The 55,337-nt window shown below is 68.1% G+C and carries 57 protein-coding genes and 3 pseudogenes (2 of these 60 cut by a window edge); 44 read left to right on the forward strand and 16 right to left on the reverse strand.

Features of this window, described 5'->3' with window-relative positions:
- Nucleotides 1–1,300: the 3' portion of a cytochrome P450 gene (locus B9D87_RS20135; RefSeq protein WP_007769333.1), read on the forward strand. The gene continues 20 nt to the left of window position 1, outside the view; 1,300 of the gene's 1,320 nt are visible here — the last part of the coding sequence; its start codon lies off the left edge, out of view; its stop codon occupies nt 1,298–1,300.
- A gap of 6 nt (nt 1,301–1,306) precedes the next feature.
- Here B9D87_RS20135 and B9D87_RS20140 read toward each other — a convergent pair whose 3' ends face one another.
- The 3 genes from B9D87_RS20140 to msrA form a co-directional block, all read right to left on the reverse strand.
- Nucleotides 1,307–2,509 (reverse strand): PucR family transcriptional regulator, encoded by a 1,203-nt coding sequence (locus B9D87_RS20140; protein ID WP_040629473.1) that lies wholly within the window; start codon nt 2,507–2,509, stop codon nt 1,307–1,309.
- 49 nt (nt 2,510–2,558) lie between these two features.
- Entirely contained in the window at nt 2,559–4,172 is a 1,614-nt protein-coding gene (gene mdlC / locus B9D87_RS20145; protein WP_007769328.1) for a benzoylformate decarboxylase, read from the reverse strand.
- Between the two features lie 183 nt (nt 4,173–4,355).
- Nucleotides 4,356–4,871 carry a peptide-methionine (S)-S-oxide reductase MsrA gene (gene msrA, locus B9D87_RS20150; RefSeq protein ID WP_007769325.1) on the reverse strand — a complete coding sequence of 172 codons (516 nt, stop codon included), beginning with the start codon at nt 4,869–4,871 and terminating at the stop codon, nt 4,356–4,358.
- A 130-nt stretch (nt 4,872–5,001) separates the two neighbouring features.
- Between msrA and B9D87_RS20155 the strand changes: the two genes are divergently transcribed.
- The 4 genes from B9D87_RS20155 (at nt 5,002) to B9D87_RS20170 (ending at nt 7,861) form a co-directional block, all read left to right on the forward strand.
- Nucleotides 5,002–5,508: a nuclear transport factor 2 family protein gene (locus B9D87_RS20155; protein ID WP_007769322.1), complete on the forward strand. Its 507-nt coding sequence runs from the start codon at nt 5,002–5,004 to the stop codon at nt 5,506–5,508.
- Nucleotides 5,505–6,524 carry an NAD-dependent epimerase/dehydratase family protein gene (locus B9D87_RS20160; protein ID WP_007769321.1) on the forward strand — a complete coding sequence of 340 codons (1,020 nt, stop codon included), beginning with the start codon at nt 5,505–5,507 and terminating at the stop codon, nt 6,522–6,524. Before B9D87_RS20155 ends, B9D87_RS20160 begins: the two co-directional genes overlap by 4 nt.
- An 80-nt stretch (nt 6,525–6,604) precedes the next feature.
- Entirely contained in the window at nt 6,605–7,432 is an 828-nt protein-coding gene (locus tag B9D87_RS20165; protein WP_007769320.1) for a class I SAM-dependent methyltransferase, read from the forward strand.
- 48 nt (nt 7,433–7,480) lie between these two features.
- Nucleotides 7,481–7,861 carry a DUF427 domain-containing protein gene (locus B9D87_RS20170; protein WP_007769319.1) on the forward strand — a complete coding sequence of 127 codons (381 nt, stop codon included), beginning with the start codon at nt 7,481–7,483 and terminating at the stop codon, nt 7,859–7,861.
- On the opposite strand, the gene B9D87_RS20175 is transcribed toward B9D87_RS20170, so the two are convergent.
- Nucleotides 7,855–8,256 carry a nuclear transport factor 2 family protein gene (locus tag B9D87_RS20175; RefSeq protein ID WP_040629471.1) on the reverse strand — a complete coding sequence of 134 codons (402 nt, stop codon included), beginning with the start codon at nt 8,254–8,256 and terminating at the stop codon, nt 7,855–7,857. The genes B9D87_RS20170 and B9D87_RS20175 overlap by 7 nt on opposite strands.
- 60 nt (nt 8,257–8,316) lie before the next feature.
- Between B9D87_RS20175 and B9D87_RS20180 the strand changes: the two genes are divergently transcribed.
- From B9D87_RS20180 to B9D87_RS20220, 9 genes are all read left to right on the forward strand, one after another.
- Nucleotides 8,317–9,228, forward strand: a complete 912-nt coding sequence (locus B9D87_RS20180; protein WP_007769317.1) for a DNA-3-methyladenine glycosylase family protein — start codon at nt 8,317–8,319, stop codon at nt 9,226–9,228.
- 89 nt (nt 9,229–9,317) lie between these two features.
- Nucleotides 9,318–9,866: a Dps family protein gene (locus B9D87_RS20185; RefSeq protein ID WP_007769316.1), complete on the forward strand. Its 549-nt coding sequence runs from the start codon at nt 9,318–9,320 to the stop codon at nt 9,864–9,866.
- A gap of 145 nt (nt 9,867–10,011) precedes the next feature.
- On the forward strand, nt 10,012–10,998 hold the full coding sequence (locus B9D87_RS20190) for a pirin family protein (RefSeq protein ID WP_007769315.1): 987 nt from the start codon (nt 10,012–10,014) through the stop codon (nt 10,996–10,998).
- Nucleotides 10,999–11,000: 2 nt separating this feature from the next.
- Nucleotides 11,001–11,636: a TetR/AcrR family transcriptional regulator gene (locus B9D87_RS20195; RefSeq protein WP_040629469.1), complete on the forward strand. Its 636-nt coding sequence runs from the start codon at nt 11,001–11,003 to the stop codon at nt 11,634–11,636.
- 76 nt (nt 11,637–11,712) lie between these two features.
- Nucleotides 11,713–12,654 (forward strand): class I SAM-dependent methyltransferase, encoded by a 942-nt coding sequence (locus B9D87_RS20200; protein WP_040629465.1) that lies wholly within the window; start codon nt 11,713–11,715, stop codon nt 12,652–12,654.
- A 25-nt stretch (nt 12,655–12,679) separates the two neighbouring features.
- Complete coding sequence (locus B9D87_RS20205) at nt 12,680–13,621, forward strand: class I SAM-dependent methyltransferase (protein ID WP_007769307.1); 942 nt, start codon at nt 12,680–12,682, stop codon at nt 13,619–13,621.
- A 109-nt stretch (nt 13,622–13,730) separates the two neighbouring features.
- Nucleotides 13,731–15,296, forward strand: a complete 1,566-nt coding sequence (locus B9D87_RS20210; protein ID WP_007769306.1) for an LCP family protein — start codon at nt 13,731–13,733, stop codon at nt 15,294–15,296.
- A gap of 110 nt (nt 15,297–15,406) precedes the next feature.
- Nucleotides 15,407–16,837, forward strand: coding sequence for an aldehyde dehydrogenase family protein (locus tag B9D87_RS20215; protein WP_007769303.1), 1,431 nt, complete (start codon nt 15,407–15,409; stop codon nt 16,835–16,837).
- A 12-nt stretch (nt 16,838–16,849) separates the two neighbouring features.
- On the forward strand, nt 16,850–17,713 hold the full coding sequence (locus B9D87_RS20220; protein ID WP_007769300.1) for an SDR family oxidoreductase: 864 nt from the start codon (nt 16,850–16,852) through the stop codon (nt 17,711–17,713).
- A 27-nt stretch (nt 17,714–17,740) separates the two neighbouring features.
- Here B9D87_RS20220 and B9D87_RS20225 read toward each other — a convergent pair whose 3' ends face one another.
- A complete protein-coding gene (locus tag B9D87_RS20225) occupies nt 17,741–18,565 on the reverse strand; it encodes a tyrosine-protein phosphatase (protein WP_007769298.1) in 825 nt (274 codons plus the stop codon).
- A pseudogene (locus tag B9D87_RS20230) lies at nt 18,562–19,778 on the reverse strand (acyl-CoA dehydrogenase family protein). The gene B9D87_RS20225 and the pseudogene B9D87_RS20230 overlap by 4 nt, the downstream one beginning before the upstream one ends.
- Nucleotides 19,779–19,894: 116 nt before the next feature.
- Between B9D87_RS20230 and B9D87_RS20235 the strand changes: the two are divergent.
- The 4 genes from B9D87_RS20235 (at nt 19,895) to B9D87_RS20250 (ending at nt 23,344) form a co-directional block, all read left to right on the forward strand.
- Nucleotides 19,895–20,356, forward strand: coding sequence for a nuclear transport factor 2 family protein (locus B9D87_RS20235; RefSeq protein WP_007769293.1), 462 nt, complete (start codon nt 19,895–19,897; stop codon nt 20,354–20,356).
- Between the two features lie 142 nt (nt 20,357–20,498).
- Nucleotides 20,499–21,593, forward strand: coding sequence for a Re/Si-specific NAD(P)(+) transhydrogenase subunit alpha (locus B9D87_RS20240; RefSeq protein WP_040629463.1), 1,095 nt, complete (start codon nt 20,499–20,501; stop codon nt 21,591–21,593).
- Nucleotides 21,594–21,923: an NAD(P) transhydrogenase subunit alpha part 2 gene (locus tag B9D87_RS20245; protein ID WP_007769289.1), complete on the forward strand. Its 330-nt coding sequence runs from the start codon at nt 21,594–21,596 to the stop codon at nt 21,921–21,923.
- The gene (locus tag B9D87_RS20250; protein ID WP_007769287.1) at nt 21,920–23,344 is read left to right on the forward strand and encodes an NAD(P)(+) transhydrogenase (Re/Si-specific) subunit beta; all 1,425 of its coding nucleotides are present in this window, start codon (nt 21,920–21,922) and stop codon (nt 23,342–23,344) included. The genes B9D87_RS20245 and B9D87_RS20250 overlap by 4 nt, the downstream gene beginning before the upstream one ends.
- Before the next feature lie 28 nt (nt 23,345–23,372).
- On the opposite strand, the gene B9D87_RS26595 is transcribed toward B9D87_RS20250, so the two are convergent.
- Nucleotides 23,373–23,498: a hypothetical protein gene (locus B9D87_RS26595; protein WP_003874194.1), complete on the reverse strand. Its 126-nt coding sequence runs from the start codon at nt 23,496–23,498 to the stop codon at nt 23,373–23,375.
- Nucleotides 23,499–23,656: 158 nt separating this feature from the next.
- Here B9D87_RS26595 and B9D87_RS20255 point away from each other — a divergent pair, with 158 nt between their 5' ends.
- The gene (locus B9D87_RS20255; protein WP_007769277.1) at nt 23,657–24,292 is read left to right on the forward strand and encodes a TetR/AcrR family transcriptional regulator; all 636 of its coding nucleotides are present in this window, start codon (nt 23,657–23,659) and stop codon (nt 24,290–24,292) included.
- Here B9D87_RS20255 and B9D87_RS20260 read toward each other — a convergent pair.
- Nucleotides 24,289–25,178: pseudogene (locus tag B9D87_RS20260) on the reverse strand (alpha/beta hydrolase). The gene B9D87_RS20255 and the pseudogene B9D87_RS20260 overlap by 4 nt on opposite strands.
- Nucleotides 25,179–25,292: 114 nt before the next feature.
- On the opposite strand from B9D87_RS20260, the gene B9D87_RS20265 reads away from it, so the two are divergent.
- The 3 genes from B9D87_RS20265 to B9D87_RS20275 all read left to right on the forward strand — a co-directional run bounded on the left by B9D87_RS20265 (nt 25,293) and on the right by B9D87_RS20275 (nt 28,680).
- A complete protein-coding gene (locus B9D87_RS20265; protein ID WP_007769274.1) occupies nt 25,293–26,393 on the forward strand; it encodes an NAD(P)H-dependent amine dehydrogenase family protein in 1,101 nt (366 codons plus the stop codon).
- A 17-nt stretch (nt 26,394–26,410) separates the two neighbouring features.
- Entirely contained in the window at nt 26,411–27,151 is a 741-nt protein-coding gene (locus B9D87_RS20270; RefSeq protein WP_007769272.1) for a glucose 1-dehydrogenase, read from the forward strand.
- Nucleotides 27,152–27,339: 188 nt separating this feature from the next.
- On the forward strand, nt 27,340–28,680 hold the full coding sequence (locus B9D87_RS20275) for an FAD-binding oxidoreductase (protein WP_007769270.1): 1,341 nt from the start codon (nt 27,340–27,342) through the stop codon (nt 28,678–28,680).
- On the opposite strand, the gene B9D87_RS20280 is transcribed toward B9D87_RS20275, so the two are convergent.
- The 4 genes and pseudogenes from B9D87_RS20280 to B9D87_RS20295 form a co-directional block, all read right to left on the reverse strand.
- Nucleotides 28,677–29,222: a TetR/AcrR family transcriptional regulator gene (locus B9D87_RS20280; RefSeq protein WP_007769268.1), complete on the reverse strand. Its 546-nt coding sequence runs from the start codon at nt 29,220–29,222 to the stop codon at nt 28,677–28,679. The two genes, B9D87_RS20275 and B9D87_RS20280, sit on opposite strands and share 4 nt — an antisense overlap.
- A gap of 37 nt (nt 29,223–29,259) precedes the next feature.
- Nucleotides 29,260–30,093 carry a thioesterase family protein gene (locus B9D87_RS20285; RefSeq protein ID WP_007769266.1) on the reverse strand — a complete coding sequence of 278 codons (834 nt, stop codon included), beginning with the start codon at nt 30,091–30,093 and terminating at the stop codon, nt 29,260–29,262.
- Between the two features lie 15 nt (nt 30,094–30,108).
- Entirely contained in the window at nt 30,109–30,927 is an 819-nt protein-coding gene (locus B9D87_RS20290) for an SMP-30/gluconolactonase/LRE family protein (protein WP_007769264.1), read from the reverse strand.
- 73 nt (nt 30,928–31,000) lie between these two features.
- A pseudogene (locus B9D87_RS20295) lies at nt 31,001–31,159 on the reverse strand (SRPBCC family protein); the annotation flags it as partial.
- 135 nt (nt 31,160–31,294) lie between these two features.
- Between B9D87_RS20295 and B9D87_RS20300 the strand changes: the two are divergent.
- Genes B9D87_RS20300 through B9D87_RS20310 form a run of 3 tightly spaced genes read left to right on the forward strand, consistent with a single transcriptional unit; the run spans nt 31,295 to nt 34,301 of the window.
- The gene (locus B9D87_RS20300) at nt 31,295–32,185 is read left to right on the forward strand and encodes an acyl-CoA thioesterase (RefSeq protein WP_007769260.1); all 891 of its coding nucleotides are present in this window, start codon (nt 31,295–31,297) and stop codon (nt 32,183–32,185) included.
- A gap of 5 nt (nt 32,186–32,190) precedes the next feature.
- Complete coding sequence (locus B9D87_RS20305; protein ID WP_007769258.1) at nt 32,191–33,111, forward strand: LLM class F420-dependent oxidoreductase; 921 nt, start codon at nt 32,191–32,193, stop codon at nt 33,109–33,111.
- The gene (locus B9D87_RS20310) at nt 33,111–34,301 is read left to right on the forward strand and encodes an acyl-CoA dehydrogenase family protein (RefSeq protein WP_007769255.1); all 1,191 of its coding nucleotides are present in this window, start codon (nt 33,111–33,113) and stop codon (nt 34,299–34,301) included. Before B9D87_RS20305 ends, B9D87_RS20310 begins: the two co-directional genes overlap by 1 nt.
- On the opposite strand, the gene B9D87_RS20315 is transcribed toward B9D87_RS20310, so the two are convergent.
- Nucleotides 34,285–34,971, reverse strand: a complete 687-nt coding sequence (locus tag B9D87_RS20315) for a DUF427 domain-containing protein (protein ID WP_007769252.1) — start codon at nt 34,969–34,971, stop codon at nt 34,285–34,287. The two genes, B9D87_RS20310 and B9D87_RS20315, sit on opposite strands and share 17 nt — an antisense overlap.
- A gap of 36 nt (nt 34,972–35,007) precedes the next feature.
- The gene (locus B9D87_RS20320; RefSeq protein WP_007769249.1) at nt 35,008–35,496 is read right to left on the reverse strand and encodes a winged helix-turn-helix transcriptional regulator; all 489 of its coding nucleotides are present in this window, start codon (nt 35,494–35,496) and stop codon (nt 35,008–35,010) included.
- Nucleotides 35,497–35,585: 89 nt separating this feature from the next.
- On the opposite strand from B9D87_RS20320, the gene B9D87_RS20325 reads away from it, so the two are divergent.
- From B9D87_RS20325 to B9D87_RS20375, 11 genes are all read left to right on the forward strand, one after another.
- Nucleotides 35,586–36,497 (forward strand): NAD(P)H-binding protein, encoded by a 912-nt coding sequence (locus B9D87_RS20325; RefSeq protein ID WP_007769246.1) that lies wholly within the window; start codon nt 35,586–35,588, stop codon nt 36,495–36,497.
- A 63-nt stretch (nt 36,498–36,560) separates the two neighbouring features.
- Nucleotides 36,561–37,730, forward strand: coding sequence for a CaiB/BaiF CoA transferase family protein (locus B9D87_RS20330; protein ID WP_007769243.1), 1,170 nt, complete (start codon nt 36,561–36,563; stop codon nt 37,728–37,730).
- Between the two features lie 160 nt (nt 37,731–37,890).
- Entirely contained in the window at nt 37,891–38,454 is a 564-nt protein-coding gene (locus B9D87_RS20335; protein WP_007769241.1) for a hypothetical protein, read from the forward strand.
- 3 nt (nt 38,455–38,457) lie between these two features.
- A complete protein-coding gene (locus B9D87_RS20340) occupies nt 38,458–39,162 on the forward strand; it encodes an NIPSNAP family protein (RefSeq protein WP_007769240.1) in 705 nt (234 codons plus the stop codon).
- Between the two features lie 23 nt (nt 39,163–39,185).
- Nucleotides 39,186–40,400: a cytochrome P450 gene (locus B9D87_RS20345; RefSeq protein WP_007769239.1), complete on the forward strand. Its 1,215-nt coding sequence runs from the start codon at nt 39,186–39,188 to the stop codon at nt 40,398–40,400.
- A gap of 1 nt (nt 40,401) precedes the next feature.
- Nucleotides 40,402–41,370, forward strand: coding sequence for a zinc-binding dehydrogenase (locus B9D87_RS20350; protein WP_007769237.1), 969 nt, complete (start codon nt 40,402–40,404; stop codon nt 41,368–41,370).
- 7 nt (nt 41,371–41,377) lie between these two features.
- Complete coding sequence (locus tag B9D87_RS20355; protein WP_007769236.1) at nt 41,378–42,130, forward strand: HpcH/HpaI aldolase family protein; 753 nt, start codon at nt 41,378–41,380, stop codon at nt 42,128–42,130.
- Nucleotides 42,127–42,537: a nuclear transport factor 2 family protein gene (locus B9D87_RS20360; RefSeq protein WP_007769232.1), complete on the forward strand. Its 411-nt coding sequence runs from the start codon at nt 42,127–42,129 to the stop codon at nt 42,535–42,537. Before B9D87_RS20355 ends, B9D87_RS20360 begins: the two co-directional genes overlap by 4 nt.
- On the forward strand, nt 42,534–43,262 hold the full coding sequence (locus B9D87_RS20365; protein WP_007769228.1) for an SDR family NAD(P)-dependent oxidoreductase: 729 nt from the start codon (nt 42,534–42,536) through the stop codon (nt 43,260–43,262). The genes B9D87_RS20360 and B9D87_RS20365 overlap by 4 nt, the downstream gene beginning before the upstream one ends.
- Nucleotides 43,244–44,755, forward strand: a complete 1,512-nt coding sequence (locus B9D87_RS20370) for a flavin-containing monooxygenase (protein WP_040629457.1) — start codon at nt 43,244–43,246, stop codon at nt 44,753–44,755. Before B9D87_RS20365 ends, B9D87_RS20370 begins: the two co-directional genes overlap by 19 nt.
- Nucleotides 44,752–45,690 (forward strand): alpha/beta hydrolase, encoded by a 939-nt coding sequence (locus B9D87_RS20375; protein ID WP_007769224.1) that lies wholly within the window; start codon nt 44,752–44,754, stop codon nt 45,688–45,690. The genes B9D87_RS20370 and B9D87_RS20375 overlap by 4 nt, the downstream gene beginning before the upstream one ends.
- On the opposite strand, the gene B9D87_RS20380 is transcribed toward B9D87_RS20375, so the two are convergent.
- Nucleotides 45,687–46,799 carry an alcohol dehydrogenase catalytic domain-containing protein gene (locus B9D87_RS20380; RefSeq protein WP_007769222.1) on the reverse strand — a complete coding sequence of 371 codons (1,113 nt, stop codon included), beginning with the start codon at nt 46,797–46,799 and terminating at the stop codon, nt 45,687–45,689. The genes B9D87_RS20375 and B9D87_RS20380 overlap by 4 nt on opposite strands.
- A gap of 14 nt (nt 46,800–46,813) precedes the next feature.
- On the opposite strand from B9D87_RS20380, the gene B9D87_RS20385 reads away from it, so the two are divergent.
- Both B9D87_RS20385 and B9D87_RS20390 read left to right on the forward strand, forming a co-directional pair.
- Nucleotides 46,814–47,287, forward strand: a complete 474-nt coding sequence (locus B9D87_RS20385; RefSeq protein WP_007769220.1) for an acyl-CoA thioesterase — start codon at nt 46,814–46,816, stop codon at nt 47,285–47,287.
- Nucleotides 47,288–47,386: 99 nt separating this feature from the next.
- On the forward strand, nt 47,387–47,827 hold the full coding sequence (locus tag B9D87_RS20390; RefSeq protein ID WP_007769219.1) for an SRPBCC family protein: 441 nt from the start codon (nt 47,387–47,389) through the stop codon (nt 47,825–47,827).
- A gap of 18 nt (nt 47,828–47,845) precedes the next feature.
- Here B9D87_RS20390 and B9D87_RS20395 read toward each other — a convergent pair whose 3' ends face one another.
- Nucleotides 47,846–48,523 carry a GntR family transcriptional regulator gene (locus B9D87_RS20395; RefSeq protein ID WP_193787386.1) on the reverse strand — a complete coding sequence of 226 codons (678 nt, stop codon included), beginning with the start codon at nt 48,521–48,523 and terminating at the stop codon, nt 47,846–47,848.
- Nucleotides 48,524–48,706: 183 nt separating this feature from the next.
- Here B9D87_RS20395 and fadD5 point away from each other — a divergent pair, with 183 nt between their 5' ends.
- The 6 genes from fadD5 to B9D87_RS20425 all read left to right on the forward strand — a co-directional run.
- The gene (gene fadD5, locus B9D87_RS20400) at nt 48,707–50,302 is read left to right on the forward strand and encodes a fatty-acid--CoA ligase FadD5 (RefSeq protein ID WP_040629599.1); all 1,596 of its coding nucleotides are present in this window, start codon (nt 48,707–48,709) and stop codon (nt 50,300–50,302) included.
- A 317-nt stretch (nt 50,303–50,619) separates the two neighbouring features.
- Entirely contained in the window at nt 50,620–51,435 is an 816-nt protein-coding gene (locus B9D87_RS20405) for an MlaE family ABC transporter permease (protein ID WP_040629451.1), read from the forward strand.
- A 1-nt stretch (nt 51,436) separates the two neighbouring features.
- Nucleotides 51,437–52,306, forward strand: coding sequence for an MlaE family ABC transporter permease (locus B9D87_RS20410; RefSeq protein WP_007769208.1), 870 nt, complete (start codon nt 51,437–51,439; stop codon nt 52,304–52,306).
- A gap of 5 nt (nt 52,307–52,311) precedes the next feature.
- Nucleotides 52,312–53,619, forward strand: coding sequence for an MCE family protein (locus B9D87_RS20415; protein ID WP_007769202.1), 1,308 nt, complete (start codon nt 52,312–52,314; stop codon nt 53,617–53,619).
- On the forward strand, nt 53,616–54,656 hold the full coding sequence (locus B9D87_RS20420) for a virulence factor Mce family protein (RefSeq protein ID WP_007769199.1): 1,041 nt from the start codon (nt 53,616–53,618) through the stop codon (nt 54,654–54,656). The genes B9D87_RS20415 and B9D87_RS20420 overlap by 4 nt, the downstream gene beginning before the upstream one ends.
- A protein-coding gene (locus B9D87_RS20425; RefSeq protein WP_007769197.1) for a virulence factor Mce family protein crosses the window boundary here: on the forward strand, nt 54,653–55,337 show its 5' portion. It continues 908 nt past the right edge of the window; only the first 685 of its 1,593 coding nucleotides appear in the window; it begins with the start codon at nt 54,653–54,655; the stop codon falls past the right edge of the window. Before B9D87_RS20420 ends, B9D87_RS20425 begins: the two co-directional genes overlap by 4 nt.

A 55,337-nucleotide genomic window follows, 5' to 3' on the forward strand; every position in this document is an offset into this window, starting at 1 on the left:
CCCACCGGTCGCGACCAAGCTGCCGCCGGTCGCGCGAATTCCCAAGGCAGTTCAGGGCATTGGTTTCGCGATGTCACGGCGTTCGATGATGCGGCGACTGTCGCGCCGCTATGGCAGTGTCGTCGCGTTGCGGCTCCCGATGTGGGGGCACGTCATTGCCGTCAGTGACCCGGAGTTGGCCAAACAGATCTTCACCACCAGCCCCGACGAGCTCGGCAATATCCAGCCCAACCTGAGCAGGCTGTTCGGCACCGGGTCGGTGTTCGCGCTCGAGGGCGACGACCACCGTCGCCGGCGGCGGCTGTTGGCGCCGCCGTTTCACGGCAAGAGCATGAAGAACTACGAGAGCATCATCGAAGACGAGACGCTGCGCGAGATCGCCGGCTGGCAAGAGGGCGAGTCCTTCGCGACGCTGCCGCCGATGATGCGGATCACGTTGAATGCCATCCTGCGTGCGGTCTTCGGGGCCGACGGTGCCGAGCTCGACGAGCTGCGCCGGCTCATCCCGCCGTGGGTGACCCTGGGCTCGCGTCTGGCCGCGCTGCCGAAGCCGAAACGGGACTACGGCCGGTTCAGCCCGTGGCACCGCCTGGACAAGTGGCGGCAGCAGTACGACAAGGTCATCGACAAGCTGATCGTGGCCGAGCGGGCCGACCCGAACTTCGACCAGCGCACCGATGTGCTCGCCCTGCTGCTGCGCAGCACATACGACGACGGTTCAGCCATGTCGCACAAGGATATTGGCGACGAGCTGCTCACCCTGCTGGCCGCCGGTCACGAAACCACCGCGTCCACGCTGGCGTGGGCATTCGAGCGGATCAGCCGGCACCCCGACTTGCTGGCGGCCCTGGTCGAGGAGGCCGACAACGGGGGCAACGAGCTGCGCCAGGCGACGATCCTGGAGGTCCAGCGGTCCAGGACGGTGATCGACTTCGCGGGTCGTCACGTTTACCCCGAGACCTATCAACTGGGCGAGTGGGTGATTCCGCGCGGATATTCGATCATCGTCGGCATCGCACAACTACACGACAACCCCGAGCTGTTCCCCGATCCCGGGCGCTTCGACCCGCAACGCTTCATCGGAACGAAACCGTCGGCGCTGTCCTGGGTTCCGTTCGGTGGCGGCACCCGCCGCTGTGTCGGGGCCGCGTTTGCCAACATGGAGATGGACGTCGTGCTCCGGACGGTGTTGCGTCGCTTGGTGATTGAGGCAAACGACGCACCGGGCGAGCGGTGGCATTGCCGCGGGGTCGCGTTCACCCCGAAGGACGGCGGACGAATTGCGGTGCGGCGGCGCTGATCGCGGCTAGCGGTCCGGTCTTGCGGCGCGGCGGGTGGTTTCCAGTGCGATACACAGTTCCGCCGCGGCGCGCGGTTCGCTGACCGAACGCCCCGTCCGCTGCTCGATCTTGCGCAGCCGTTGGCGCACCGTATTGGGGTGGACGTACAGTTCCTGCGCGGCGCGCTCGGCCGAACCCCCGTGGTCGAACCACGCCTCGAGCGTGTCGAGCAGCGCCTCTCGTTCGTGCTCGGGCAACTCGTCCAGCGGACCGAGGACGTTGGCCGCGACACGACCCATCACCTCGGGTGCGGCGACCGCCGTGATCGCCATGACGTCGCGGTCGAAGACGGTGATCGGCCCGTGTTCGGGCCGTGACGCGGTCATCGCGATCCTCGCGTAGCGCAACGCGCCGGCGGTCTGCCCGAGATCCGCAATCGGAGGGCTGATCCCGATCCGGGTGGCCGTGTGCTTGCTCAGTTCCTCGATCACGGGGTCGGTCGTCTTGTTCGGGCCAAGGTGCAGGATGCCGATCTCAATGTCGGGCTGCAGACGCCAAGCGGATGAGATCCCCCGCGCCGCGAGCCGGTTCTCGATGCCGGGCAACACCGATCGGCCCACACTGGACAACTCCGCGCAGACCACCGTGTAGGGGCCCTGTAGCGAAATGCGCAGTGTATCAGCGGTATTCCAAAGGTCGACGGTGTCTACCAGCCGGCCGTCGATCAGCGCTTGCACCATTGCCGAGCGCTCCTGCTGGCGGTCCACCAGCTGGCGGGCCATCTCTTCCTGGTACCCGCTGACCATCGCGGTGGTGAATTCCTCGAGCGCAAGCCACATCGCCGACGAGGCACGGACCAGCCCGCCGTCGGTCACCGTCGTGGCGCGGCGCGCTTCCTGACGCAGCTCGTCCCAGAGAAAGCGAGCGCAGAGCCGGTAGGAATCCATCACCGCCGGTAGTGGAACCCCGGCGGCGGCCCGGCTACGCCCGGTCGCGGCGGCCGCCGCGGTGTCGTAATCGCGCTCGGGGGCGCCGAAGACACCCAGAATGAAATCCAGATGAGCCCGGATCGTGCCGCGCAGTTGGTCGTCCGTCACCAACGCCACGGTGCGGTGGAAGCCCACGTCGCGCCGCAGCAGCGCCAGCATGGTGTCGGCCAGCTCGTCGGCGCGCGACAGCAGGGCCGCGCCGAGTTCGGCCAATTGCGGGTCTGCCGCAGAGGCTGCCATAGCGGCAGCCTAGTCCGTGGCGGTCCGTGCGAGCAGGTGCGTTCGGATATCAGCCCAGGTGTGCGACTTGGGGTTTCGTGGGCACCACGATGACGGTGGGCCCATCGGCGGACAGCGCAGCCTCAAATTCTTTAATCAGCTGGTCTGTTCCGTCAACCGTGACGGCGCGGCAGCCGAAGCCGATCGCGAGCGACTCGATGTCCAGGCCGGGCAGATCCAAGCCGGGCACGTTGGGCGTCTTTTCCAGCAAGGCAAACGATTTCAGGACAGCGTACTCGCCGTTGCGCATCACGACGAACACGATCGGCAGCTTGTGCTGGGCCGCCGTCCAGATCGCCTGGATCGAATACTGAAACGACCCGTCACCGATGGTCGCCACTACCGGACGCTTGCGTCCGGTGGCCCGGTCGCCTAATGCGACCCCCACAGCACCGGGGACGCCCCACCCGATACCGCCGCTGCCGGTGGCGAAGAACGAAACCGGTCTGACGGCGGGCAGCCATCGCTGCTGCTCGGCCAAGGTCGACGTCGATTCGTTCACCAGCGCCGCTTCGGGCGGCTTGATGGTGCTCAGCGTCGAGTAGACCTGGTCCGGTGTCAGCGGCGCACTGGTCGCTTCGACGGTCCCCGCGCTCCGGTCGAGCGGAGCGAATGTCGGCCGGTCGGTTTCGGGGGAGATCAGTGCAGTCAGCTGCTGCAGGGCCAGTAAGGCGTCGCTGAGCAGACTGTCGCCGACCGGCGCGGCCCCGGCCAGAAATGGATCGCTGGTGATCTGCAGCAACTCGGTGCCCTCGGGAAGATAGTCGCCAGGCACGTACGGGTAGTAGCGGAACACCTGCGCGCCGACGACCACCACCAGGTCATGGCCCCGCAGTACTTCGGTGACTTCCGCGATCGTCATCGGCAACAGCCCCTGCCAGAGGGGATGGTCCTCGGGGAACGAAGCCCGGTCTGTCAATGGGCTCCCGTAGACCGGCGCGTGCACTATCTCGGCGAATTCGACCCCGGCATCCCAGGCGCCGGCCCGGTCAACCTCGGGACCGATCACCACGGCCGGCCGCCGCGCGCGATTGATCCTGTCGGCGAAAGCACGCAACCGGTCCGCATCGGGCGCACAACGCTGGCTGGCCGTGCGAATGACCGCGGGGCCCAGCGCGGGCTTTTCCCAATCGTCAAGGGGAATCGACAGATACACCGGACCCGCGGGCGGCTGCACCGCGATGGTGTAAGCCCGCATGAACGCCGCCGGGACGTCCTCGGCCCGCGCCGGTTCGTAGGACCACTTCACCCACGGCAACGGCAGCTGCGTTGCGCTGGTGTTCGTCAAATATGGCTCACACAGCGACATCTCGCGGGTCTGCTGCCCGGCCGTGACGATCAGCGGGGTGTTGCTCTTGTACGCCGCGATCAGGCTGCCCATGGCGTTGCCGGTACCCGCCGCGGTGTGCAGGTTCACCAGCGCCGGCCTGCCGGTGGACTGTGCGAAGCCGTCCGCCATGGCCAGCACCGAGGCCTCCTGTAGCCCTAACACATAGCTGAAGTCGTCGGGGAAGTTCTTGAGGAATGTCTGCTCGGTCGAGCCCGGATTGCCGAACACGGTCGTCAACCCCAATGAGCGCAGCAGATCGTACGTGACATCCCAGACGGTGGGTGAAGACGACATGAGCCGGAGTTCCCTTCGCGAGCGGACTTTTCATGCATAGGAAAAGCGCACCCACGCTGGCGCGCACTGCATCCGATGGATTAGATCTTGCGCCCGCGGGATCGCGATGTCGATGTCGTCAGCGACATCGTTGCGTGCCGTTAACGGTGGCGCCGCACATTGCTCGGGAAGAGCCCGGCGCCACTACGGATTCGAGGTCGCCCGGCGCGGCAGTTTCCAGCCCGGGCGGATGAAGTGGCAGGTGTATCCGCTGGGATAGTGCTGCAGGTAGTCCTGGTGTTCGGGCTCGGCTTCCCAGAAGTCGCCGGCCGGGCTGACCTCGGTCACCACCTTGCCGGGCCACAGCCCGGACGCCTCGACGTCGGCAATGGTGTCCAGCGCGATGCGCTTCTGCTCGTCGTCGAGATAGAAGATCGCCGACCGGTAACTGGGTCCCCGGTCGTTGCCCTGCCGGTCTTTCGTTGTCGGATCGTGGATCTGGAAGAAGAACTCCAGGATCGTCCGGTAGTCGGTGACCGCAGGGTCGTAGACGATCTCGACCGCCTCGGCGTGGGTGCCGTGATTACGGTAGGTCGCGTTGGGGACGTCACCGCCGGTGTAACCGACCCGGGTCGAAACCACGCCCGGCTGCTTGCGGATCAGTTCCTGCATCCCCCAAAAGCAGCCGCCGGCGAGAATCGCTTTCTGCGTGTTGGTCATGTCATTGCCTCGCTTCGCTCGGGGGCCGAATAATCGCCGTCTTTCCCCGATTATCCTGATGTTCGTCGTCGGGTACACCTACGAGGCAAAGCTCTCGACAAACCACGGTAGAACGTGTTCTAGTTTTCGCGTGAACAGCCCGCAATTCTCGCGTAGCGAACTGGCCGCCGCCTTCGAGAAATTCGAAGCGACCGTCGATGCGGCGGCGCAATCGCACGACTGGGACGCCTGGGTCCAGCACTACACACCCGACGTCGTCTATATCGAACACGCGGCCGGCACCATGCATGGCCGCGACGAGGTCCGCGAGTGGATCAGCAAGACGATGGGCAGCTTTCCCGGCAGCCACATGGTCGCGTTCCCGTCGCTGTGGTCGGTGATCGACGAGCCCACCGGGCGCATCATCATGGAACTCGACAACCCGATGCGCGATCCCGGCGACGGCACGGTCATCGGCGCGACGAACATCTCGATCATCACCTACGCCGGTGACGGCCTGTGGTGTCAGCAGGAAGACATCTACAACCCGCTGCGCTTCGTGCAAGCGACGTTGAAGTGGTGCCGCAAGGCGCAGGAGCTCGGCACTCTCGACGCGGACGCAGCGCGATTCATGGAGCAGTTCGGAGGCGCCCAGTGACCACCAAACCGAAACTCGTGATCGGCGCCAACGGTTTTCTGGGTTCGCATGTGACCCGGCAGCTGGCCGCCGCCGGCGCGGACGTCCGGGCGATGGTGCGGCCGAACGCCAATACCCGCGCCATCGATGACCTTGCGCTGACCCGTTTTCACGGCGACGTGTTCGACACCGCCGTGCTGCGGGAGGCGATGGACGGTGTCGACGACGTCTATTACTGCGTCGTGGACACCCGCGCCTGGCTGCGCGATACCGCGCCGCTGTTTCGCACCAACGTCGAGGGGTTGCGCAACGTTCTCGACGTGGCCGTCGCGCAACCGGACCTGCGCCGGTTCATCTTCACCAGCACGTATGCGACCGTGGGCCGGCGCCGCGGACACGTCGCGACCGAGGAGGACGTCGTCGGCACCCGCGGCGTGTCGGACTACGTCAAGTCCCGGGTCCAGGCCGAGAACCTGGTGATGCGGTACGTGGCCGAGGCCGGGCTGCCCGCGGTGGCGATGTGCGTGTCGACGACTTACGGCAGCGGCGACTGGGGCCGCACCCCGCACGGCGCGTTCATCGCCGGCGCGGTCTTCGGCAAGCTGCCCTTCACGATGGAGGGCATCGAGCTCGAGGTCGTCGGTGTCACCGACGCCGCGCGGGCCATGATCCTGGCCGCCGAACACGGGCGCACCGGCGAGCGGTATCTGATCTCGGAGCGGATGATCGCGTTGAAAGAGGTGGTCCGGATCGCGGCCGACGAGGCCGGCGTGCCGCCGCCGCGGCGCTCGATCTCCGTCCCGGTGCTGTATGCGCTGGGCGCGCTGGGCAGCCTGCGGGCGCGCCTGAGCGGCAAGGACGCCGAACTCAGCCTGGCCTCGGTGCGCATGATGCGTGCCGAGGCGCCCGTCGACCACAGCAAGGCCGTGCGCGAATTGGGTTGGCAGCCGCGCCCGGTCGAGGAATCCATCCGCGAGGCGGCCCGGTTCTGGGCCGCGATGCGCGATGCCAAAGGCAGGAGTACGACTCCGGGCTGAACGCCACGCCGACCGCCGTTCAGGAGGCGCTGCGGGCGCATGGTGTGCGACTAACCTCGGGCGATGTGACTACCGCGCGAGTGCCCATCGATCTCACCGGGGCGCCCCAGACCATGCTGGCGACGTTGTACGCGAAGGCGCTGGACGCCGATTTCCCCAAACCGATCCTCGGCGATCGGTACGCGAAGGAGATCGTCGAGCGCATCGACTACGACTGGAAGAAGACGACCATCACCGCGCGGCGGGCGCCGTCGGTGACCACCCGCTCGGCGCACTTCGATGAGTGGACGCGCAAATTCCTTGCCGCGCATCCGCATTCGGTCGTGCTGCACCTTGGCTGCGGGCTGGACAGCCGATTCTTCCGCCTCCAGCCGGGCCCGGACGTGCAGTGGTACGACGTCGACTACCCCGAGGTCGCCGCGCTGCGCACGCAGCTCTACCCGAGCCGGGATCACTATCGCGTGATCGCGGCGTCCGTCACCGACCCGGCATGGCTGGCGGAAATCCCGGTCGACCGTCCCACGCTGATGATCGGGGAGGGGCTGACGATGTATCTCACCGAGCAGGACGGCACCGCGCTGCTGCGCCGGGTGGTCGGCCGGTTCGGTTCGGGGGAGCTGCAGTTCGACGTGTTCAATTGGCTCGGGATCAAGTCGCAGTGGCTCAACACCGTGGTGCGGCAGTCGGGGGCCACGCTGCGCTGGGCCATCAACGGGCCCGACGACATCGTCGAAGCCGTGCCGGGGGTGCGGCTGCTGGCCTGGGAACGATGGTTCGAGTCGTACACCTTCGCGCAGCTGCCCCTCTCATCCCGCGTCTTGGGCCGGTGCATGTCCCAGGTTCCGGCCGTTGCGAACATGTCGCAATACCACCGCTACGCATTCGGTCCGCCGGACGGGAAGCCTTGACCGCGGACACGCGTTGGACGACGGTAGGCGTCTGAAGGAGGAACCACCATGGCCCACCCGGAAATCAAAGAACCCAGCGCCGGGCATCCGATCACCATCGAGCCGACCAAGGGGCGGGTGCAAGTACGTGTCAACGGCGAGCTCGTCGCCGACACCACGGCAGCGCTGGGACTGCGCGAAGCCACTTTGCCCGCGGTGCAATACATTCCGATTGCCGACGTGATACAGGACCGGCTCACTCGGACGGACACCAGCACGTACTGCCCCTTCAAGGGCAATGCCAGCTACTACAGCGTGACCACCTCGGCCGGTGACACCGTCGACGATGTGATCTGGACGTACGAGCAGCCGTACCCGGCGGTCGAAAAGATTGCGGGGCACGTCGCGTTCTACCCCGACAAGGCCGACATCAGCGTCTCGGATCAGTAGGGGATCCACCCGGGCAGCGCGGTCGCGACCGCCCGGGTGTCGCTGTACAGCCGCATGGAGACGATCAGCCCGTCACGGGTGTCGAAGATGCACACGAACGGGCTGTCGTACTCGACGCCGGCGGTCGTGGTGCCGGTGGCCTGCGCCTCCACCACCACGGTTTCTCCCTCGTTGACGCAGCGCACCAGGTCGATGGTCAGTTCGAGCTCCTGTTTGCGTCGCTCGACACCTCGCCGGAATGCGTCCTTGCCGCAGGGAGTGCGCGTGTAGAGCGTCCAGTAGGTGAAGTCGTCACTGAGCAGGGCGAAGCCCTCGTCGAGATCGCCGCCGTCGCTGGTGCTCTGCAGGAACATCCAGGCCAGTTCGCCCTGCGGGTCATCGAACGGCGTCATCACAACGCAATATTGACTTGGCACGCAGTTCACGGTCAATCAGGGCAAGCGGGGAGTCGTCAGGTGCAGAGCGCGCGCACGGTCGTGTTTCCCGGAGCGGTCAGCTTCGGGCACACGCTGGCGCCGCTACGCCGCGGCCTCGGCGACCCATGTTTCCGGATGCCCGGTGACGGCTCGATCTGGCGCACCAGCCTGCTGCCCAGCGGGCCGGTCACGGCCCGGATCAGCCGCGTCGGGCCCGACATCGCGCACGGTGTGGCGTGGGGCGGCGGCGCGCAGGAGTTCATCGAAATGCTGCCCGCCATGCTGGGTTTCGAGGACGACGACTCGGACTTCGTGCCGCGGCATCCGACGGTGGCCGCCGCGTACCGGCGGGTTCCACACCTGCGCCTGGGCCGCACCGGGCTGGTGCTCGAGGCCCTGATCCCGGCGATCATCGAGCAGCGGGTGCCCGGTGCCGACGCGTTTCGCTCGTGGCGGTTGCTGGTGTCGAAGTACGGGACGCCCGCGCCGGGGCCTGCCCCGGATGGGATGCGGGTCATGCCGTCGGCGGAGGTGTGGCGCAACATTCCGTCGTGGGAGTTTCATCGCGCCAACGTCGACCCGCGGCGGGCGCAGACGCTGGTGACCTGTGCGCGGCGCGCCGACTCGCTGGAACGGCTGGTGTCTCGGCCGGCCGTGCAGGCGCGTGAGGCGTTGACGTCGCTGCCGGGGGTGGGGGAGTGGACCGCCGCCGAGACCGCGCAACGCGCGTTCGGCGACGCGGACGCACTGTCGGTGGGCGACTACCACATTCCGAAAATGATCGGCTGGACGTTGCTGGGCCGGCCCGTCGACGACGCGGGCATGGTCGAATTGCTCGAGCCGATGCGGCCGCACCGTCAGCGGGTGGTCCGGCTGCTCGAAGCCAGCGGACTGGCATACGAGCCCCGCCGCGGGCCGCGGCTACCGGTGCAGCAAATCCACTCGCTGTGATCCATCGCGTTTTTCAACTGGGCCATCGGGTACCCAACGGGGCAAGTAACCGTGCGTGAACCTCATGGAAGGAAGCTAGGAAAGAAGCGATGACTCAGTTCACCATCCCGGGATTGACCGACAAGCAGGCGGCGCGGCTCACCGAGCTGCTGCAAAAGCAACTGAGCACCTACAACGATCTTCACCTGACGCTGAAGCACATTCACTGGAACGTGGTTGGCCCCAACTTCATCGGCGTGCACGAGATGATCGACCCGCAAGTGGACGCCGTTCGCGGATTTGCCGACGATGTAGCGGAACGCATTGCGGCCCTTGGTGCTTCGCCGCAAGGAACGCCCGGTGCCATCATCAAGGACCGTTCGTGGGACGACTACTCCGTCGGCCGCGACACGGTCCAGGCGCACTTGGCCGCGCTGGACCTCGTCTACACGGGCGTCATCGAGGACATCCGCCAATACATCGACGAGACAGACGAACTCGACCAGGTGACCCAGGATCTGCTGATCGGCCAGGCGGGGCAACTGGAGAAGTTCCAATGGTTCGTCCGCGCGCACCTGGAGAGCGCCGGTGGCGAGCTGGCGCACAAGGGCAAGAGCACCGAGAAGGAGGCCGCCAGCAGCGCTCGTGGCAAATCCTGAGTCGCCCGGCTACGACTAGGCTCCACGCATTCGCCCCGGCATCGCACGCCGGGGCGAATGTCTTGGCGGGCATGCGGGCCGAGCGCTCCGGAATAAGTGGACCGTAGTCCGGTTATATAAGGCATCCAATATATGAGGAGGCCAGATGCCTGCAGTTACGGCTAACACGCTGACGTTGCCACGAGTCAGCGGTCCCGGCCCCGCCGACACCGAGCGGCCGGTCCGATCGATCACCACCGGCCCTCGCGGCTACGAGGGCGAGGGTTTCCCCGTGGTCCGCGCGTTTGCGGGAGTCAGCTCCGCCGCGCTGGATCCCTTTGTGCACATGGACCAGATGGGCGAGGTCGACTACCAGCCGGGGGAGCCCCGGGGCACCGACTGGCATCCGCACCGCGGCTTCGAGACGGTCACCTACATGCTCGACGGGAAGTTCGCGCACCAGGACTCGCACGGTGGTGGCGGCCTGATCACCGACGGCGCGACGCAGTGGATGACGGCCGGCTCGGGCATCCTGCACATCGAGACGCCGCCGGCCGAGCTGGTCGACAGCGGCGGGCTCTTCCATGGCGTCCAGCTCTGGGTGAACCTGCCCAAGAAAGACAAGTTCGCGCCCCCGCGCTATCAGTCCATCGAAGGCGGCGACGCCGCGTTGCTCGCGTCCGAGGACGGCGGGGCGCTGATCCGCGTCATCGCCGGCGACATCGACGGCCACCGGGGCCCCGGCATCACCCACACCCCGATCACCCTGGCGCACGCGACCGTCGAGAACGGGGCCCAACTGAACATCCCGTGGCGGCGCGACTTCAACGCGCTGGTGTACGTGCTGTCCGGCAGCGGTTACGTCGGCCCGGTGGCCCACCCGGTCCACCAGGGCCAGTTGGCGGTCCTGGGCCCCGGCGACCGGATCACCGTGGGGGCCCGGCCGGATTCCGGTACCACGCCCGTTCGCGGAGCCATTGATTTGCTGCTGCTGGGCGGCCGTCCGATTCGCGAGCCGGTATTCCACTACGGGCCTTTCGTGATGAACACCCGCGCAGAATTGATCGAGGCGCTCGAGGACTACCAGGCCGGGAAATTTGGCAGCATTCCGCCAAATGCGCTAATGCCGCACCGCGGGGGTGGCACACTCTAGCAATGCTCCCACGGGGGAACCGCAGGCCAGGGCGTCCGCCTGCCGCCAAGGCCGACGAGACGCGGCAGCGGATCATCCAAGCTGCCCGTTTGGTCTTCAGTGAACGCGGCTACGACGGCGCGACGTTCCAGGCCATCGCGGCGCGCGCGGATCTCACCCGGCCCGCGATCAACCATTACTTCTCGAGCAAGCGGGCGCTTTATCGGGAGGTTCTGGATGACACCAACGAATTCGTGATCGGAGCCGGGATCAAGCAGGCCGAGCGTGAGACCACGCTGGCGGCGCAGCTGACCGCATTCATTGCCGAAGCGACCAGAGCCAATTCGAAGAATCCCGCGGGATCTGCCTTTTTAATCACCGGCGTGCTGGAATCGCAGCGGCATCCGGATTTGACGGGGACCGATAACGATTCCGTGCGGATCGCCCGCGATTTTCTGCTGCGCGTCATCAACGAGGCGATCGAGCGCGGCGAAATCGTGGCGGACGTCGACGCGACGGTGATGGCCGAGGCGCTGCTCGTTCTCGTCTGCGGGGTGGGCGTGTATGCGGGCTACGTGGAGAGCCCGGAAAACCTGCTGGCGCTCGTCGGCGTGATGCGCCAGCTGCTGGAAGGCGCGTTTCGCAAGCCGGAGGCCTAGCAGCGCGCCGAGGCGCAGTGAAGTTGCCCACAAAGCGTATAGGCTAACTAACTTATCCCGGTACCATGGGCGAGATATGACTGACCTGGATGCCTCGCCACCGCCTTCCGTGCGGTCCGCCGGCGACAGTTGGACCATCACCGAACTCGTCGGCGCCACCGCGCTGGGCGTCGCCGCGTCGCGCGCCGCGGAAACCGCCGGACCCGATCCCTTGATCCGTGACGACTTCGCGCGGCTGTTGGTTTCGTCGGCCGGGCCCGCGTGGGCGCGGCTGGCCGACCCCGAACTTGGCTGGCTCGACGGCGACGAGCACGGGCAGCGCGCCCATCGATGCGGCATCGACTATCAGGCCGTGCGGACCCACTTCTTCGACGAATACTTCGCGAACGCCGCCGGCGCCGGCATCCGGCAAGTGGTGATCCTGGCCGCCGGGCTCGACTCCCGCGCGTACCGGCTGGACTGGCCGGCCGGCACCACGGTCTACGAGATCGACCAACCGCAGGTGCTGGAGTACAAGGCCGGCATCCTGCAGCAGCACGGCGCCGTGCCGTCCGCCCTCCGGCACCCGGTCGCGGTGGACCTGCGTGACGATTGGCCCGCCGCGCTGACCGCCGCCGGATTCGACCGCACCCGGCCCACCGCGTGGCTGGCCGAAGGGCTGCTCCCGTACCTGCCCAGCGACGCCCAGGACCGGCTCTTCGAGATGGTCACCGCGCTCAGCGCGCCGGACAGCCAGATCGCCATCGAGATGTTCGGCTTGAATTCCCGCAGCAATTCGCAGCGCTGGCTGCGGATGCGCGACCGACTCGGGCTGGACGTCAACGTCCAGGCGCTGACCTACCACGAGCCGGACCGTTCGGACGCGGCCGCATGGCTGGCCGACCACGGCTGGCACGTGCACAGCGTGAGCAACCGCGACGAGATGGCTCGCCTGGGCCGTCCGGTGCCCGACGACCTGACTGACGAGGCGGTCAGCAGCACGCTGCTGCGGGCGCGCCTCGGCAAGCCCACCGCCTGACCGGATCCAGCCAAGGAGCACCGCCATGAGTTCACTGCGCACCCACGACGACACCTGGGACATCAAGAGCAGCGTCGGCACCACCGCGGTCATGGTGGCCGCCGCCCGGGCCATCGAGACCGAGCAGCCCGACGCGCTGATCCGCGACCCCTACGCCCGGCTGCTCGTCAACAACGCCGGCGCCGAGGTCTTGTGGGAGGCCATGCTCGACCCGGAGGTCGTGGCCAAGATCGAAGCCATCGACGAAGAATCCGCCGCCCGCATGCAGCACATGCGCGGTTATCAGGCGGTGCGGACCCACTTCTTCGACTCATACTTCGCCGACGCCGTCGCCGCCGGGATCCGGCAGGTGGTCATCCTCGCGTCAGGACTGGACTCGCGGGCGTACCGCCTCGACTGGCCGGCCGGCACCACGGTTTACGAGATCGACCAGCCCCAAGTGCTGGACTACAAGACCACCACGCTGGCCGAAAGCGGCGCCAAGCCGTCCGCCGATCGTCGCGAAGTGGCAATCGACCTGCGGGAAGACTGGCCGTCCGCGCTGCGCGCCGCCGGATTCGACCCGGCCCAGCCGACCGCCTGGCTGGCCGAGGGGTTGCTGATGTACCTGCCCGCCGAGGCGCAGGACAAGCTGTTCACCCAGATCGGCGAGCTGAGCCCCGCGGGCAGCCGGGTCTCCGCCGAAACCGCGCCGATGCACGCCGAAGAGCGGCGCCAGCAGATGCGGGAACGGTTCAAGAAGGTGGCCGCCGAACTCGGCCTGGAGGAGACGGTCGACGTCGGCGAGCTGATGTACCGCGACGAGCACCGCGCGAACCTCGCCGACTGGCTCAACGACCACGGCTGGCGAGCTACGGCACAGAACTCGATCGACGAGATGCACCGCCTGGGCCGCGGCGTGCAGAGTTCCGAGGTGGACGAAGACCGCGACGCCTTCTCCGACTTCGTAGTCGCCAAGCGGCTGTAACCGCCCGCGCCGCATCCGGCCGGCGCGCGCCACGTCGCACGTCCGCCGTGGGCTCGCGGCGGCGGCTACCGGGAATTCGCCTGGTCATCAGGGACAATGGTCACTCATTATGGCCAGTGGCGAAGCCGATCGATCGCACCGCTGGGCGCTGCGAAAGGGCAGGTTCGTTGCCGCCGTCGCTTCGGCCGCGGTCATGGCGATCACCGGCATGGGCTGGACGGGCTATCACACCGCGCTGGGCAAGATCATCATCTCGCATGCACTGTCGAACGCGGCCACGACGCTGGACGGCAACCAGAACATCCTGCTGATGGGCCTGGACAGCCGGCTGGACCAGAACGGTAAGCCACTGCCGCAGGACGTCTACGAGGCGCTGCACGCCGGTGACGAGAGCTCGGGCGGCTACAACGCCAATGTCCTTATCGTCGTGCATATTTCGGACGGCGACGGCCCGGTCACCGCCATATCCATCCCGCGTGACGACTACGCGGAGTTGCCGGGGTGCCCGGGTTCGGTGTGCGCCGGCAAGATCAAGCAGGCATACGGGCTGGCCTACCAGCAGTCGCTGAATTCGCAGGCGGCCGGGAATTCCGGCGGGGCGGGCGCCAACAACCTGACCGCTCGCGAGCAGACCGCGCGCGAGGCAGGCCGCAAGGCCGAGATCAACGCCGTCAACGACTTCCTCGGCATCTCGGTGGACCACTTCGTCGAGGTCACGCTGGGCGCGTTCTTCCAAATCGCCAAGGCCGTCGAGCCGATCACGGTGTGCCTCAACGCCGATACCCGGGACAGCTATTCGGGTGCAGACTTCCACCAGGGGGTCCAACGCATCGATGCCGCCGACGCGATGGCGTTCGTGCGGCAGCGGCGCGACGAAAACGACGGCTCCTTCACCGATTTCGACCGCACGCGGCGACAGCAGGCGTTCCTGGTGTCGCTGGTGAACGCGGCCCGCAGCGGCGGCGCGCTGTCCAGCGTGAGCGGGCTGCGCAAACTGCTGCAGGTCGCCCGCGACAACGTCGCCGTCGACGACGGCCTGGACATCATGGAATTCGCTTCGCGCGCCACGCAACTGAGCGAGCGGCCGCTGTCGCTCTACACCCTGCCGATCGCCGGATTCGGCAAAGACGCCAACGGGTCCGACATCAATCAGGTCGACCTGCCGACCATCCGGCGCATCGTCAACGAGCGCTTCATGTCGGATACACCGGTCGCGCTGCAGGCCGCATCACCGGCCGCCCAGCCACTGCCCGCGCCGGCCGAACCCGCGATTCTGGACGTCGTCAACGCCACCTCACGGGACGGGCTCGCCGGCGCCGTCGAGGAGGCCTTCGCCGGCCGCGGCTTCACCCGCGGCAGCGCCACCACCGCGGCGGTCCCGGCCGACGACAGCGTCATCGAGTACGGCCCCGGGGCCGACCGGGCCGCACAGGTCCTGGCCGATCAACTGCACCTGCCGGCGACGGCGAACAACGACGTGGCCGCCGGCACCGTGCGGCTGACCGTGGGAGCGCATTTTCCCGCGGGGGACTACCTGGCCCACCCCGGTGCGACGACCGACCTGTCCGGGTCCGGGCAGGTGAGTGCCGTGGCCGCCACCGGAACCGGCGACCGCGCCCCGGCCCCGACCGACCTCAGCCAGATGACCGCCGCGAACGTCCCCTGCGTCAAGTAACCGGGTTTGGCCGGATCCTTTCTATTGCTCTCCCAACCGGATGGTTAGTATCGCGGTTATCACCGATGAGCGGCCGCCACGCGGCGGGACCCTGCTCGGGAAGGACAATGATGACCACCGAATCGGTTGCATCGAAGGCCTCGCTTTCCAAGGACTCCACGAACGGGACCGCACCGGTCGATATCCCCGCAACCGTTGCCCGGCTTCGCCAGACCTTCGCGACCGGACGCACCCGCGACATCGAATGGCGCAAGCGCCAGCTGCTGGCGCTGGAGAAGATGATGAACGACAACGAGGGCGCCATCATGGAGGCCCTCGCCAAGGATCTGGGCCGCGGCCCGTTCGAGGCCTGGCTCGCCGATATCGCCAGCACCTCGGGTGAGGCCAAGGACGCGGCGAAGAACGTCAAGAAGTGGACGCGCCGCAAGTACCGGCTGTTGGAGATGTCGCAACTGCCCGGGCGGGGCTGGATCGAGTACGAGCCGTACGGGACCGTGCTGATCATCGGCGCGTGGAACTTCCCGTTCGTCTTGACACTTGGCCCCGCGGTCGGCGCCATCGCGGCGGGCAACACGGTGGTCATGAAGCCCTCGGAGGTGTGCCCGGCGTCGTCGGCGGTGATGGCCGACTTGGTGCCGAAATACCTCGACAACGACGCGATCGCCGTGATCGAGGGCGACGCCGCGTGCAGCCAGGAACTCATCGCGCAGGGCTTCGACCACATCTGCTTCACCGGTGGCACCGAGATCGGCCGCAAGGTGTACGAGGCCGCCGCACCGCATCTGACCCCGGTCACCCTCGAACTCGGCGGCAAGAGCCCCGTGATCGTGGCGGCGGACGCGGACGTGGACGTCGCGGCCAAGCGCATTGCCTGGACCAAGCTGATCAACTCCGGTCAGATCTGCATCGCCCCGGACTACGTGCTCGCCGACGCGAAGATCCGCGACGAACTCGTCGCCAAGATCAAGGACGCGATCACGACGTTCGAGGCGAACAATCCCGCCGGAAAGCGCATCGTCAACGAGCGCCACTTCGCACGGCTCACCGCATCGCTGGCAGCGACCAAGGGCGACGTCGTCGCCGGCGGCGGTTCGGACGCGTCGAACATCAGCATCCAGCCCACCGTCGTGGTCGACCCCGACCCCTCCGAATCGCTGATGACCGACGAGATCTTCGGACCGATCCTGCCGATCGTGACCGTCCAATCCCTGGACGAGGCAATCAGTTTCGTGAACTCCCGGCCCAAACCGCTGGCCGCTTACCTGTTCACCAAGACCAAGAGCATTCGCGAGCGGGTGATCAAGGAGGTCGCCGCGGGCGGCATGGTGATCAACCACCTGCTGTTCCACTTCGCCACCAACAAACTGCCGTTCGGCGGTGTCGGCCCTTCGGGGATGGGCGCGTATCACGGCAAGTTCGGCTTCGAGCAGTTCAGCCACCGCAAAGCCGTGATGACCAAGCCGACCCGACCCGATGTCGGCGCGTTCATCTATCCCCCGTATACAGAAAAGGCTTTGAAGCTCGCCAAACGGCTGTTCTGAGAGAGGAAACCAATGCCCGGAGTGCAGGATCGCGTCATCGTCGTCACCGGAGCCGGCGGAGGACTGGGCCGTGAGTATGCCCGGACCCTCGCCAAGGAGGGCGCCAGCGTCGTCGTCAACGACCTCGGCGGTTCGCGTGACGGAACGGGCGCCGGCCACAACATGGCCGACGAAGTGGTCAAGGAGATCAAGGACGCCGGCGGGCGGGCGGTCGCCAACTACGACAGCGTCGCCGAGCCCGAGGGCGCCGAGAACATCATCAAAACCGCGCTCGACGAATTCGGCGCCGTGCACGGCGTGGTCAGCAACGCCGGCATCCTGCGCGACGGCACCTTCCACAAGATGTCGTTCGAGAACTGGGACGCCGTGCTCAAGGTGCACCTCTACGGCGGCTACAACGTCATCCGCGCCGCGTGGCCGCACTTCCGCGAGCAGAGCTTCGGCCGCGTGGTCGTCGCCACCTCCACCAGCGGGCTGTTCGGCAACTTCGGCCAAACCAACTACGGCGCGGCCAAACTCGGCCTGGTCGGCCTGATCAACAGCCTGGCGCTGGAGGGTGCGAAGTACAACATCCACGCCAACGCCGTCGCCCCGATCGCGGCGACCCGCATGACCGAGGACATCCTTCCCAAGGAAGTGCTCGAGAAGCTGACGCCCGAGTATGTCGCCCCGGTGGTGGCCTACCTGTGCACCGAGGAAAACCCCAACAGTGCTTCGGTTTTCGTGGTCGGTGGCGGCAAGGTGCAGCGTGTCGCGCTGTTCCAGAACAAGGGCGTCAACTACGACCAGCCGCCGACGGTGGAAGACATCGCCTCGCAGTGGGGCGAGATCACCGACCTGTCCGCGGCGAAGCAGGCCGATTTCAAGCTGGGGTAAGCCGGTCGCGACCGGGTGGTCCGCGAGTCAGGCGAGCAGTTCGCCGCGCAGGCGTTTTACGTCCGCCTCGCTGACCCCCGCGTCGCGCAGATAGTTGTTCAGCGACCCGAATTCCCGGTCGATGGTCTGGCGCGCGGCGTCCAGGTATTCGGGGCGTACGCCCAGGACACCGTCGGCCAGCCGGGCCTTGGTGAATGTGACGACCTCCGGGGTCAATTCGACGTCGGACCGTTTCTGGATCATCTCGTAGATGTGGTCGCGCAGTTGGGGCACCGCGGCGTTGCTGCGCAGGTAGTCGGCGACGATGGTGTCGCGATCGACGTCGAGCACCTCCAGCACCGTGGCGATCACGAAACCCGTGCGGTCCTTGCCCGCGAAGCAGTGCGTGAGCACCGAGCGACCGGCGGCCAGCATCGAAAAGACTTGTCGCACAGCGCGTTGCGCCCCGTTGCGGGTCGGGAACTGCCGGTACTCGTCGATCATGTGCCGGACGGCGGCCTCGTTGACCTCTTCGTCGGATTGGCCGGTGTCACCCTCGAAGAGCCGCCGAAACGCGGTCTCGTGCGGCGCGTCGTCGTCGCTGGGCTGGTCGTCGCCGAGGTCGGGCAGGGGGAGCCGGTGAATCGCGATGCCGTCCGGAACCAGACCCGGACCGCGTCGGGTGACTTCCTGATTCGCCCGCAGGTCGGCGACGTCGGTGATGCCCAACTCGCGCAGCGTGGCGCGGCCCTGGTCGTCGAGCCGGCTCAACTCACCGGAGCGGAACAACCGCCCGGGCCGAAGGGCGGACGCGCCGTCGGCGACGTCGCGAAAGTTCCACGCTCCGGACAGTTCTCGCAACGCCTCGGTCATTCTCCGGTGACCGCCGCGGCGAAGGCCGACTGTTCGCGGCCGATCTCGGTGCGCGCGATCGTTCGCATGTGCACCTCGTCGGGCCCGTCGAAAATCCGCATGGCGCGGTGCCAGCCGTAGAGGCGGGCCAGCACCGTGTCGTCGCTGACGCCGGCGGCGCCGTGCACCTGGATCGCGCGGTCGATGACGTCGCAGGCCACCTGCGGTGCCACCGCCTTGATCTGTGACACGAGCAGGTGGGCGGCCTTGTTGCCGTGCTGGTCGATGGTCCACGCGGCCTTCTCGCAGAGCAACCGGGCTTGGTCGATCTCGTTGCGGGACTTGGCAATCGCCTGCTGCACCAGGCCCTGGTCGGCCAGCGGCCGGCCGAAGGCGATGCGGTTGTTGGCGCGGTGCACCATCAGAGCCAGGGCGCGCTCGGCGCCGCCGAGCGCGCGCATGCAGTGGTGGATGCGGCCCGGGCCGAGCCGGGCCTGGGCGATGGCGAAGCCGCCGCCCTCCTCACCGAGCAGGTTGGTGGCCGGCACCCGGACGTTGTCGTAGACGATCTCGCAGTGCCCGTGCTGGTCCTGCCAGCCGAACACCGACGTGGAGCGCAGCACGCTCACGCCCGGGGTGTCGATCGGCACCAGCACCATCGACTGCTGCTGGTGACTCGCGGCCTCGGGGTTGGTGCGGCCCATCACGATCAGGATCTTGCAGCGCGGGTCGGCTGCTCCCGAGGTCCACCACTTGCGCCCGTTGATGACGTAGTCGGAGCCGTCGCGCACGATGGCCGTCTGGATGTTGCGGGCGTCGCTGCTCGCGACGGCCGGCTCGGTCATCGAGAAGGCGCTGCGGATCTCGCCGGCCAACAACGGCTCCAGCCACTGCTTGCGCTGCTCCTCGGTGGCGAACAGGTGCAGGGTCTCCATGTTCCCGGTGTCCGGCGCCGCGCAGTTGACCGCCTCGGGTGCCAGCTCCAGGCTCCACCCGGTCAGCTCGGCCAGCGGGGCGTATTCGAGGTTGGTCAGCCCCGACTCGGCCGGCAGGAACAGGTTCCACAGGCCGCGCTCCTTGGCCTTGGTTTTGAGTTCCTCGATGACGGGGGGAACGGTGTGATCGTTGGGCCGGCCTCGTGGCGGTAGCTGTCGTATTCGGCCTCGGCCGGAAAGACGAACTCGGTCATGAAGTCGGACAGTCGCTTGTGGTAGTCGCTGGCTTTGGCCGACATCGCGAAGTCCATGCCCGTCACGATAGGACACGTGTCGAGTCGCCGCGTTTCCGGTCGTCAGCGCGATGCTTAAGCCGCGGTGAAACCGTGCCGGCGCGGGCGGCACGATAGAGGGCATGAGTGAATCCCGCCCCCCGTTGCCTCCGTTCACCCACGAAACCGCGCTGCAGAAGGTGCAGGCCGCCGAGGACGCGTGGAACAGCTGCGATCCTGAGCGGGTCAGCCTGGCCTACACGGTCGATTCGCACTGGCGCAATCGGGGCGAGCGGATCATCGGCCGCAACGAGATCGTGGCGTTTTTGACCCGCAAGTGGGAGCGCGAGCTCGATTACTCGCTGCGCAAGAGCCTGTGGAGCTTCAACGGCAACCGCATCGCCGTGCGGTTCCAGTACGAGTGCCACGACCAGTCCGGCCAGTGGTACCGCAGCTACGGCAACGAGCTGTGGGAGTTCACCGAGTCGGGACTGATGGCGCGCCGCGAGGCCAGCATCAACGACGTGCCCATCGACGAATCGCAGCGCCGCTACTTCGGGCCCCGCCCGGAGTCCGAACACGGCCAGGAAATCCCGCTCTGGTAGCCGCACAACGGGGGTATCCCGCCGTGGGGGTTGGCGCGTCCATGGTGAAACCTGGTTAAGGTAGCGAAGCGCGCGGCCGAGCCGGCGCCACGCCCATCGGCAGGGACAGTACGGGAAAGTACGGAAAGTAGATGTACGCGCCATGACAAATGCGCAGACGACGGTAGGAGTGGTCGCCGAATCCGGCGCCGACGAGCGGCGGGTCGCGCTGGTGCCGAAGGCGGTCGCGTCGCTGGTGAACAGCGGCGTGGCGGTGGTGGTCGAGTCCGGTGCGGGCGAACGGGCGCTGCTGCCCGACGCCCTGTACACCGAGGCCGGGGCCAGCATCGGGGACGCGTGGGCCGCCGACGTGGTGGTCAAGGTCGCGCCGCCGACCCAGGCCGAGGTCGCCAAGCTGCACAGCGGCCAGACGCTGATCGGTTTCCTCGCGCCGCGCAACGCCGAGAACTCGATCGGTGCCCTGAAGCAGGCCGGCGTGCAGGCGTTCGCGCTCGAGGCCATCCCGCGGATCTCGCGGGCCCAGGCGATGGACGCGCTGTCGTCGCAGGGCAACGTCTCCGGTTACAAGGCCGTGCTGCTCGCGGCGTCGGAGTCCACCCGGTTCTTCCCGATGCTGACGACGGCGGCCGGCACCGTGAAGCCCGCCACCGTGCTGGTGCTCGGCGTCGGCGTGGCCGGGCTGCAGGCGCTGGCGACGGCCAAGCGGCTGGGCGCGCGCACCACCGGGTACGACGTCCGACCCGAGGTGGCCGACCAGGTGCGCTCGGTGGGCGCGCAGTGGCTCGACATCGGCATCGACGCCTCCGGTGAGGGCGGCTACGCCCGAGAGCTCACCGACGAGGAGCGCGCCCAGCAGCAGAAGGCCCTGGAACTGGCGATCAGCGGGTTCGACGTCGTGATCACCACGGCGCTGGTCCCCGGACGCCCGGCGCCGCGCCTGGTCACCGCCGCCGCGGTCGAAGCGATGAAGCCCGGCAGTGTGGTGGTGGACCTCGCCGGCGAGACCGGGGGCAACTGCGAGCTCACCGAGCCCGGGCAGACGGTGGTCAAGCACGACGTCACCATCGCCTCGCCGCTGAACCTGCCGGCCACCATGCCCGAGCACGCCAGCGAGCTGTACAGCAAGAACATCACCGCCCTGCTGGACCTGCTGATCACCGACGGCAAGCTGGCTCCCGACTTCGACGACGAGGTCGTCGCGGAGTCATGTGTGACGCGCGATCGGAAGGACTCGTAGATGTACGACGAGCTATTGGCCAACCTGGCGATCCTGGTGCTGTCCGGATTCGTCGGGTTCGCGGTCATCTCCAAGGTGCCCAACACGCTGCACACGCCGCTGATGTCGGGCACCAACGCCATCCACGGCATCGTGGTGCTGGGCGCGCTGGTGGTGTTCGGCTCGGTCGAGCACCCCTCGCTGGCGGTGCAGATCATCCTGTTCGTCGCGGTGGTGTTCGGAACCCTGAACGTCATCGGCGGGTTCATCGTCACCGACCGGATGCTGGGCATGTTCAAGGGCAAGAAGAAACCTCTGCCCGCTGCGAGTGAGGAGCCGGCCGCCAAATGAACTACTTGGTAATCGGCCTCTACATCATTTCGTTCGCCCTGTTCATCTACGGCCTGATGGGTCTGACCGGGCCCAAGACGGCGGTGCGGGGCAACCTGATCGCCGCGGTGGGTATGGCCATCGCGGTGGCGGCCACGCTGATCAAGATCCGCCACACCGACCAGTGGGTGCTGATCATCGCCGGCCTGGTGGTGGGCGTATTGCTCGGCGTCCCGCCGGCCCGCTACACCAAGATGACCGCGATGCCGCAGCTGGTGGCGTTCTTCAACGGCGTCGGCGGTGGCACGGTCGCGCTGATCGCGCTCTCGGAATTCATTGAGACCAGCGGCTTTTCGGCCTTCCAGCACGGCGAGTCGCCGACGGTGCACATCGTGGTGGCGTCGTTGTTCGCCGCGATCATCGGCTCGATCTCGTTCTGGGGATCGATCATCGCGTTCGGCAAGCTGCAGGAGATCATCTCCGGCTCGCCGATCGGCTTCGGTAGGGCGCAGCAGCCGATCAACCTGCTGCTGCTGGCCGCCGCCGTGGCCGCCGCGGTGGTGATCGGTCTGCACGCCCATCCGGGCAGCGGTGGGGCGCCGCTGTGGTGGATGATCGCGCTGCTCGCCGCCGCGGGTGTGCTCGGCCTGATGGTGGTGCTGCCCATCGGTGGCGCCGACATGCCGGTGGTCATCTCGCTGCTGAACGCGATGACCGGGCTCTCGGCCGCGGCCGCGGGCCTGGCGCTGAACAACACCGCGATGATCGTGGCCGGCATGATCGTCGGGGCGTCCGGTTCGATCCTGACCAACCTGATGGCCAAGGCCATGAACCGCTCGATCCCGGCGATCGTCGCCGGCGGCTTCGGCGGCGGCGGGGTGGCACCGAGCGGCGGCGACGCCGGCGACAAGACCGTCAAGGCCACCTCGGCCGCCGACGCCGCGATCCAGATGGCCTACGCCAACCAGGTGATCGTGGTGCCCGGCTACGGCCTGGCCGTCGCGCAGGCCCAGCACGCCGTGAAGGACATGGCGGCCCTGCTGGAGAACAAGGGCGTCACGGTGAAGTATGCGATCCACCCGGTGGCGGGCCGGATGCCCGGGCACATGAACGTGTTGCTGGCCGAGGCCGAGGTCGACTACGACGCCATGAAGGACATGGACGACATCAACGACGAATTCGGCCGGACCGACGTCGCGATCGTCATCGGCGCCAACGACGTCACCAACCCGGCGGCCCGCAACGACGCGTCCAGCCCGATCTACGGCATGCCGATCCTGAACGTCGACAAGGCCAAGTCGGTGATTGTGCTCAAGCGGTCGATGAATTCCGGCTTTGCCGGCATCGACAACCCGCTGTTCTACGGCGAGGGCACCAGCATGCTGTTCGGCGACGCTAAGAAATCGGTGACCGAGGTCGCCGAGGAACTCAAGGCGCTCTAACGACGAAAAGCGCCTGTGCGCTCGGTGTTTAGACGGGCGGGTACGCCGGCGGCGGGTATCCGTTTCCGTCGGTGACCCCGCGCAGTCCCCAGGTGAGGTAGCGCATGAAGAACTCGATCTCGTCGCTTCCGTCGTAATCCGGACTCGGATCCATCGGCCCCACCTCTCGACTCATCGCGCTCGATGAGGAGTCTAGTCGCATACGGCTGCACGTGACACCCGGCGTTTTGCATAAACTGTCCAACCAGTTGATTGATAGCTATTCTGGCCGAACCGGCCCTGGCCTGGCCATACCGACGATAGTGAGAACAGATGCCCAGCGACAGCATCACCCCTAACGGGCTGACCCGCCGCGAAGAACTGCTGGCGGTCGCCACCAAGCTGTTTGCGGCGCGCGGCTATCACGGCACCCGGATGGACGACGTGGCCGACGTGATCGGCCTGAACAAGGCGACCGTCTACCACTACTACGCCAGCAAGTCGCTGATCCTCTACGACATCTACCGCCAGGCCGCCGAGGGCACGCTGGCCGCCGTGCACGACGACCCGTCCTGGACCGCGCGCGAGGCCCTCTACCAGTACACCGTCCGGCTGCTCACCGGCATCGCCAGCGATCCGGAACGCGCCGCGGTGTACTTCCAGGAGGCGCCCTACATCACCGAATGGTTCACCAGCGAGCAGGTCGCCGAGGTCCGCGAGAAGGAAACCCAGGTCTACCAACACGTGCACGGCCTGATCGACCGCGGGATCGCCAGTGGCGAGTTCTATGAGTGCGACTCGCATGTGGTGGCGTTGGGCTACATCGGGATGACGCTGGGCAGCTACCGCTGGCTGCGGCCCAGCGGCAGGCGTTCGGCCAAGGAGATCGCCGCCGAGTTCAGCACCGCGCTGCTGCGCGGGCTGATCCGCGACGAAGCCATCCGCACCACGTCTCCACTGGGGCCCTAACCGCGCAGGTGCTTGTCGAGGAACGCGATCTGGTCGGCCACGACACGGTCGAAGGCGTCGTCGACGTAGATCGCGAAATGTCCCTCGGGATACAGCCTGACTTCGCCGCGGGGCGCCCTGGCCGCATGGCGCAGCGTCGCCTTCGCGGGGGCCACTGAGTCGGCCTCGCACACGCAGAACAGGATCGGGCAGGCGATCTCGGGGGTGTGGCGGCCGGGGCGATAGCCGAAGACCTGCAATGCGATTCGGGCGGCGACCTCGTTGCGGAAGTCCAGCCCGTCGGGCACCAGCCGCAGGTAGCCCGCGTAGGCGTCGGGCGTGTTCATCAATGCGACCTCGCCGGGCTTGCCGGCGGTCGCAACCATCACCGGCGGGCGGCCCGCCGGCGCGCGAGCAGGTCGCGCACCACCCGCGCGGTGATGCGCGCGGCGATCAACGGGTTGGTGATGGTGCGCGCCGACGCGAGGCCGTCGGTGAAGGGACATTGCGCGACGGCCGCGGCGATGCCGGGCAGCCGGGCCGCGCTGGCGATCACGTGACCGCCCGCAAAGGACGTGCCCCACAACGCGATCCGGTCGGGGTCGATCCCCGGGAGGGTGCGAGCGTAGGCGACGGCCGCGGCCCAGTCGGCGAGCTGCATGCCCACGTCGAGCACCTGACGCGGCCGGCCCTCGCTGTCGCCGAAGTTGCGGTAGTCGAACACCAGGCAGGCGTAGCCGGCGGCGCTGAACCGCTCGGCATACGCGTCCAGGCGCATGCCGCGCACCGCGCCCAGGCCATGCGCCATCACCAGCAGTGGTGCGGGCCCGTCGCCCGGCGGCCGGTAGAGCCAAGCGCTGATCAGGTCGTCGCCGGAGGTGAACCGAACGTCTTCGCGTGGTGTCATCAGGGTTTGATTCTGCCCCCGCGGGCCGCGTGCCGCCGGGTAGGTATGCTGCCCAAAATTTATGGACTACTGTCTAGAAAAGTTGTCCAGGGTTTTACAGGGACGGAGACTCTCATGGCGATCCGCGTCGCGCACGTCGGAACCGGAAATGTCGGAGGGCTGGCCCTCGCCGAACTGATCACCAACCCCCAGTTCGAGCTGATCGGGGTGTGCGTCTCGACTCCGGAGAAGGTGGGCAAGGACGCCGGCGAGCTGTGTGGCGTCGGCCTGGACGGCGGTGTCGTCACCGGCGTCACGGCGGTCGACGACCTGGACGCGATCATCGCCGCCAAGCCCGACTGCGTCGTCTACTGCGCGATGGGTGACACCCGGCTACCCGAGGCGATGGCCGACGTCATGCGCATCCTGGCCGCAGGCATCAACGTCGTCGGCTCGTCGCCGGGCCTGCTGCAGTACCCGTGGGGCGTCATGCCAGACAAGTACATCGCGCGCGTGGAAGACGCTGCCAAGCAAGGCAATTCGAGCATCTTCATCAGTGGCGTCGATCCGGGGTTCGCCAACGACCTGATCCCGTTCGCGCTCGCCGGCACCTGTCAGCGCATCGAGCAGGTGCGCTGCATGGAGATTCACGACTACGCGTCGTACAACGGGACCGAGGTCATGGACTACATGGGGTTCGCCAAGCCCATGGACCAAGTCCCGATGCTGCTGCAGCCGGGCATCCTCAGCATCGCCTGGGGCACCGCGATCCGTCAGCTCGCCACCGGCCTCGGCATCGAAGTCGACGAGATCACCGAGTCCTACCAGCGCGAGCCCGCGCCGGAGGACTTCGACATCGCGGTCGGTCACGTGGCCAAGGGCACCGTGGCCGTGCTGCAGTTCGAAATTCGCGGCATGGTCAAGGGCCACCCCGCCATCGTCATCGAGCACGTCACCCGGTTGCGGCCGGACCTGCGCCCCGATCTGCCCCAGCCCGCCTCCGGCGACGGCTCCTACCGCGTCGAGATCACCGGCGAGCCGTCGTATGCGGTCGACATCATCCCGAGCAGCCGCAAGGGCGACCACAACCACGCGGCGATCGCGGGCGCCGCGGGCCGTGTGGTCAACGCCATCCCCGCCGTGATCGCGGCGCCGCCGGGCATCCGCACCACTCTCGACTTGCCGCTGGTAACGGGCAAAGGCCTTTACGCACCAAGCACTTTGGTGACCACCTAAATCGAAAGGAGACCCACGTGGGTCGGGTAGACGGCAAGGTAGCGCTGATCAGTGGTGGCGCCGGCGGTATGGGCGCCGAAGACGCGCGGCTGCTGGTCGAGGAGGGCGCCAAGGTCGTGATCGGCGACATCCTGGACGACCAGGGCAAGGCCCTGGCCGACGAGATCGGCGACTCCGCGCGCTACGTGCACCTCGACGTCACCCAGCCCGACCAGTGGGACGCCGCCGTGGCCACCGCGGTCGGCGAATTCGGCAAGCTCAACGTGCTGGTCAACAACGCCGGCACCGTCGCTCTCGGCCCGCTGAAGAGCTTCGATCTGGCCAAGTGGCAGAAGGTGATTGACGTCAACCTGACCGGGACGTTCCTGGGCATGCGAGCGTCCGTCGAGCCGATGATCGCGGCCGGCGGCGGCTCGATCATCAACGTGTCGTCCATCGAGGGGCTGCGCGGCGCGCCCATGGTGCACCCCTACGTCGCGTCCAAGTGGGGGGTGCGCGGGCTGGCGAAGTCGGCGGCACTCGAGCTGGCGCCGCACAACATTCGGGTGAACTCGGTGCACCCGGGGTTCATCCGCACCCCGATGACCGCCCACCTGCCCGAGGACATGGTGACCATCCCGCTCGGGCGTCCGGGCGAGGTTCGTGAGGTCGCGACCTTCGTGCTGTTCCTGGCCAGCGACGAGTCGTCCTACTCCACCGGCAGCGAGTACGTGATGGACGGCGGCCTGGTCACCGACGTCAATCACAAGGAGTTTTAGGGCGCCGCGCTGGCTAGGCTGGCGGCTTCACGCTGCGCGGGGAATGTTGCTGTTGCCCGCCTTTGAGCGACAATCGGCGGAGGTTCCGGTCGCTCCCAGGTCGTTCTCGCGCGTTGTCGCTCGGAGGTGGGCAATGATGCATGCGCCCGGTGATTGCCGGGCGCGGCGGCGGTGCTATAACCGCGATCATGCTGCGCAGCCTGGCGAGCCTGGTCGGATCGAGCCACGTCGTCACCGACCCCGACGTGCTGGCGGCGCGCAGCGTCGACCACACCGGCCGGTACCGGGGCACGGCGAGCGCGCTGGTGCGGCCGGGCACGGCCGAAGAGGTCGCCGAGGTGTTGCGGGTGTGCCGCGATGCCGGCGCGCACGTGACGGTGCAGGGCGGCCGGACCTCGCTGGTGGCCGGTACCGTCCCCGAGCACGAGGACGTGTTGTTGTCCACCGAGCGGCTGCACGACGTGGCTGACGTCGACACGGTCGAACGCCGGATCCAGGCCGGCGCCGGAGCCACCCTGGCCGCGGTGCAACGGGCCGCCGCCGCAGCGGGTTTGGTGTTCGGCGTGGACCTGGCGGCCCGCGACACCGCGACCGTGGGCGGCATGGCGTCGACGAACGCCGGCGGGCTGCGCACGGTCCGCTACGGCAACATGGGCGAGCAGGTGGTCGGCGTGCAGGTGGCGCTGCCCGACGGCACGCTGCTGCGCCGGCACAGCCGGGTGCGCCGGGACAACACCGGCTACGACCTGCCGGCGCTGTTCGTGGGCGCCGAGGGCACGCTGGGCGTCATCACCGAGCTGGACCTGCGGCTGCACGCCACCCCGTCGCATCGGGTGACGGCGATCTGCGGCTTCGCGGACCTGGAGGCGCTTGTCGAGGCGGGCCGCACCTTCCGCGACGTCGACGGCATCGCCGCCCTGGAGTTGATCGACGGCCGGGCCGCCGCGCTGACAGCCGAGCATCGCGGCGTCGGCGCCCCGGTGGCCGGCGAGTGGCTGCTGCTGGTGGAACTGGCCGCCGACCACGACCAGACCGAGCGGCTCGCCGAGCTGCTCGACGACGTGCCGATGCGCGCCGATCCCGCGGTCGGCGTGGATCTTGCTGCGCAGCAACGACTATGGGAGGTCCGCGAATCGCTGGCGGACGTGCTCGGCGTGTACGGCCCGCCGCTGAAGTTCGACGTCTCGCTGCCACTGGCGGCGATCAGCGAATTCGAAAGCCACGCAGTCGATTTGGTGCACACGCATGCGCCCGACGCGCTGCCGGTGCTGTTCGGTCACATCGGCGAGGGCAACCTGCACCTGAACGTGTTGCGCTGCCCGGCCGACCGCGAGCGGGCGCTGTACGAGCCGATGATGGACCTCATCGCGCGATCCGGCGGCAACGTCAGCTCCGAACACGGCGTCGGCAGCCGCAAACGGCCGTACCTGGGGATGTCCCGCGAGGCCGCCGACATCGCCGCGATGCGCACGGTCAAGGCCGCGCTGGACCCGACGGGTTATCTCAACGCCGCCGTGCTGTTCGACTAGCTGCCCTTGATCCCGACGGCGTGGCGCAGCTGCGCCAAAAACTGATCGGCGTCATCGCTTCGCACGATGTAGTGCGATATCGCAATCCGGATGACAGTCGCCGCCTTGACCGCCGCGTTGGGGCCGGGCAGGTGGCGCTGCAGTCCCTCGCGCATCTGCGGGATGACCCAGGAGAACTGGGCGATGGTGTGCTCCGGCTCGACGTCGACCATGCGCACACCGGAGTACGAATGCTGGTACTCGACGATGAACCGCAGCACCGCGTCGAGCTTGTCCACACCCTTTAAGCCCGCGGTGGCCTTCACCAGACCGCTTTCGAAGATCTGGCGCTCGTAGCTCGAAAAGGCCGACAGCAGCTCCTCTTTCGACGCGAACCAGCGGTACAGGGTCGGACGGGAGACGCCCGCCTGGGTGGCGACGTCGGACAGGCTGAGCTTGGTCTTGCCGTTGCGGCCGAGCACCTCGGCGGTGGCCGCCAGGATGCGCTGACGCGTCGAGGTGTCGGTGTCGGCGATCGTCGTCGCCCGGGCCGGCTGGCTCATGGTTCTCGCCGAGGTGTCATGGTCATTCGCTCCCACGTTAGGCCCGAGGCGGGCGCCGGCGCACCAGCACCGACTGCTGGATGGCGCCGACCGCGCCCTGCTCGTCGAACAACGTGCCGATCGTCGTCCCGATGCCGTCCGGCCCGTAGCTGGTCTCCGCCCGAATGCCGATCCAGTCGCCGTCGGGAACACGAAATACATGCACGGCCAGATCGGTGTTGAGGAACGTCCATTTGGTGATGTCGAGCTTGCTGCCGATGCCGTTGGCGCAGTCGGCCACCGCGAACAGCCGCTCCAGCTGCGTCATCGATTCGCCGTTGACCAGGTCGACCGTCGGGTTGATCCACGATTCGCCGGGCCCTTCGCTCAGCGGCTCGGTCAGCCACAGCCACTGCAGGCTGTGCACGTAGTTGCGGTCCCAGTCCCGCGCCTTCAGGTTGCGGTCGAAGGCCTCGGCCCGGGGCCGGGGCAGCGGCGCGGCGGCGTGGGCCAGCGGCTGCGTGTCCTGGTGCTGCAACCGCCATCCGCTGGCGCGCGCGACCGGGCGCGGTGTGCCGTCGGGCCCGGGGGCGAGCATCTCGGCGCCGAGCAGTTCGATCTGCTTGCCGGGGCGTTGCACCTGCGCGCGCACCCACAGGTCGCCCTCGGCCGGCACCCCGCCCAGCAGGTCGATGACGACGCGGGACAGGCGCGTGTCGTCGCGCTGCTCGCACCGCTCCAGCGCGCGGACCAGCAGCGCCGACACCGGACCGCCGTGCTGGATGGCCGCCGACCAGGTGCCGCGCGCCAGGTCGGTCGCCCGGAACTTCTCGCTCAATCCGGCGTCGTCGTCACCGGCCGGGTCGATCAGCTCGTAATAGGCGTCGGTCATCGTCAACCTCTCGGGTCAGGGCAGGCCGGCGCCGGGAGTGGTCACCGTGACGGCATCCAGCCGGGAAAGCCGGGTGCCGACCAGGCGCTGAGGATAGGCCTCCGTGCTCGACAAGAGAAACAGGGTGCGGCGCTGCGGACCGCCGAGCGCGCACGCGATCGCCACGCGGTCGCCCATGTCGATGCGGTCGGTCACGGTGCCGCCCGCCAGGATCCGCTCGAACTGATGGGCCAGCGTCATCGACGCCCACACCCCACCCCCGGCGTCCAGCGCGATGCCGTCGGGCGGGCCGTCCAGGCCGTCGGCGAAAACCCGGCGGTCGGACAGGGCGCCGTCGTCGGCGATGGAAAACGCGGTCAGCCGCCGCCCGGTCGATTCGGCGACGATCAGTGTCGTGCGATCCGGGGTGATCGCCATGCCGTTGGGGAAGTCGAGGTCGTCGGCGACGACCGTCGCACCGTCGTCGGGGTCCAGACGGAGGATGACCCCGCCGTGCAGCGCCTGGCAGCCGATGTAGGCGCGGCCCGCGTCGTCGATGACCATGTCACCGAGGTTGGCGGGCGCCAGGTCGGCGAGATCGGCGATGGTGACCACGGTTTCGCCGTCATAGCGCAGCACCTGCCGGTCCTCGGTCGACGCGATCAGCAGCGACCCGTCGGGCCGGAAGCCCAGGCCGGACGGCGAATGACCGGGCAGCGGCAACGTGGTCAGCGAGCCACCCATGGTCGCGGTGTGGACGGCCTCGCCCAGCATGTCGGAGAACCACAGCAGGCCCTCGAACCAGCGCGGGCCCTCGCCGAAGCAGAATCCGTTGGCCAGCGGCTCGGGAATCATCCGTCCCCGCCGTCGGCAAATCGGTCCGCTTTACAAAACACCGAAAAAGTGTCATGCACCGCGGGTACCGGTGTCAATCTGCCGATCGGGCGAGCTCCCGCGCCACGGCCTCGTGGTAGGCGTCGATCCCGGCCGGATTGGCCTGGACGAAGAGCTGATCGGGCAGCGGGGCGTGCTTGTACGCCTCGATCGTCATGGTCCGGGAGAAAAGCGTGACGCCCTGCCCGGGCCTCCAATCGTGTTGCCTCCCTGTGCGTTCCGCCACCCCGTCGATCGCCGGGGACGCCGTCTTGTTAGCCGAGCTTTACAAATCCTACTCAAAGTGTCACGCTGAGCGCTGAGCCGCGAGCGCGAGAGGAACAGTGGATTGACGAAGGCGTCTGAGGAATCCGCGCAGACCGAATGGACCGTGCAGGGCCTGCTGGATCTGTTCGACGTGCAGGCCGACGGGGACGACCGGTTCACCGGCGCGACCGGCATCGCGTCGGGCGACGAACGCCAGGTCGTCGAGGGGACCCAGGTGCTCGCGCAGGCGATCGTCGCGGCGGCGAAGCGATTCCCCGACAAGTCGGTGCGCTCGGCGCACGCCGTGTTCTCCCGGGCCGTGGTGGTCGGCCCGCCGATCGAACTCGTCCTCGACGTCGTGTCCGAAGGCCGGTCCACCGCCACGGCGGTGGTCGCCGTGCACCAGAACGGCCGGCGCTGCTTGAGCATCACCGTGCTGGCCGACGTCCCGACCGACGACGTCATCCGGCACCACCTGCCGCGCCCCGACGTCGCCGCCCCGGCCGACGCGAACCACTCGCCGATGCCGATGGTCGGCCGCGAACTGCGCCTCGTCGACGTGGTCGACGTCAACAGCCCCGACGAGGTCGGCCCGCCGGAGCTCTACGCGTGGCTGCACTACGACCCGATCCCGACCCGCGACGAGCTGGCCAAGGCGCTGCTCGCCTACTTCACCGGCCACCTGGGCATCTCCACCACCATGCGGGCGCACGAGGGCATCGGCACCGCCCAGGCGCACCTGACCGTGTCGACCGCACCGATGAGCATCTCGGTGGCCTTCCATGAACCGGTGGACTGGACCGGGTGGCTGCTCTACACCCACGAGAGCACCCAGGTCGGCGCGGGCATGTCGTACGTGCGCGGCACCGTGCACGCGGAGGAGGGCGACCTACTGGCCTCCTTCGCGCAGGAGGCGCTGATTCGCCCGCTGCGCACCAGCGACACCGCGATCGACTCGCGCGCCCGGTTCTAACGGCCATGCGGTTCACCATCACCCACCCGATGCACAGTCATCCGTACAACCCGGAGCTGGTGAGCGGGGACGGGATTGGCAAGGTGGCCGCGGCGACCGAGGCGGCCGGGATCCACGGTTTCGGCTTCACCGACCACCCGGCGCCCTCGCAGCGATGGCTGGATGCCGGCGGGCACGACGCGTTGGACCCCTTCGTGGCCCTGGGTTTCGCGGCGGCCACGACGTCCACGCTGCGGCTGATCCCCAACATCGTGGTGCTGCCGTACCGAAACCCGTTCGTGGTGGCCAAGTCCGGCGCCACCCTGGACCTGCTCTCCGGCGGCCGGTTCACGCTCGCGGTGGGCGTGGGCTACCTCAAGCGCGAGTTCGCGACGCTCGGCGTGAGTTTCGATGAGCGCGCCGAGCTGTTCGAAGAATCGCTTCAGGTGATCCGGGCCATCTGGACCGGCGACGACATCTCCTTCGAGGGCAAGCATTTCAGCGCGCGCGGCATCACCGCGCATCCGCGGCCTGTCAGCGATCCGCACCCGCCGATCTGGATCGGCGGCAACACGTCGTCATCGCGGCAGCGGGTGGCCCAGTACGGCGACGGCTGGTGCCCCTTTCCCGCACCCCCGCAACTGGCCCAGACGGCCGGCACGGCCGTCATCGACTCGGTGGCGAAGCTCGCCGACGGCATCGACGATCTGCGGCGCAGGTGCGATGCGGCGCAACGGGATTGGTCGGCGATCGACATCACCTTCACCAACTTCGAGGGCGGCAGCCCCGCGAGCGACGACTTCAACGCCGACGCCTACCTCGAGGGGCTGGACAAGCTTGCGAAGCTGGGCGTGACGTGGGTCAGCATCCACCTGCCCGGCGACAGCATGACGCACGCGCTCGAGACCCTCGACCGGTTCCGCACCCTGGTCGTCGACGCGGCCTGATGGACTTCTCCCGCGTCGACCTTTCCCCCGAGGATCAGAAATTCCTCGATGAGACCCGGGCCTTCATGGCCGAACACGTCACCGACGAAATCCGTCGCCGTGACCGGGAGACCGGCGAAAACTTCAGCGAGCCGGTGCATTTGGCGCTGGGTGAAGCGGGTTACCTGACATCGGACTGGTACCAGGAGTCCGAAGGCGGATTCGACCCGGTGCGACGGCGAATATTTCACCTCGAGATCGGCCGCGCGCACACGCCGTGGTTCCACTGGGGCACCACCGCGGTCGTCGCGCGGCTGGTGCAGCAATTCGGCAGGGCCGAACTCGCCGACGCGATCCTGCCGGGCGTGCTGTCCGGGGAGATCCGGCTCTGCCTGGGCTATACCGAGCCCGAAGGCGGCTCCGACGTGGCCACCTGCAAGACCCGGGCCGTGCGGGAGGCGGATGGGTCCAGCTGGATCATCAACGGCTCCAAGATGTTCACCTCGAACGCGCAGAACGCCAAGTACGTCTTCCTGCTGACCAACACCGACCCGCAGGGGCGCAAACACAAGAACCTGACCATGTTTCTGGTGCCGCTGGATTCCGACGGCATCGAGATCCAGGGCATCCGCACGGTGGACGGCGACCGCACCAACATCGTGTACTACAGCGACGTTCGCGTCGATGACCTCTACCGGATCGGTGAGGTCAACGGCGGCTGGACGGTGATGCGGTTCGCCCTCGACGCCGAACACGGCATCACCGACGCGCAAGACCATGGCCTGCAGAACATTTCGATGCTGTCGGAGCACGGCCACCTGATGGCCGAGGCGGCCGACGGCGTCGCGGCGGTGCTGGGCACGCCCGATGCGTCCGGGCGGAGCCCGATCGACGACGACGCCACGAAATACCGGCTCGGGCGTGCCATGGCGCGCATCGAAGCGGCCATGTCGACCCCCGGGATGTACGGGCGGGTGGCGCTCATTGCGACCATGCGTGAGGTGTCCCAGGAGTTGATGGACCTGCTGGGGACGGCATCGGCATTGCCCACGGATACACCGGGTTCCGCGGACTTCGCTGATGATGGCGCCATCGAGTTCATCTTCCGGCACGGCGTGCCCGCCGGCATCTACGGCGGCACCATGGAGGTGTTCCGCAACATGATCGCCCAGCACGAGCTGGGGCTCGGGCGTCCTAGCTACGGTCGCTGAGCGGCAGCTCGGCCGTCACCTCGGCTCGGGTGTCGTCGAAGCTCAAAAATCCCCTGATGGGCAGGCTTTCCGGCGGCGGGCCGGGGTAGCTCCACGCGACGTCGGAGACGACGTCCCCACCCGAGACGAACGACCAGTACGTCGCGAAACCCTTGTAATTGCAGTAACTTTCTGTCTCCGAGCGCCGCAACAGATCGGTGCGCACGTGTGCCGGATCGACGTAGAGCCGTGGGGCGAGCGCGGTCTCGAACACGATCACCGTGTCGTCGGTGTCCACCAGTGTGGTGCCGGAGACCCGGACGCGCAGGCGGCGTTGGGTGGGACGGCAATCGACGCGGTGATAGGGGTTGGGCGGGTAGTGCACGAGCCTGCGCCCCTCTTCCAGCCAGGCGTCGACCGCGTCCCAGGGCACCTGGACATAACCGGGCGCTTCGGGTTCCGGCTCGCTGGGCAGGTCGCCGACCTCGTCGGCCGCGAAGGCGTAGCTCAGCGGCCGGCCGCGCCGGTGCACCATCAGCGCCCGCTCGGTGTCGATCACCACCCGGCCGTCCTTGACGGCCTGCACGCGGCGGGGATGCGGTTCGACGTAGACGACGCCGTCGGGTATCGCGGGCGAGAAGCGCCCCGCGGGATCGCTGCTGAGCGGACCACGCCCGGCCACCAGAGTCATGCGTCCCTCCCGGTTGCTCGCCTTCGCTCTACCCAATCATGTGTGGCGCCGCGATGGGGCGGCGCGTTGGACCCGGATGTCGGCGGACCGCTTTCCCGGTGCGCCGGTGTCGGTGGTCACCCGCACCCCGACGGCCCGGCCGGTGTCGGCGTCGACGAACGCCAGCTTCGCGGAACCGTCCTGCAGATACGCGTCCCCCCACTGCACCAGCGCCATGAACACCGGCAGGAAGTCCTCCCCGGCCCCGGTCAGCCGGTACTCATCGCGGGCGCGCTGCCCCGGTTCCTGGTAGGGAACGCGCTCGACGATGCCCGCCGTCTCGAGTTGCTTGAGCGCCCGCGACACCGCAGGCGCCGACGTCGCGATGCGTTCCACGAAATCCTCGAACCGCGTTGTGCCGAAGAACAATTCGCGGACCACCTGGAAGGCGGTCTTGGTGCTCAACAGTTCGAGCACCTTCGACATCGAACAGCCATCGCCGATCGACCACTGCCGGCGGTCCTGCAGCCGGTTCTCGAACTCCATCACGGTCCCCTTTGGCTAACGCTTGCGTTATCCAGCATATCGTGCTTGTATCTTACTAACGACATCGTTAGTCAGCGAGGAGTCAGAAGATGCCATCGGATCAGCTCTTTCTCATCACCGGGGCGACCGGCAACACCGGTGCGCCCACCGTCGAGCTGCTGCTCGCCGCCGGGCACCGGGTGCGCGCGTTCGTGCACCGCAGCGATCAGCGTTCCGCGGCGCTGGCCGGGCTGGGCGCCGAGATCGTCGAGGGTGATCTGCTCGACTTCCACGCGGTCAGCGCCGCGATGACCGGGGTCAGCGCCGCCTACTTCTGCTACCCGATCGCCCCGGGCAGCCTGCTGCCTGCCACGGCCATCTTCGCCCAGGCCGCCAGCGAGGCCGGCGTGCGGGCGGTGGTCAACATGTCCCAAATATCCGCGCGGCGTGAGGCGAAAAGCCATGCCGCGCAACATCACTGGATCGCCGAGCGCCTGCTGGACCGGTTCGCCTTCGGCACCACCCATCTGCGCCCGACCTTCTTCGCCGAATGGCTCAAATGGCAATGGGCGCGCAGCGGCGACGGAGGCGTGCTGCGGCTGCCGTTCGGCAATGGACGCCACGCTCCCATCGCCGGGCGCGACCAGGCCGGCGTCATCGCCGCCATCCTGCAGAACCCGGCCCCGCACGATCGGCAGATCTATCCGCTGGTGGGCGCCGAGGAACTCGACCACTACCGCATCGCCGAGCAGATGTCGGACGCGCTCGGCATCGCCGTGCGCTACGAGCCGATCGGCATCCCCGTCTTCGCCGCGGCGCTGACCGCGCAGGGCCGGCCGGACTTCTTCGTCCAGCACATCAGCAGCGTTGCCCAGGACTACCAGGACGGCGTCTTCGCCGGAGAGAACAACCTGGTCGAGGTGATCGGTGGGCACCGGCCGATGACCGTCGGCGACTACGTCGACGCCAACCGCGCCGCGTTCGACCACGACGGCGCCTTCGCGGCGCGCGTGGCGAGCTGACGCCGCCCGCCGAATCGGGGGGATGCGTGCGCCCCGGCGCGCCGACAGGGTAGGAACTTACCCATGGCCGGACCGGTAGCAGGCGTCAAGGTCGTCGAACTCGGGGTCTGGGTGGCCGGACCGGCCGCCGGCGGCATCCTGGCGGACTGGGGCGCCGACGTGATCAAGATCGAACCCCCCACCGGTGATCCGGCGCGCATGTTCGGCCGGATGCTGGGCTGCGATCTGGGCCTCAACCCGCCGTTCGAGATGGACAACCGGTCCAAGCGCAGCGTCGTGCTGGACCTGGGCACCGACGAGGGCCGCGGCACCGCTTTCGAATTGCTCGCCGCCGCAGACGTTTTCCTGACCAACGTGCGCCCCGGCGCGCTGCGGCGCCTCGGCCTGGACTTCGAGTCGGTGTCGGCCGCCAACCCACGCCTGGTCTACGGGCTCATCACCGGATACGGCGAAGACGGGCCCGACGCCGACCGTGCCGCCTTCGACGTCGCGGCGTTCTGGTCCCGGGCCGGGGTGGCCCACCTGCTCACCCGGCCCGGCGACACGCCACCGTTTCAGCGCGGCGGGATGGGCGACCACTCCGCCGGGATGACGATGGCCGCGGCCGTGTGCGCGGCCCTGCTCGCGCGCGAACGCACCGGGACGGGCCAGCTGGTGAGCACCTCGCTCTACCGGCAGGGCGCCTACACCGTGAGCTTCGACCTGAACACCTATCTGATGAGCGGGCAGCCGATCGCGATCGGCCAGCGCGAAACGATGGGCAACCCGTGCATGAACAACTACGCGGCCGCCGACGGGCGGCGGTTCTGGATCGTCGGCCTGGAGCCCGAGCGGCACTGGCCGGCGCTGTGCCGGGCGGTGGGCCGGCCCGAATGGCGCGACGACCCCCGGTTCGCCGATGCCCGCGCCCGTGCCGTCAACTCGACCGCGCTGATCGCCGCCCTGGATGAAATCTTCGCGACGCGGCCGCTCGACGAGTGGGCACAGGTGTTCGCCGGAGAGCCGGATTTCTTCTGGTCACCCATTAACACCCTGGAGGACGTCGTCGCCGACGAACAGTTCCACGCCGCCGGCGGCATCGTCGACGTCCCCGACGGCGGCGCGGCCGTGCCGATGGTGGCCACACCCGCGGATTTCCACGGCACCCCGTGGGCGCCGCGTTCTGCGGCACCGGAACTCGGGCAGCACACCGAGGAAGTCCTGGCCGAGCTCGAGGCGCGCCGCGGGTCCTGACCGCCCGCCAGGACCTTTACAAATTTCGCCGGAAGTGTCACGCTGTCCGGTGAGCCGCATCGCCCGACGCGTGACGCGGCTGCAGCCCCTGAGAAAGCCCATGACAAGCGCTTGAGACCCGCCGGCCGACCGGCGGCGGGTGGTGGTGAGGAATGGATCGATGGTCGCTCCGACGTTCGACATCAGCAAGACCGGTGCCGCCAAAGCAGCCCACGTGAATGGCGAGGGCCTGCGCTACCGGCTCGACGTCGTCGCGGCCGACGCCGTCGATGTCGTGCGATCGGCCGGCGGCTGGCTCTACGACCGGGCCATGGCCGGTTGGGAAGTCACCGTGCTGCTGCCGCGCGGCTGCGACACCCGGCCGCTGCGGATCCTGGGGGTGCGGGCGGCGGAGCTCGGGCCGCAGCTCGCCGGGCTGGGGACTGGCTCTACCAGCCTGGCCGTTAGCGCCGAGGTGTTCACCGCCGACGCCCGGGTGCGCGACGCGGTGCTCGAGTCGCTGGACAACGGGCTGATCGAGGTCGCGTTATGGGGTGAGGGATGGCCCCTCGGCATCAACCGTGCGACGACCCGGGCGCAGCACCTGCTCAGCGGCGCCGCCCGCATGTTCAAGGGCTATGCGCTTGCGGCGGCGGGCATTCCGGGCGCGACGGTCGATGCCACCGAGACGCTGCTGTGCGATGTGGGTTCGGGGGCCGACTCAGAGCTGATCCGGCTCGACTAGCCCATGAAGAAATACTTCGGCCACACACTGCTCTACCTGCACGAGACGATCTCGCTGGGATCCGGGCGAAGCGACCGCTTCACCGAAATCTTCGCCGACACCTACCAGCCGATGATGGAACAACTCGGCGCCCGGCTGTTCGCGATCTGGGAATCCACGCCGTACAACGGACACTGGCCACAGGTGACGGTGATCTGGGAGATCGACGGCTTCGCCGACTACGCCAGGATCGGCGCCGCCCAGGCCCGCGGCGGCAGCCACGAGGCCGCGTCCGGCAAATGGTCGGCGTTCCTCGCCGACATCGGCGCCTCGGGCGAGGGCCGCATCATGTACCCCGGCCCCAGCAACAAGACGCTCGCCCAGCTGCGGGAGGCGAATTTCGCTGCGCCGCTGGTGATCCAAGAGATCATGCAGACCAAGCCGGGCCGTCAGGACGACTACATCCGCGAGCTGGAGCGGCTCTACGTTCCGTGGTCGGAGCGCACCGGCAAGCGCTGGCTGGGTTCGTTCACCACGACTTTCCGCTACAACGAGGTCATCCACTACTGGGCGCTGGACGGCGGCTGGGACTGCTTCGCCGAACACTATCCGTCCTGGAAAGAGAGCCCACCGGCCGAGATCGTCACGTGGATGAGCGTGGCTCCCGCGCTGCGCGACGGCTGGGAGGACTCCATCCTGCAGGCCCTCCCGCCATCGCCACTGCAATGACGGAGCCACCAATCCCCTTGAATATGACCGACTTCCATTACGATCCGTTCGACGTGGCGGTGATGTCGAACCCGTTGCCCTACTACCGGATCCTGCGCGACCGCCACCCGGTCTACTACATGCCGCAATGGGACACCTTCGCGTTGTCGCGGTTCGAGGACATCTGGACGGTGCTGGAGGTCAACAACGGCACGTTCGTCGCTTCGGAAGGCACGCTGCCACCGGCATCGGTTCTCGCGCAACACAACAGCGGCCCGGTCGACGACCCGCCGCTGCACCCGCTGCCGTTTCACGCCATGTTCGACGCCGACCTGTACGGGGAGATCCGGCGCACCCACTCCCGGCCGTTTCGGCCACGGTCGGTCACGGACCTGGAGGGCCGGATCCGTGCGCTGGCCAACGAACGCCTCGACGCGCTGCTGCCGGGCGGTTCGTTCGACCTGACCCAGGACTACGGCGGCATCGTGGTGGCCGCCATCGTATGCGAATTGTGCGGCATCCCAACCGATCTCGCGCCCCAGGTACTCGCCACGGTCAACGCCGGCAGCCTCGCGCAGCCCGGCGAAGGCGTGGACACCGGCCAGGCACGGCCCAACTACTTCGAGTACCTGCTGCCCGCGGTCCAGCGTCGGCGCGCCGATCCGTCCGGGGGACCGCTCGACGTGGTCGACGGCCTGCTCGGCTATCGCCTGCCCGATGGCGGCGCGCTCGACGACATGGAAGTCGCGACCCAGATGCTGTGCATCTTCATCGGGGGAACCGAGACGGTGCCCAAGATCGTCGCGCACGGACTCTGGGAGCTCAGCCGGCGGCCCGACCAACTAGCGGCCGTGCGCGCCGACCTGGACAGCAACGTGCTCGTCGCCCGCGACGAGATGATCCGATTCTGCGCGCCGGCGCAGTGGTTCGCCCGAACGGTGCGCAAGCCCTTCGCGATTCACGGTGAAACCCTGAATCCGGGCCAGCGCGTCATCACCCTGCTCGCCTCGGCCAACCGCGACGAACGGGAATACCCCGAGCCCGACGAATTCGTCTGGGACCGGCCGATCCGGCGCTCGCTGGCGTTCGGCCGTGGCCAGCACTTCTGCATCGGCTACCATCTGGCCCGGCTGGAAGTGGCTGTGCTGCTACAGGAATGGCTGCGCCGGGTGCCCGATTTCGCGATCCAGGGTGACGCCGCCACCCGGCTGCCGTCCAGCTTCCAATGGGGCTGGAACAACATTCCGGTGGAGGTCTGACGTGTGGTCGCACCGGATCATCGCCCCGTACCTGTTCGAGCGCACCACGATCGACGACAAGACGCCCGAGTGCCTGGCCGACGGTCAGGTGCTGCTGCGGTTTTCGGCCGCCGGTGTCTGTGGCAGCGACCTCCCGGCCTTTCGCGGCGCCAGGGGACGGATCCCCGGTGACGACGGCCGAAGCGGTCCCGAGAAAGACGGCTTCCCCATCCACGAGGTCGCCGGCGAGGTGATCGCCAGCCGGCACCCCGCACACCGGCCGGGCGATCACGTGGTCGGCTGGGCGTCGGGGTTCGACGGCTTGATGGAACGCATCGTCAGCAGCGGCGACGGGCTGGCGCCCTACGATCCGGCGTTGACCCCCGCCCAGGCCGTCGGGTTGCAACCGCTGGCCTGCGTGCTCTACGCGTGCGAGCAGCTCGGCGACCTGGCCGGCCGTCACGTCGCGATCATCGGCCAGGGATCGATCGGCCTGTTGTTCTCCTACGTCGCCAAGGCGGCGGGCGCGCGGCGGGTCACCGGGGTCGACCCGATCGATCGCCGCGATGTCGCAAGGGCTTTCGGGGTCGACGACCCGGTGCGCGCCACCAGCGACCGCTGGGTGAGCCAGCTCGGGCCCGGCGACCGCGCGGACGTCGTCATCGAGGCCGTCGGCCACCAGGTCGCCACCCTGAACCACGCCATCGACGCCGCCGCCCCCGGCGGCACCGTGTTCTACTTCGGCGTCGCCGACGACGAGATGTATCCGATCAGCATGCGGGTGATGCTGCGCAACAACCTGACCCTGAAATCCGGTGTGACGCTGGACCGCCAGAGGATGCTGGAGCTCGCCGGCAAGTTCACCGCCGAGCACCCCTGGCTGCTGGGCGCCTACCTCACCCACACGTTCGGCATCGACGGCGTGCAGGACGCGTTCGACCTGGCCTGCCGGCCGGACCCCGAACGCATCAAGATCGCGATCGCCGAATGAGCCGACCATGACTTCGCCGAGCAACCTGCAGCGGGCGCTGAGCCGCAAGACCCCGATCTTCGGCGGCTGGGTCACCGGCCCGACGGCGCTGGGACCCGAGGAATTCGCCCGCGCCGGTTACGATTACGTCGGCTTCGACGCGCAGCACGGCTATCTCGACGACGCCGACATCGCCCGCATCTTGCGCCGCACCGAGCACGTGCCCGTCGGCACCGTGGTGCGCCTGCCCAACGCCGACGCGGCACCGATCGGTCGGGTGCTGGACGCCGGCGCCGACGCCGTCGTCATCGCGATGATCGAGTCGGCGGACCAGGCCGCCGCCGCGGTGGCCGCCACCCGCTACCCACCGCGCGGCGTGCGCAGCTTCGGCCCGCTCCGCGCCAGCCTGGGCCACGACCCCGCCGCCCACGAGGCACGGGCCGGCGTGTTCGCGATGATCGAGACCGCGGCCGCGCTGGCCGGCATCCACGAGATCTGCGCCGTCGACGGGCTCACCGGAATCTACGTCGGCCCGGCCGATCTCGCCATTTCACTCGGGGCCGGCGTCGTCGGCGCCACCCGGCATCCCGACGTGCTGGACGCGATCGTGCGCATCCATCGGGTGGCGACGGACGCGGGCCTGCTCACCGGCATTCACGCCGGGGACGGGAAGACGGGTCATGCCATGGCGCAGTTGGGGTTCGGCATGATCACCCTGGCCGCGGAGTCACAGGCGCTGCGCCGCGGCGCCGCGGAGCACCTGCGTGAGGCGACGCAATGACGGGCGACGCCCGCGACGATGAGGCCGCGATCCGCGAACTGCTCGCCGGTTACGCCCTGGCGCTTGACGTCGGCGACGCCGACGAGTGCGTGCACCTGTTCGCGCCCGACGGCGAATTCCTGGTCTACGGCAAGACCTTTGCCGGCCATGATGCGATCGCGGGCATGTTCCGCGCCGCGGCGCGCGGCCTGCACCTGAACGGCAGCGCGCGGATCGAGGTCGTGGGGGAGCGGGCCACCGCCAGATCGCAGGTACTGTTCGTCCGCGCGGGCGACCTGCAGCTGCGGCCGGCGATCTACGACGACGAACTGACCCGCACCGCCGGGCAGTGGCGGTTTGCGCGGCGCCGCTGCCGCTTCGTCACCAGCGCCGGCCTGGCCAACAGCCCCGAGGTGAGTCCAACATGAACCAACGCGTCGCGCTGGTGACCGGCGCCGCCGGCGGACAGGGCGAGGCGATTGCCAACCGCCTGCGCGGCAAGGGCTTTGCGGTGGCCGCCTGCGACCGGCGGATCGATGAGCTCCGCGCCGCGGTCAGCAAGGCGGGCGACGACGGCGTGATCGCGCTCGAGCTCGACGTCACCGCGCCGGAGCGCTGGGACTCCGTGGTCGCGGAGGTGGTCGGGCGCTTCGGGTCGCTGAGCACGCTGGTCAACTGCGCCGGCGTGCTGCATCGGGCGTCGCTGACCGAGGAGACGCCCGAAGGTTTCGAAACCGCCTGGCGGGTCAACTGTCTGGGCCCGTTCCTCGGGATGCGCGCGGCGCTGGAACACCTACGTAAGGCGTCGAACGCGTGCATCGTCAACATCTGCAGCACCGGCGCGATCCGCCCGTTCCCGCAGCACAGCGCCTACGGGTCGTCGAAGTGGGCGCTGCGCGGACTGACCCAGACCGTCGCCGCCGAACTGGCGCCCTCCGGCATCCGGGTCAATGCCGTCTTCCCCGGGCCGATCGCCACATCGATGCTCGACGAGGCGACCCAATCGCGGCTGGCCGAGGCGTCGATGTTCGGGCGGATCGGCGAGGCCGGTGAAGTCGCCGATGCCGTGGCCTTTTTGGTCTCCGACGAGGCGTCGTTCATCACCGGCTCCGAACTCATCATCGACGGTGGGCAATGCCTGCAGATCCGATGAACGTCGGCATCATCGGTGCCGGACCCGGCGGACTGGCGCTGGGAATCATGCTGTCACGGGCTGGTTTTGACCGGTTCACCATCTTCGACCGGGAGGACGGCGTCGGCGGCACCTGGCGGATCAACACTTATCCGGGGCTGGCGTGCGACGTCAAGTCGCACCTCTACTCCTACTCGTTCGACCTGAACGCCGACTGGTCGCGGCTGTGGTCGGGGCAGCCCGAGATCCTGGATTACTTCCAGCGCTGCGCCGACAAGTACGGTTTGCGGTCACACCTGCGCCTGCGCACCGAAGTCAAGGCGGCGCAATGGGATCCGAAGAGTCAACTGTGGTGCCTGACCACCGCGTCCGGCGAGCAGCATCATTTCAACGTCGTCGTGTCGGCGGTCGGACTGTTCACGCGGCCGCTGCTTCCCGACCTCACCGAAGAGGAGCCGTTCACCGGTACGGTGATGCACTCGTCGCGCTGGGACCACTCGATACCGTTGGAAGGCAAGCGGATCGCCGTGCTCGGCACCGGCTCGACGGCCTCCCAGCTGATCCCCGAGCTGGCCAGGGTCGCCGACAAGGTGTATTCGGTGCAGCGGTCGCCGACCTGGATCCTGCCCAAGCCGGACCGGCACTACACGCGGCGCGAGCGCTGGCTGTTCGCGCACCTCCCGTTCGCCAAAAGGCTGTACCGGGCCCGGCTGTGGCTGCGCAGCGAATCCAACATCGCGGTGATCGAGCATGGCAGCGAAAAGACCGAGCAGTTCAAGGCCGTCGCGCTCGGGATGCTCGAGAAGTCGGTCGACGACGAGGAACTGCGCCGCAAGCTCACTCCGGAGCATCCGATGGGCTGCAAGCGGCTGGTGTTCTCGTCGGACTACCTGGCCGCGTTGACCCGGCCGAACGTCGAGGTGGTGACCAGCCCGGCGCGCGCCCTGCGCAGCCGATCCCTGGTGACCGACGACGGCACCGAACGCGAGGTGGACCTGGTGGTCTGCGCTACCGGCTACGCCGCGGCCGACTATCTCGCGGAACTGGACGTGTCCGGCGAGCACGGAATGACCCTGCGGGAGGTGTGGCGGGACGGGGCGCACGCCTACCTGGGCATGGCCGTGCCGGGCTTCCCCAACTTCTTCATGCTGTACGGTCCCAACACCAATGTCGGCTCCAACAGCGTCATCTTCATCCTCGAGGCGCAGGCGCGCTACGTCGTGCGGGCGCTGAAATATCTGCGGCGCAGGGGCAAGCGCTACGTTGCGGTGCGGCCCGCAGCGCTGGCCGACTTCGTCGCCAAGATCGATCGGTGGATGGTGGGTACGGTGTGGACCACCCAGTGCAGCAACTACTTTCGCGCCCCCAATGGGCGGGTGGTCACCCAGTGGCCGCGCAGCGCGCGCGCTTTCTGGAGCATGACGCGCAGGTTCGTCCCGGCCGACTTTACTTTCACCCCGCCCGTCACGTCGGCGCCCGACCCGGTCACCGCGCCGCAGCGGGGCGCGCGGTGACGGGGCTGGACGGGGCCGATCGCCTGGATCCCGCGCTGCGGGAGGTCGCGACGACGCGCACCGAGTTCTCGCTGGCCGCAATCCAACTCACCCGGGATCCGTTCAACGAGCGCCGCCGGCTGACCGCCGAGCGGACCGATGCGCACGGGGTCCGGATCGTCGGGGATCGCGTGCCGACGCGATCCGGCGGTGTCGACGTGCGCATCTATCGCGGCGGGCCGCAGGGCCCGGCGCCGGCCGTGGTGTTCTGCCACGCAGGGGGTTTCGCGCTGGGCAACCTCGACACCGATCACGTTCAGTGCGTGCAGCTGGCGCGCCGCGGCCGCTGCACCGTGGTGTCGGTCGACTACCGGCTCGCCCCCGAACACCCCTACCCGGCGGCCCTCGACGACGCCGGCGCCGTGCTGACCTGGGTGGCCGCGAACGCGGTTGCGCTCGAAGCGGATCCGGCACGCCTGGCGGTCGCCGGCAGCAGCGCCGGCGCCGCCCTGGCCGCATGCCTGGCACAGCGGGCCACCGACGGGGCGGCGCCGCCGGTGGTGTTCCAGCTGCTGCACCAGCCGGTGCTCGACGATCGGGGCACCTTGTCGAAGGCGGAGTTCCGCGCCAGCCCGGCGTTCGACGGCGAGGCCGCCGACCTGATGTGGCGCCACTACCTGGGCCCGGCCAGCACAGCCGAAACCGCGGTGCCCGCCCGTCGCGGCGAATTCGCGGGACTGCCACCGGCTTTGATCACCTGCGCCGAGATCGACCCGTTTCGCGACGAGGCGATCGACTACGCGCTGCGGCTACTGCGCGCCGGGGTCTCGGCCGAGTTGCACGTCTTCGCGCGCGCCTGTCACGGGTTCGACTCGCTGCTGCCGCATTGGGCGGGCTCGCAACGACTGTTCGCGCTGCAGGGCGACGCCTTGGCGAGCGCGTTGCACAACGACTAACCGTCGAATCTGATCAGCTGCCGGACGGCGGTGCCGTCGGCCAGGTTGTCCATCGCCTCGTTGATGCCCTCCAGCGGAATCGTCGACGACACCAACGATTCCACCGGCAACCGCCCGGACTGCCACAGCTCGACGAAACGGGGAATGTCCCGGCTGGGCACCGCCGAGCCGAGGTAACTGCCGATCAACGACCGGCCTTCGGCCACAAAGCCCAACGGCGACACGCTGATTCGGGCGGCGGGCGGCGGCAGGCCCACCGTAACGGTCCGGCCCCCGGGCGCGGTCAACGCGATCGAGGTCTCCAGCGCGGCCGGATGACCGACGGCCTCGACCACCACCGCGGCCTTCACCCCGGCGTCGGTGGCCTGCTGCGGCGTGTAGGCGTCATGGGCGCCCAGGCGGCGCGCTGCCGCCAATTTCTCCGGCAGCTGATCGACCGCCACGACGCGGACGTCGGGATAGGTCAGCGCGGTGAGCAGCGCCGCCATCCCGACACCGCCCAGCCCGACGACGGCGACGGTCTGGCCGGGTCGGGGATGTCCCACGTTGAGCACCGCGCCACCGCCGGTGAGCACCGCGCAGCCCAGCAGCGCGGCGACGTCGGCCGGCACGTCGCCGGGCACTGCGACCGCGCTGGCGCGGTTGACGACCGCGTGCGTCGCGAAGCCCGAGACGCCCAGGTGGTGAAACACCGGGTGCCCGGCGCGGCTGAGCCGGATGTCGCCGCCGAGCAGGGTGCCGGCGCCGTTCGCCGCGCTGCCCGGTTCGCACGGCGTGAGGCCGTCGGTCGCGCACGCCGCGCAATGGCCGCACCGCGGCAGGAACACCAGCACCACCCGCTGACCCACGGCCAGGTCGTCGACGCCCTCACCGACCCGCTCGACGATCCCGGCGGCCTCGTGGCCGAGCAACATCGGCACCGGCCGCACCCGGTTGCCGTCGACCACCGACAGGTCGGAGTGGCAGACGCCGGCCGCCTCGACTCGGACCATGACCTCGCCGCGTCCCGGCGGCGCCAGGTCGAGCTCGGTGACGGCGATCGGCCGCGACTGCGCGTAGGGCCGAGGTGACCCGATGTGCTCCAGCACCGCGCCCCGGATTGAAGGCATGCTGGAATACAACCATGGCGTCGGCTTCCGTAGTTCCGCCCGCACCCGACGGGCTGACCAGCAACGATTTTCCGGTGCTGTGGCCGGTCGGAACCCGGTGGGCCGACAACGACATGTTCGGCCACCTCAACAACGCCGTGTATTACCAGCTGTTCGACACCGCGATCAACGCGTGGATCAACACCAGCACCGGGCTGGACCCGCTCACCACGCCCGCCCTGGGCATCGTGGCGGAATCGGGTTGCCGCTACTTCTCCGAACTGCAATTCCCGCAGGACCTCAGGGTGGGCCTGGCCGTCACGCGGCTGGGCCGGAGCAGCGTCACCTACCGGCTGGGCGTCTTCCGGGCCGAGCCCGCGGCAACTCAGGCCCAACCCATCACCGCGCTCGGACACTGGGTGCACGTCTACGTCGACCGGGTCACCCGCAAGTCCGTCCCGATTCCCGACGCCGTTCGCGCGCTGCTGGCCACGGCCACCGTGGACTGACAGGTCGACCAATAACGGCCCGGCACCAGGGTTTTCGTCACCGCACGGGGCCGCGACGGCACCGCAAGGACGCGCGGCCGGCCCGGCTATGCTTCGCGCATGCCAGTCATGAGCAAGACCGTCGAGGTGGACGCCGACGCCGCATTGATCATGAGGATCGTCGGCGACTTCGAGGCGTACCCGCAGTGGAACGAGGAGATCAAGGGCCTCTGGGTGCTGGCCCGCTACGACGACGGGCGGCCCAGCCAGCTGCGGCTCGATACCGACTATCAGGGCATGCAGAGCATGTTCATCCAGGCCGTGTACTACCCGGGCGACAACCAGATCCAGACCGTGCTGCAGCAGGGCGACCTGTTCACCAAGCAGGAGCAGTTGTTCAGCGTGGTGCCGATGGGGGCGTCGAGCCTGCTGACGGTGGACCTGGACGTCGAAACCTCGATGCCGGTGCCGGCGCCGATGGTGAAGCAGCTCCTCAACAATGTGCTCGACCATCTGGCCGAAAGCCTCAAGCAGCGCGCCGAGCAGCTGGCCGCGACCTAGCCTGCGGTGCGCTCGCCGCTAAAAGATTCCGATGCGGTCGCGCATCTCGGTCAGCCGGGTGGCCGCGTCGGTGAACTGCCACACGGTGTGCTCGATTACCGCGGCGGTGTCGTGGCGGCGCAGCGCGGCGATCAGCTGGCGGTGGTTGTCGACGGCGGCCTCTCCCCACTGCGGATCGGCGGCATAGACCAGCACCGGCATGTAGCGCGCGGCGTTGAGCAGGAACCAGGCCAGCTTGATCCGGCCGCTTGCCTGGTTGAAGACGCGGTGGAACGCGAACTCGATGCCCGCGATGGTCTCGGCGTCGCCGGAGCCCACGGCCGCGGCCAGCGAGTCGTTGATCCGGTCCAGCTCGTCGATCTGGGCGTCGGTGATGTGGTCGGTGGCCGCGGCCGCCAGCTCCCGGGCGATCGACGCCTGCAGCCAGAAGATGTCCTCGATGTCCTGTCGGGTCAGCGGCAGCACGACGTGGCCGCGGTGCGGTTCGAGCTGCACCATGCCCTCGCCGCGCAGCTTCAGCAGGGCCTCGCGCACCGGGGTGACGCTGACCCCGAGCTCGGCCGCGGTCTCGTCCAACCGGATGAACGTCCCGGGGCGCAGGGTGCCGGACATGATCGCCGCCCGCAGGTGACCGGCCACCTCATCGGACAGCTGCGCCCGGCGTAGCGGCCGCCGACTCCTCGGCTGCATTGACATCGGTGCGTTCACGGGGGCTGCCAGGGCTTTCGTGGGCTTGGCGGGACGGGGTTTAAGTTTTGACGGGCGTTAGCCGGGACTTGTCAGTGGACCGTCAACGCCATAGTGTGACCCACACAACACGAAGTTTTATCAAATATCAACCTGGCGCAAGCGGTGCGCGAGTGAAGGGGAGTGCTGAGTTTGACCGCGCAACTGGCGAACCATCAGACACAGGCGAACGAGCAGCCATACCTGGCCCGGCGACAGAACTGGGTGAACCAGCTGGAGCGGCATGCGCTGATGCAGCCGAAGGCGACGGCGCTGCGGTTCCTGGGCAAGACCCTGACGTGGGGCGACCTGCGCGACCGGGTGGCGGCGCTCGCCGACGCGCTGAGCCGCCGGGGTGTCGGCTTCGGCGACCGGGTCATGATCCTGATGCTCAACCGCACCGAGTTCGTCGAGTCGGTGCTGGCCGTCAACATGCTCGGCGCCATCGCGGTCCCGCTGAACTTCAGGCTCACCCCGCCCGAGATCGCATTCCTGGTCCAGGATTGTGAAGCGCGTGTGATCGTCACCGAACCCGTGCTGGCGCCGGTGGCCACCGGGGTTCGCGACATCGAGTCGCTGCTGGCCACCGTCGTGGTGGCCAGCGGCTCGACCGATGACAGCGTGCTCGGCTACGAGGACCTGATCAACGAGGTCGGCCAGGAGCACCAGCCCGTCGACATCCCGAACGACTCGCCGGCGCTGATCATGTACACCTCGGGCACCACCGGGCGGCCGAAGGGCGCCGTGCTGACCCACACCAACCTGACCGGCCAGACGATGACCGGGCTGTACACCAACGGCGCCGACATCAACAACGACGTCGGGTTCATCGGCGTCCCGTTCTTCCACATCGCCGGCATCGGCAACCTGCTGACCGGGGTGCTGCTCGGCATCCCGACGGTGATCTACCCGCTCGGCGCCTTCGAGCCCGGGCAGCTGCTCGACGTGCTCGCCGCGGAGAAGGTCACCGGCATCTTTCTGGTGCCCGCCCAGTGGCAGGCGGTCTGCGCCGAACAGCACGCGCGCCCGCGCGAGCTGAAGTTGCGGGTGATCTCGTGGGGCGCCGCGCCGGCCCCCGACGCGTTGCTGCGGGAGATGTCGGCGAGATTCCCCGGCACGCAGATCCTGGCCGCGTTCGGCCAGACGGAGATGTCGCCGGTCACGTGCATGTTGCTAGGCGAAGACGCCATCCGTAAACGCGGTTCGGTCGGCAAGGTGATCCCCACCGTGGCAGCCCGTGTCGTCGACGAGAACATGAATGACGTGCCGATCGGTGAGGTCGGCGAAATCGTTTACCGCGCACCGACTTTGATGAGCGGCTACTGGAACAACCCGGAAGCCACGGCGGAAGCGTTCGCCGGCGGCTGGTTTCACTCCGGCGACCTCGTCCGGATGGACGAAGACGGTTACGTGTGGGTGGTCGACCGCAAGAAGGACATGATCATCTCCGGCGGCGAGAACATCTATTGCGCCGAGGTGGAAAACGTCCTCGCCAGCCACCCCAGCATCGTCGAGGTCGCCGTGATCGGCCGCGCCCACGAAAAGTGGGGTGAGGTGCCCATCGCGGTCGCCGCTGTCGCGGGCGACAATTTACGGCTCGACGAGCTCGATGAGTTTCTGACCGAACGGCTTGCGCGGTACAAGCACCCGAAGGCGCTCGAGATCGTCGACGCGCTGCCGCGCAACCCGGCCGGAAAGGTGCTCAAGACTGAACTGCGAGTTCGCTACGGCGTCGGAGAAATCGACTAAATCCATTCTAGGCCAAGAGATTTTAGGAGCAGAAAGGAAAGTTGACGGGAGCTGTAACGTTTGCCAGCTGTTGGCGAAGGGTTAATTGTGCAGATGCGGTTCACACGTGCTTGGCCATCGGGTACATTCCTGTGGTCTCCGTTACTACTTGCCAGTAGGGAGCCGATGGTCACAGGCATCATGCCGGGGCGAGGTGGGAGCACCCCCGGCCGCACTGGGGGTACCGACCGCTTGCGGGGGACGGTAAGGGGGCTAGGCGTGCTAGACGATCCGCCGCGACGCCAGGAGGCGCGCGGTGACGGCCAGAGGGGGCAACGGTGACTTCAACGTCGACAAGTGGGCGGGGTCCCTACTTGGTCGGCTATGTACGCGACCAACTGGAGACGCCCCTGACGCTTGTCGGGGGGTTCTTCCGGATGTGCGTGCTCACCGGGAAGGCGCTGTTCCGCTGGCCGTTCCAGTACCGCGAATTCATCCAGCAGTGCTGGTTCATCATGCGGGTGGCGTTCCTGCCGACGATCATGGTGTCGATCCCGCTGACCGTGTTGCTGATCTTCACGCTCAACGTCCTGCTCGCCCAGTTCGGCGCGGCCGACCTGTCCGGCGCCGGCGCCGCGATCGGCGCGGTCACCCAGCTCGGCCCGCTGACCACGGTGCTGGTGGTCGCCGGCGCCGGCTCGACCGCGATCTGCGCGGACCTGGGTGCCCGCACCATCCGCGAAGAGATCGACGCGATGGAAGTGCTCGGCATCGACCCGATCCACCGGCTGGTGGTGCCCCGCGTGGTCGCCGCGACCCTGGTCGCCACCCTGCTCAACGGCCTGGTGATCACCGTGGGCCTGGTCGGCGGCTACCTGTTCGGCGTCTACCTGCAGAACGTCTCCGGCGGCGCCTACCTGGCCACGTTGACGACCATCACCGGCCTGCCCGAGGTCGTCATCGCGACGGTCAAGGCCGCCGTCTTCGGCCTGATCGCCGGCCTGGTCGGCTGCTACCGCGGCCTGACCGTGCGCGGCGGCTCCAAGGGCCTGGGCACCGCGGTCAACGAGACCGTCGTGCTCTGCGTCGTCGCGCTCTATGCCGTCAACGTGGTGCTGACCACCATCGGTGTGCGGTTCGGGACGGGGCACTGAAATGTCGACTTCCGCCGTCTTTCGCGCCCGCTTCCCGCGGGCGGCAGAGAACCTCAACCGCTATGGCCTCGCGGCGTCCCGCGGTCTGGACGACATCGGCCAGATGGCGTGGTTCGGCGCTCTCGCCGTCGGGCACATCCCGCACGCGTTGCGCAACTACCGCAAGGAGACGCTGCGGCTGATCGCCCAGATCGGCATGGGCACCGGCGCGATGGCGGTCATCGGTGGCACCGTCGCCATCGTCGGCTTCGTGACGCTGTCCGGTAGCTCGCTGGTCGCCATCCAGGGTTTCGCCTCGCTGGGCAACATCGGTGTCGAGGCGTTCACCGGGTTCTTCGCCGCGCTGATCAACGTGCGCATCGCCGCGCCCGTCGTCACCGGCATCGCGATGGCCGCCACGGTCGGCGCCGGCGCCACCGCGGAGCTGGGCGCCATGAGGATCAGCGAGGAGGTCGACGCCCTGGAAGTGATGGGCATCAAATCGATCTCGTTCCTGGCCTCCACCCGCATCATGGCCGGGCTGGTCGTGATCATCCCGATCTACTCCATGGCGATCATCATGACCTTCCTGTCCCCGCAGATCACCACCACGGTGATCTACGGACAGTCGAACGGCACCTACGAGCACTACTTCCGGACGTTCCTGCGTCCCGACGACGTGTTCTGGTCGTTCCTGGAGGCCATCATCATCACCGCGGTCGTGATGATCACCCACTGCTTCTACGGCTACGAGGCCGGCGGCGGCCCGGTGGGCGTCGGTGAGGCCGTCGGCCGCTCGATGCGCTTCTCGCTGGTGTCGGTACAGGTTGTCGTGTTGTCCGCCGCGTTGGCGCTCTACGGCGTCAACCCGAACTTCGCACTCACGGTGTAACCGCCATGGCCCGACCGATCCAGACCAACGCCCCGCGGACGCCGCCGTACAAGCTGGCCGGCGTCGCGCTGTTGGTCGTCTTCGCGTTGGCGCTGGCCCTGATCTACGGCCAGTTCCGGGGCAACTTCACGCCCAAGACCGAGTTGACGATGCTGGCGGCGCGGGCCGGGTTGGTGATGGATCCCGGTTCGAAGGTGACCTACAACGGGGTGGAGATCGGCCGGGTGGGGTCGATTGCGGAGACGGTGCGCGACGGCAAGCCGGCCGCCAAGTTCACCCTCGAGGTGTACCCGCGGTACCTCAAGCTGATCCCGTCGAACGTCAACGCCGACATCAAGGCGACGACGGTGTTCGGCGGCAAGTACGTGTCGTTGACGACGCCGGCCAACCCGTCGCCGCAGAAGATTTCGACACACACGGTGATCGATGCGCGGTCGGTGACCACCGAGATCAACACGCTGTTCCAGACGATCACCTCGATCGCGGAGAAGGTGGATCCGGTCAAGCTGAATCTGACGTTGAGCGCGGCGGCCCAGTCGTTGGCCGGGCTGGGGGAGAAGTTCGGCCAGTCGGTGACCAACGCCAACGTGCTGCTCGATGACGTGAATCCGCAGCTGCCGCAGGCGCGCAAGGACATTCAGCAGTTGGCGGCCCTGGGCGACACCTACGCCAACGCCGCGCCGGACCTGTTGGACTTCTTGAACAACGCGGTGATCACCTCGCGCACCATCAACGCCCAGCAAAAGGATCTGGATCAGGCGCTGCTGTCGGCGGCCGGGTTCGGCAACACCGGCGCGGACCTGTTTAACAAGGGCGGGCCGTATCTGGCGCGCGGCGCCGAAGATCTGGTGCCGACGGCGCAGCTGCTGGACACCTACAGCCCCGAGCTGTTCTGCACCGTGCGCAACTACCACGACATCGAGCCCAAGGCCTCGTCGTTCCTGGGCGGCAACGGCTACTCGCTGGTGGCGCACACCCAGGCGCTGTCCGGATTGGGGCTGATCGCCAACCCGCTGTCGCTGGTGGCCGTCGCGGCGCTCACGCTCGGGCTCGGCGCCACGGCCGGCCTGGTCGGCGGTGCCCCCAACCCGTACGTCTACCCCGAGAACCTGCCGCGGGTGAACGCGCGCGGCGGCCCGGGCGGTGCGCCGGGGTGCTGGCAGCCGCTCACCCACGACCTGTGGCCCGCGCCGGAGCTGGTGATGGACTCCGGCAACAGCCTCGCGCCGTACAACCACCTGGACACCGGATCGCCGTACGCGATCGAGTACGTCTGGGGACGCCAGGTAGGGGATAACACGATCAACCCATGAAAATCACCGGAACCATTGTCAAGCTCAGCATCTTCTCGGTGGTGCTGTTGATCTTCACCGTGATGATCATCGTGGTGTTCGGTCAGATGCGGTTCGACCGCACCAACGGTTACTCGGCGGAGTTCACCAACGTCAGCGGCCTGCGCGCGGGACAGTTCGTCCGCGCGTCGGGGGTTGAGGTCGGCAAGGTCGACTCGGTGGAGCTGGTCGACGGCGGCAAGCGCGCCCGGGTGAAGTTCAACGTCGACCGCTCGATCCCGCTGTATCAGTCGACGACCGCCCAGATCCGCTACCTCGACCTGATCGGCAATCGCTACCTGGAGATCAAGCGCGGTCAGGGCGAAGGCGCCGACAAGGTGCTGCCGGCCGGCGGGTTCATCCCGTTGGCGCGCACCCAGCCGGCGCTCGACCTCGACGCTTTGATCGGTGGGTTCAAGCCGCTGTTCCGGGCGCTGGACCCGCAGAAGGTCAACACCATCGCGAGCGCGCTGGTCACCGTGTTCCAGGGCCAGGGCGGCACCATCAACGACATCCTCGATCAGACCGCGCAGCTGACCAGTCAGCTCGGCCAGCGCGACCAGGCGATCGGCGAGGTCATCAAGAACCTGAACACCGTGCTGGACACGACCGTTCGGCACCGCCAGCAGTTCGACCAGACCATCAACAACCTCGAGGTGCTGATCACCGGTCTGAAGGACCACGGCGACCAGTTGGCAGGGGGCACCGCGCACATCAGCAACGCCGCAGGCACCGTCGCCGACCTGCTCGCCGAGGACCGCGGACTGTTGCACAAGACGATTAACTACCTGGACGCGGTGCAGCAGCCGCTGATCGACCAGCAAGACCAACTGCAGGACTACCTCAAGAAGGTGCCGACCGCGTTGAACATGATCGGACGCGCCATCGGGTCCTACGGGGACTTCGTCAACTTCTATGCCTGCGACATCACCCTGAAGATCAACGGCCTGCAGGCCGGCGGCCCGGTCCGCACGGTCCGGCTGTTCCAGCAGCCGACGGGTAGGTGCACGCCGCAATGAGAACACTGGAACCACCCAACCGGCTTCGCATCGGGCTGATGGGCATCGTCGTGACGGTGCTGGTGATCGGCGTGGGGCAAAGTTTCACCAGTGTCCCGATGTTGATGGCCAAACCGCACTACTATGGCCAGTTCTCCGACACCGGTGGCCTCAGCAAAGGCGACAAAGTGCGCATCGCCGGCGTGGACGTCGGCAAGGTGGAGGGCCTCAAGATCGACGGCGACCACATCCTGGTCCAATTCAATACCGGCACAGCAACGTTCGGCACCGAGAGCCGGATCGCAGTCAAGACCGACACCATCCTCGGAAAGAAGATCCTCGAACTCGAGGCGCGCGGCAACCAGCCGCTACGACCCGGGGCGACGCTGCCGATCGGCCAAAGCACCACCCCCTACCAGATTTACGACGCCTTCTTCGACGTCACCAAGGCCGCCCAGGGCTGGGACATCGACACCGTCAAGCGGTCGCTGCACGTGCTGTCGCAGACCATCGACCAGACCTACCCGCACCTGAGCCCGGCGCTGGAAGGCGTGGAGAAGTTCTCCGACACCATCGGCAAGCGCGACGAAGAGGTCAAGCACCTGCTCGCCCAGGCCAATCAGGTGGCCGGCATCCTCGGTAACCGCAGCGACCAGATCGACCGGTTGCTGGTCAACACCAAGACCCTGCTGGCCGCCTTCA

Source organism: Mycobacterium colombiense CECT 3035 (assembly GCF_002105755.1).
Taxonomy (GTDB): domain Bacteria; phylum Actinomycetota; class Actinomycetes; order Mycobacteriales; family Mycobacteriaceae; genus Mycobacterium; species Mycobacterium colombiense.

What these genes read in the sequence shown, in the direction of transcription:
- B9D87_RS20140 (WP_040629473.1), bottom strand. Translation starts at nt 2,509, where the DNA reads ATGGCAGCCTCTGCGGCAGACCCGCAATTGGCCGAACTCGGCGCGGCC.
- mdlC (WP_007769328.1), bottom strand. Translation starts at nt 4,172, where the DNA reads ATGTCGTCTTCACCCACCGTCTGGGATGTCACGTACGATCTGCTGCGC.
- msrA (WP_007769325.1), bottom strand. Translation starts at nt 4,871, where the DNA reads ATGACCAACACGCAGAAAGCGATTCTCGCCGGCGGCTGCTTTTGGGGG.
- B9D87_RS20170 (WP_007769319.1), top strand. Translation starts at nt 7,481, where the DNA reads ATGGCCCACCCGGAAATCAAAGAACCCAGCGCCGGGCATCCGATCACC.
- B9D87_RS20185 (WP_007769316.1), top strand. Translation starts at nt 9,318, where the DNA reads ATGACTCAGTTCACCATCCCGGGATTGACCGACAAGCAGGCGGCGCGG.
- B9D87_RS20190 (WP_007769315.1), top strand. Translation starts at nt 10,012, where the DNA reads ATGCCTGCAGTTACGGCTAACACGCTGACGTTGCCACGAGTCAGCGGT.
- B9D87_RS20195 (WP_040629469.1), top strand. Translation starts at nt 11,001, where the DNA reads ATGCTCCCACGGGGGAACCGCAGGCCAGGGCGTCCGCCTGCCGCCAAG.
- B9D87_RS20200 (WP_040629465.1), top strand. Translation starts at nt 11,713, where the DNA reads ATGACTGACCTGGATGCCTCGCCACCGCCTTCCGTGCGGTCCGCCGGC.
- B9D87_RS20205 (WP_007769307.1), top strand. Translation starts at nt 12,680, where the DNA reads ATGAGTTCACTGCGCACCCACGACGACACCTGGGACATCAAGAGCAGC.
- B9D87_RS20210 (WP_007769306.1), top strand. Translation starts at nt 13,731, where the DNA reads ATGGCCAGTGGCGAAGCCGATCGATCGCACCGCTGGGCGCTGCGAAAG.
- B9D87_RS20215 (WP_007769303.1), top strand. Translation starts at nt 15,407, where the DNA reads ATGACCACCGAATCGGTTGCATCGAAGGCCTCGCTTTCCAAGGACTCC.
- B9D87_RS20220 (WP_007769300.1), top strand. Translation starts at nt 16,850, where the DNA reads ATGCCCGGAGTGCAGGATCGCGTCATCGTCGTCACCGGAGCCGGCGGA.
- B9D87_RS20225 (WP_007769298.1), bottom strand. Translation starts at nt 18,565, where the DNA reads ATGACCGAGGCGTTGCGAGAACTGTCCGGAGCGTGGAACTTTCGCGAC.
- B9D87_RS20235 (WP_007769293.1), top strand. Translation starts at nt 19,895, where the DNA reads ATGAGTGAATCCCGCCCCCCGTTGCCTCCGTTCACCCACGAAACCGCG.
- B9D87_RS20240 (WP_040629463.1), top strand. Translation starts at nt 20,499, where the DNA reads ATGACAAATGCGCAGACGACGGTAGGAGTGGTCGCCGAATCCGGCGCC.
- B9D87_RS20245 (WP_007769289.1), top strand. Translation starts at nt 21,594, where the DNA reads ATGTACGACGAGCTATTGGCCAACCTGGCGATCCTGGTGCTGTCCGGA.
- B9D87_RS20250 (WP_007769287.1), top strand. Translation starts at nt 21,920, where the DNA reads ATGAACTACTTGGTAATCGGCCTCTACATCATTTCGTTCGCCCTGTTC.
- B9D87_RS26595 (WP_003874194.1), bottom strand. Translation starts at nt 23,498, where the DNA reads ATGGATCCGAGTCCGGATTACGACGGAAGCGACGAGATCGAGTTCTTC.
- B9D87_RS20255 (WP_007769277.1), top strand. Translation starts at nt 23,657, where the DNA reads ATGCCCAGCGACAGCATCACCCCTAACGGGCTGACCCGCCGCGAAGAA.
- B9D87_RS20265 (WP_007769274.1), top strand. Translation starts at nt 25,293, where the DNA reads ATGGCGATCCGCGTCGCGCACGTCGGAACCGGAAATGTCGGAGGGCTG.
- B9D87_RS20275 (WP_007769270.1), top strand. Translation starts at nt 27,340, where the DNA reads ATGCTGCGCAGCCTGGCGAGCCTGGTCGGATCGAGCCACGTCGTCACC.
- B9D87_RS20280 (WP_007769268.1), bottom strand. Translation starts at nt 29,222, where the DNA reads ATGAGCCAGCCGGCCCGGGCGACGACGATCGCCGACACCGACACCTCG.
- B9D87_RS20285 (WP_007769266.1), bottom strand. Translation starts at nt 30,093, where the DNA reads ATGACCGACGCCTATTACGAGCTGATCGACCCGGCCGGTGACGACGAC.
- B9D87_RS20290 (WP_007769264.1), bottom strand. Translation starts at nt 30,927, where the DNA reads ATGATTCCCGAGCCGCTGGCCAACGGATTCTGCTTCGGCGAGGGCCCG.
- B9D87_RS20305 (WP_007769258.1), top strand. Translation starts at nt 32,191, where the DNA reads ATGCGGTTCACCATCACCCACCCGATGCACAGTCATCCGTACAACCCG.
- B9D87_RS20310 (WP_007769255.1), top strand. Translation starts at nt 33,111, where the DNA reads ATGGACTTCTCCCGCGTCGACCTTTCCCCCGAGGATCAGAAATTCCTC.
- B9D87_RS20315 (WP_007769252.1), bottom strand. Translation starts at nt 34,971, where the DNA reads ATGACTCTGGTGGCCGGGCGTGGTCCGCTCAGCAGCGATCCCGCGGGG.
- B9D87_RS20320 (WP_007769249.1), bottom strand. Translation starts at nt 35,496, where the DNA reads ATGGAGTTCGAGAACCGGCTGCAGGACCGCCGGCAGTGGTCGATCGGC.
- B9D87_RS20325 (WP_007769246.1), top strand. Translation starts at nt 35,586, where the DNA reads ATGCCATCGGATCAGCTCTTTCTCATCACCGGGGCGACCGGCAACACC.
- B9D87_RS20330 (WP_007769243.1), top strand. Translation starts at nt 36,561, where the DNA reads ATGGCCGGACCGGTAGCAGGCGTCAAGGTCGTCGAACTCGGGGTCTGG.
- B9D87_RS20335 (WP_007769241.1), top strand. Translation starts at nt 37,891, where the DNA reads ATGGTCGCTCCGACGTTCGACATCAGCAAGACCGGTGCCGCCAAAGCA.
- B9D87_RS20340 (WP_007769240.1), top strand. Translation starts at nt 38,458, where the DNA reads ATGAAGAAATACTTCGGCCACACACTGCTCTACCTGCACGAGACGATC.
- B9D87_RS20345 (WP_007769239.1), top strand. Translation starts at nt 39,186, where the DNA reads ATGACCGACTTCCATTACGATCCGTTCGACGTGGCGGTGATGTCGAAC.
- B9D87_RS20355 (WP_007769236.1), top strand. Translation starts at nt 41,378, where the DNA reads ATGACTTCGCCGAGCAACCTGCAGCGGGCGCTGAGCCGCAAGACCCCG.
- B9D87_RS20360 (WP_007769232.1), top strand. Translation starts at nt 42,127, where the DNA reads ATGACGGGCGACGCCCGCGACGATGAGGCCGCGATCCGCGAACTGCTC.
- B9D87_RS20365 (WP_007769228.1), top strand. Translation starts at nt 42,534, where the DNA reads ATGAACCAACGCGTCGCGCTGGTGACCGGCGCCGCCGGCGGACAGGGC.
- B9D87_RS20370 (WP_040629457.1), top strand. Translation starts at nt 43,244, where the DNA reads ATGCCTGCAGATCCGATGAACGTCGGCATCATCGGTGCCGGACCCGGC.
- B9D87_RS20380 (WP_007769222.1), bottom strand. Translation starts at nt 46,799, where the DNA reads ATGCCTTCAATCCGGGGCGCGGTGCTGGAGCACATCGGGTCACCTCGG.
- B9D87_RS20385 (WP_007769220.1), top strand. Translation starts at nt 46,814, where the DNA reads ATGGCGTCGGCTTCCGTAGTTCCGCCCGCACCCGACGGGCTGACCAGC.
- B9D87_RS20390 (WP_007769219.1), top strand. Translation starts at nt 47,387, where the DNA reads ATGCCAGTCATGAGCAAGACCGTCGAGGTGGACGCCGACGCCGCATTG.
- B9D87_RS20395 (WP_193787386.1), bottom strand. Translation starts at nt 48,523, where the DNA reads ATGTCAATGCAGCCGAGGAGTCGGCGGCCGCTACGCCGGGCGCAGCTG.
- B9D87_RS20410 (WP_007769208.1), top strand. Translation starts at nt 51,437, where the DNA reads ATGTCGACTTCCGCCGTCTTTCGCGCCCGCTTCCCGCGGGCGGCAGAG.
- B9D87_RS20415 (WP_007769202.1), top strand. Translation starts at nt 52,312, where the DNA reads ATGGCCCGACCGATCCAGACCAACGCCCCGCGGACGCCGCCGTACAAG.
- B9D87_RS20420 (WP_007769199.1), top strand. Translation starts at nt 53,616, where the DNA reads ATGAAAATCACCGGAACCATTGTCAAGCTCAGCATCTTCTCGGTGGTG.